This is a genomic window from Streptomyces botrytidirepellens (assembly GCF_003721215.1).
GTDB classification, from domain to species: Bacteria; Actinomycetota; Actinomycetes; order Streptomycetales; family Streptomycetaceae; genus Streptomyces; species Streptomyces himastatinicus.
The window spans coordinates 1-55,711 of the sequence record NZ_RIBZ01000084.1; the positions used below are offsets into that span (position 1 = coordinate 1).

Annotated in this window: 53 protein-coding genes and 4 pseudogenes (1 of these 57 cut by a window edge); 34 read left to right on the forward strand and 23 right to left on the reverse strand. The window is 72.4% G+C overall.

Annotation, left to right across the window (positions count from 1 at the left end; all coding sequences use genetic code 11):
* From EEJ42_RS50665 to EEJ42_RS06005, 5 genes and pseudogenes are all read left to right on the forward strand, one after another.
* Positions 1–372, forward strand: a pseudogene (locus EEJ42_RS50665) (ATP-binding protein); the annotation flags it as partial.
* Positions 373–386: 14 nt separating this feature from the next.
* Positions 387–818, forward strand: coding sequence for a roadblock/LC7 domain-containing protein (locus EEJ42_RS05990; RefSeq protein ID WP_123098930.1), 432 nt, complete (start codon positions 387–389; stop codon positions 816–818).
* The gene (locus EEJ42_RS05995; protein ID WP_009716375.1) at positions 815–1,177 is read left to right on the forward strand and encodes a DUF742 domain-containing protein; all 363 of its coding nucleotides are present in this window, start codon (positions 815–817) and stop codon (positions 1,175–1,177) included. Before EEJ42_RS05990 ends, EEJ42_RS05995 begins: the two co-directional genes overlap by 4 nt.
* Positions 1,158–1,778, forward strand: coding sequence for a GTP-binding protein (locus EEJ42_RS06000; protein ID WP_123098931.1), 621 nt, complete (start codon positions 1,158–1,160; stop codon positions 1,776–1,778). The genes EEJ42_RS05995 and EEJ42_RS06000 overlap by 20 nt, the downstream gene beginning before the upstream one ends.
* Complete coding sequence (locus tag EEJ42_RS06005) at positions 1,775–3,049, forward strand: cytochrome P450 (RefSeq protein ID WP_123098932.1); 1,275 nt, start codon at positions 1,775–1,777, stop codon at positions 3,047–3,049. The genes EEJ42_RS06000 and EEJ42_RS06005 overlap by 4 nt, the downstream gene beginning before the upstream one ends.
* Before the next feature lie 107 nt (positions 3,050–3,156).
* Here the strand turns inward: EEJ42_RS06005 and EEJ42_RS06010 are convergent, their stop codons facing one another.
* Complete coding sequence (locus EEJ42_RS06010) at positions 3,157–3,888, reverse strand: SDR family NAD(P)-dependent oxidoreductase (RefSeq protein ID WP_184502958.1); 732 nt, start codon at positions 3,886–3,888, stop codon at positions 3,157–3,159.
* A 113-nt stretch (positions 3,889–4,001) separates the two neighbouring features.
* On the opposite strand from EEJ42_RS06010, the gene EEJ42_RS06015 reads away from it, so the two are divergent.
* Together EEJ42_RS06015 and EEJ42_RS06020 are read left to right on the forward strand one after the other, a co-directional pair.
* Positions 4,002–4,649 (forward strand): TetR/AcrR family transcriptional regulator, encoded by a 648-nt coding sequence (locus EEJ42_RS06015; RefSeq protein ID WP_123098934.1) that lies wholly within the window; start codon positions 4,002–4,004, stop codon positions 4,647–4,649.
* A gap of 264 nt (positions 4,650–4,913) precedes the next feature.
* Positions 4,914–5,540, forward strand: coding sequence for a TetR-like C-terminal domain-containing protein (locus EEJ42_RS06020; protein WP_123098935.1), 627 nt, complete (start codon positions 4,914–4,916; stop codon positions 5,538–5,540).
* Between the two features lie 41 nt (positions 5,541–5,581).
* Here EEJ42_RS06020 and EEJ42_RS06025 read toward each other — a convergent pair whose 3' ends face one another.
* From EEJ42_RS06025 to EEJ42_RS06040, 4 genes are all read right to left on the reverse strand, one after another.
* A complete protein-coding gene (locus tag EEJ42_RS06025; protein WP_184502959.1) occupies positions 5,582–6,277 on the reverse strand; it encodes a DUF305 domain-containing protein in 696 nt (231 codons plus the stop codon).
* Positions 6,274–6,939, reverse strand: a complete 666-nt coding sequence (locus EEJ42_RS06030) for a thioredoxin-like domain-containing protein (RefSeq protein ID WP_123098936.1) — start codon at positions 6,937–6,939, stop codon at positions 6,274–6,276. Before EEJ42_RS06030 ends, EEJ42_RS06025 begins: the two co-directional genes overlap by 4 nt.
* A 74-nt stretch (positions 6,940–7,013) precedes the next feature.
* Complete coding sequence (locus EEJ42_RS06035; protein ID WP_148081866.1) at positions 7,014–7,499, reverse strand: hypothetical protein; 486 nt, start codon at positions 7,497–7,499, stop codon at positions 7,014–7,016.
* 103 nt (positions 7,500–7,602) lie between these two features.
* On the reverse strand, positions 7,603–7,962 hold the full coding sequence (locus EEJ42_RS06040; protein ID WP_179935570.1) for an ArsR/SmtB family transcription factor: 360 nt from the start codon (positions 7,960–7,962) through the stop codon (positions 7,603–7,605).
* Between the two features lie 72 nt (positions 7,963–8,034).
* Between EEJ42_RS06040 and EEJ42_RS06045 the strand changes: the two genes are divergently transcribed.
* Complete coding sequence (locus EEJ42_RS06045) at positions 8,035–9,144, forward strand: cation diffusion facilitator family transporter (RefSeq protein WP_123098939.1); 1,110 nt, start codon at positions 8,035–8,037, stop codon at positions 9,142–9,144.
* Here EEJ42_RS06045 and EEJ42_RS06050 read toward each other — a convergent pair whose 3' ends face one another.
* The 3 genes from EEJ42_RS06050 to asnB form a co-directional block, all read right to left on the reverse strand.
* Complete coding sequence (locus EEJ42_RS06050; protein ID WP_123098977.1) at positions 9,145–9,489, reverse strand: hypothetical protein; 345 nt, start codon at positions 9,487–9,489, stop codon at positions 9,145–9,147.
* Between the two features lie 182 nt (positions 9,490–9,671).
* Positions 9,672–11,387, reverse strand: coding sequence for a cellulose-binding domain-containing protein (locus tag EEJ42_RS06055; RefSeq protein WP_123098940.1), 1,716 nt, complete (start codon positions 11,385–11,387; stop codon positions 9,672–9,674).
* Between the two features lie 318 nt (positions 11,388–11,705).
* Entirely contained in the window at positions 11,706–13,556 is a 1,851-nt protein-coding gene (asnB, locus tag EEJ42_RS06060) for an asparagine synthase (glutamine-hydrolyzing) (RefSeq protein WP_123098941.1), read from the reverse strand.
* Between the two features lie 383 nt (positions 13,557–13,939).
* On the opposite strand from asnB, the gene EEJ42_RS06065 reads away from it, so the two are divergent.
* From EEJ42_RS06065 to EEJ42_RS06095, 7 genes are all read left to right on the forward strand, one after another.
* Positions 13,940–18,121: a bifunctional nitrate reductase/sulfite reductase flavoprotein subunit alpha gene (locus tag EEJ42_RS06065; protein ID WP_123098942.1), complete on the forward strand. Its 4,182-nt coding sequence runs from the start codon at positions 13,940–13,942 to the stop codon at positions 18,119–18,121.
* Positions 18,122–18,217: 96 nt separating this feature from the next.
* The gene (locus EEJ42_RS06070) at positions 18,218–18,610 is read left to right on the forward strand and encodes a TOBE domain-containing protein (RefSeq protein ID WP_184502960.1); all 393 of its coding nucleotides are present in this window, start codon (positions 18,218–18,220) and stop codon (positions 18,608–18,610) included.
* A 22-nt stretch (positions 18,611–18,632) separates the two neighbouring features.
* Complete coding sequence (modA, locus tag EEJ42_RS06075; RefSeq protein WP_425472852.1) at positions 18,633–19,460, forward strand: molybdate ABC transporter substrate-binding protein; 828 nt, start codon at positions 18,633–18,635, stop codon at positions 19,458–19,460.
* Positions 19,457–20,314 (forward strand): ABC transporter permease, encoded by an 858-nt coding sequence (locus tag EEJ42_RS06080; protein WP_123098944.1) that lies wholly within the window; start codon positions 19,457–19,459, stop codon positions 20,312–20,314. Before modA ends, EEJ42_RS06080 begins: the two co-directional genes overlap by 4 nt.
* Positions 20,311–21,399 carry an ABC transporter ATP-binding protein gene (locus tag EEJ42_RS06085; RefSeq protein WP_123098945.1) on the forward strand — a complete coding sequence of 363 codons (1,089 nt, stop codon included), beginning with the start codon at positions 20,311–20,313 and terminating at the stop codon, positions 21,397–21,399. The genes EEJ42_RS06080 and EEJ42_RS06085 overlap by 4 nt, the downstream gene beginning before the upstream one ends.
* Before the next feature lie 12 nt (positions 21,400–21,411).
* A complete protein-coding gene (locus EEJ42_RS06090; protein WP_148081867.1) occupies positions 21,412–22,173 on the forward strand; it encodes a hypothetical protein in 762 nt (253 codons plus the stop codon).
* A 42-nt stretch (positions 22,174–22,215) separates the two neighbouring features.
* Positions 22,216–22,794 carry a hypothetical protein gene (locus EEJ42_RS06095; RefSeq protein WP_123098947.1) on the forward strand — a complete coding sequence of 193 codons (579 nt, stop codon included), beginning with the start codon at positions 22,216–22,218 and terminating at the stop codon, positions 22,792–22,794.
* A 2-nt stretch (positions 22,795–22,796) separates the two neighbouring features.
* Here the strand turns inward: EEJ42_RS06095 and EEJ42_RS06100 are convergent, their stop codons facing one another.
* Both EEJ42_RS06100 and EEJ42_RS06105 read right to left on the reverse strand, forming a co-directional pair.
* Positions 22,797–23,813 (reverse strand): zinc-dependent alcohol dehydrogenase family protein, encoded by a 1,017-nt coding sequence (locus tag EEJ42_RS06100; protein WP_123098948.1) that lies wholly within the window; start codon positions 23,811–23,813, stop codon positions 22,797–22,799.
* Positions 23,810–24,664: a PhzF family phenazine biosynthesis isomerase gene (locus tag EEJ42_RS06105; RefSeq protein ID WP_184502961.1), complete on the reverse strand. Its 855-nt coding sequence runs from the start codon at positions 24,662–24,664 to the stop codon at positions 23,810–23,812. Before EEJ42_RS06105 ends, EEJ42_RS06100 begins: the two co-directional genes overlap by 4 nt.
* A gap of 86 nt (positions 24,665–24,750) precedes the next feature.
* Here EEJ42_RS06105 and EEJ42_RS06110 point away from each other — a divergent pair, with 86 nt between their 5' ends.
* A complete protein-coding gene (locus tag EEJ42_RS06110) occupies positions 24,751–25,650 on the forward strand; it encodes a LysR family transcriptional regulator (RefSeq protein WP_123098950.1) in 900 nt (299 codons plus the stop codon).
* Positions 25,651–25,656: 6 nt separating this feature from the next.
* Here the strand turns inward: EEJ42_RS06110 and EEJ42_RS06115 are convergent, their stop codons facing one another.
* Positions 25,657–26,088: an NUDIX hydrolase gene (locus EEJ42_RS06115; protein WP_123098951.1), complete on the reverse strand. Its 432-nt coding sequence runs from the start codon at positions 26,086–26,088 to the stop codon at positions 25,657–25,659.
* A 179-nt stretch (positions 26,089–26,267) separates the two neighbouring features.
* Here EEJ42_RS06115 and EEJ42_RS06120 point away from each other — a divergent pair, with 179 nt between their 5' ends.
* Positions 26,268–27,335 (forward strand): hypothetical protein, encoded by a 1,068-nt coding sequence (locus tag EEJ42_RS06120; RefSeq protein WP_148081868.1) that lies wholly within the window; start codon positions 26,268–26,270, stop codon positions 27,333–27,335.
* Positions 27,336–27,373: 38 nt separating this feature from the next.
* On the opposite strand, the gene EEJ42_RS06125 is transcribed toward EEJ42_RS06120, so the two are convergent.
* Positions 27,374–27,982, reverse strand: a complete 609-nt coding sequence (locus EEJ42_RS06125; RefSeq protein ID WP_123098979.1) for a hypothetical protein — start codon at positions 27,980–27,982, stop codon at positions 27,374–27,376.
* A 70-nt stretch (positions 27,983–28,052) separates the two neighbouring features.
* A complete protein-coding gene (locus EEJ42_RS06130; protein ID WP_184502962.1) occupies positions 28,053–30,143 on the reverse strand; it encodes a restriction endonuclease in 2,091 nt (696 codons plus the stop codon).
* Positions 30,144–30,376: 233 nt separating this feature from the next.
* Between EEJ42_RS06130 and EEJ42_RS06135 the strand changes: the two genes are divergently transcribed.
* The 6 genes and pseudogenes from EEJ42_RS06135 (at position 30,377) to EEJ42_RS06145 (ending at position 33,181) form a co-directional block, all read left to right on the forward strand.
* Complete coding sequence (locus tag EEJ42_RS06135) at positions 30,377–30,790, forward strand: SseB family protein (RefSeq protein ID WP_123098953.1); 414 nt, start codon at positions 30,377–30,379, stop codon at positions 30,788–30,790.
* Entirely contained in the window at positions 30,790–31,449 is a 660-nt protein-coding gene (locus EEJ42_RS06140) for a hypothetical protein (protein WP_246096138.1), read from the forward strand. The genes EEJ42_RS06135 and EEJ42_RS06140 overlap by 1 nt, the downstream gene beginning before the upstream one ends.
* Positions 31,449–31,574: a hypothetical protein gene (locus EEJ42_RS53755; protein ID WP_281291405.1), complete on the forward strand. Its 126-nt coding sequence runs from the start codon at positions 31,449–31,451 to the stop codon at positions 31,572–31,574. The genes EEJ42_RS06140 and EEJ42_RS53755 overlap by 1 nt, the downstream gene beginning before the upstream one ends.
* Positions 31,571–31,912: a putative T7SS-secreted protein gene (locus tag EEJ42_RS54170; protein WP_342778251.1), complete on the forward strand. Its 342-nt coding sequence runs from the start codon at positions 31,571–31,573 to the stop codon at positions 31,910–31,912. The genes EEJ42_RS53755 and EEJ42_RS54170 overlap by 4 nt, the downstream gene beginning before the upstream one ends.
* Positions 31,890–32,111, forward strand: a pseudogene (locus tag EEJ42_RS54175) (putative T7SS-secreted protein); the annotation flags it as partial. The gene EEJ42_RS54170 and the pseudogene EEJ42_RS54175, both read left to right, overlap by 23 nt.
* 11 nt (positions 32,112–32,122) lie before the next feature.
* Positions 32,123–33,181 (forward strand): toxin glutamine deamidase domain-containing protein, encoded by a 1,059-nt coding sequence (locus EEJ42_RS06145; RefSeq protein ID WP_123098954.1) that lies wholly within the window; start codon positions 32,123–32,125, stop codon positions 33,179–33,181.
* Positions 33,182–33,277: 96 nt separating this feature from the next.
* Here the strand turns inward: EEJ42_RS06145 and EEJ42_RS06150 are convergent, their stop codons facing one another.
* From EEJ42_RS06150 to EEJ42_RS06155, 3 genes are all read right to left on the reverse strand, one after another.
* Complete coding sequence (locus EEJ42_RS06150; RefSeq protein WP_123098955.1) at positions 33,278–33,505, reverse strand: hypothetical protein; 228 nt, start codon at positions 33,503–33,505, stop codon at positions 33,278–33,280.
* 21 nt (positions 33,506–33,526) lie between these two features.
* Positions 33,527–33,673, reverse strand: a complete 147-nt coding sequence (locus tag EEJ42_RS50670; protein WP_184502963.1) for a hypothetical protein — start codon at positions 33,671–33,673, stop codon at positions 33,527–33,529.
* A gap of 373 nt (positions 33,674–34,046) precedes the next feature.
* On the reverse strand, positions 34,047–35,573 hold the full coding sequence (locus EEJ42_RS06155) for a GMC family oxidoreductase (protein ID WP_123098956.1): 1,527 nt from the start codon (positions 35,571–35,573) through the stop codon (positions 34,047–34,049).
* A gap of 123 nt (positions 35,574–35,696) precedes the next feature.
* On the opposite strand from EEJ42_RS06155, the gene EEJ42_RS06160 reads away from it, so the two are divergent.
* Positions 35,697–40,559, forward strand: a complete 4,863-nt coding sequence (locus EEJ42_RS06160; RefSeq protein ID WP_246096140.1) for a DUF6531 domain-containing protein — start codon at positions 35,697–35,699, stop codon at positions 40,557–40,559.
* Positions 40,559–40,930: a DUF6193 family natural product biosynthesis protein gene (locus EEJ42_RS06165; RefSeq protein WP_123098957.1), complete on the forward strand. Its 372-nt coding sequence runs from the start codon at positions 40,559–40,561 to the stop codon at positions 40,928–40,930. Before EEJ42_RS06160 ends, EEJ42_RS06165 begins: the two co-directional genes overlap by 1 nt.
* Before the next feature lie 66 nt (positions 40,931–40,996).
* Here EEJ42_RS06165 and EEJ42_RS06170 read toward each other — a convergent pair whose 3' ends face one another.
* A complete protein-coding gene (locus EEJ42_RS06170; protein ID WP_246096142.1) occupies positions 40,997–42,388 on the reverse strand; it encodes a DUF1996 domain-containing protein in 1,392 nt (463 codons plus the stop codon).
* 174 nt (positions 42,389–42,562) lie between these two features.
* Here EEJ42_RS06170 and rpmG point away from each other — a divergent pair, with 174 nt between their 5' ends.
* The 4 genes from rpmG to rpsR all read left to right on the forward strand — a co-directional run bounded on the left by rpmG (position 42,563) and on the right by rpsR (position 44,536).
* Positions 42,563–42,727, forward strand: a complete 165-nt coding sequence (gene rpmG / locus EEJ42_RS06175; protein ID WP_009716346.1) for a 50S ribosomal protein L33 — start codon at positions 42,563–42,565, stop codon at positions 42,725–42,727.
* A 5-nt stretch (positions 42,728–42,732) separates the two neighbouring features.
* Complete coding sequence (locus EEJ42_RS06180; protein ID WP_123098959.1) at positions 42,733–42,990, forward strand: type B 50S ribosomal protein L31; 258 nt, start codon at positions 42,733–42,735, stop codon at positions 42,988–42,990.
* 70 nt (positions 42,991–43,060) lie between these two features.
* The gene (locus EEJ42_RS06185) at positions 43,061–44,248 is read left to right on the forward strand and encodes a GTP-binding protein (RefSeq protein ID WP_123098960.1); all 1,188 of its coding nucleotides are present in this window, start codon (positions 43,061–43,063) and stop codon (positions 44,246–44,248) included.
* Between the two features lie 45 nt (positions 44,249–44,293).
* Entirely contained in the window at positions 44,294–44,536 is a 243-nt protein-coding gene (rpsR, locus tag EEJ42_RS06190; RefSeq protein WP_123098961.1) for a 30S ribosomal protein S18, read from the forward strand.
* Here rpsR and EEJ42_RS06195 read toward each other — a convergent pair.
* On the reverse strand, positions 44,521–46,695 hold the full coding sequence (locus EEJ42_RS06195) for a protein kinase domain-containing protein (protein ID WP_123098962.1): 2,175 nt from the start codon (positions 46,693–46,695) through the stop codon (positions 44,521–44,523). The two genes, rpsR and EEJ42_RS06195, sit on opposite strands and share 16 nt — an antisense overlap.
* A 400-nt stretch (positions 46,696–47,095) precedes the next feature.
* Between EEJ42_RS06195 and EEJ42_RS06200 the strand changes: the two genes are divergently transcribed.
* Positions 47,096–47,809: a DUF899 domain-containing protein gene (locus tag EEJ42_RS06200; protein ID WP_123098963.1), complete on the forward strand. Its 714-nt coding sequence runs from the start codon at positions 47,096–47,098 to the stop codon at positions 47,807–47,809.
* A gap of 5 nt (positions 47,810–47,814) precedes the next feature.
* Here EEJ42_RS06200 and EEJ42_RS06205 read toward each other — a convergent pair whose 3' ends face one another.
* From EEJ42_RS06205 to EEJ42_RS06220, 4 genes and pseudogenes are all read right to left on the reverse strand, one after another.
* Positions 47,815–49,062 carry a hypothetical protein gene (locus tag EEJ42_RS06205; RefSeq protein ID WP_148081869.1) on the reverse strand — a complete coding sequence of 416 codons (1,248 nt, stop codon included), beginning with the start codon at positions 49,060–49,062 and terminating at the stop codon, positions 47,815–47,817.
* Positions 49,063–49,095: 33 nt separating this feature from the next.
* Positions 49,096–49,326, reverse strand: a complete 231-nt coding sequence (locus tag EEJ42_RS06210; protein ID WP_123098965.1) for a hypothetical protein — start codon at positions 49,324–49,326, stop codon at positions 49,096–49,098.
* 70 nt (positions 49,327–49,396) lie between these two features.
* Positions 49,397–49,558 (reverse strand): annotated as a pseudogene (locus EEJ42_RS06215) (sporulation protein); the annotation flags it as partial.
* A gap of 34 nt (positions 49,559–49,592) precedes the next feature.
* Positions 49,593–50,510, reverse strand: a complete 918-nt coding sequence (locus EEJ42_RS06220; RefSeq protein WP_123098966.1) for a helix-turn-helix transcriptional regulator — start codon at positions 50,508–50,510, stop codon at positions 49,593–49,595.
* A 173-nt stretch (positions 50,511–50,683) separates the two neighbouring features.
* Here EEJ42_RS06220 and EEJ42_RS06225 point away from each other — a divergent pair, with 173 nt between their 5' ends.
* Positions 50,684–52,099 (forward strand): MFS transporter, encoded by a 1,416-nt coding sequence (locus tag EEJ42_RS06225; protein ID WP_184502964.1) that lies wholly within the window; start codon positions 50,684–50,686, stop codon positions 52,097–52,099.
* A gap of 111 nt (positions 52,100–52,210) precedes the next feature.
* A pseudogene (locus tag EEJ42_RS06230) lies at positions 52,211–52,336 on the forward strand (VapC toxin family PIN domain ribonuclease); the annotation flags it as partial.
* A 36-nt stretch (positions 52,337–52,372) separates the two neighbouring features.
* Here the strand turns inward: EEJ42_RS06230 and EEJ42_RS06235 are convergent.
* Positions 52,373–53,725, reverse strand: a complete 1,353-nt coding sequence (locus tag EEJ42_RS06235) for an aminotransferase-like domain-containing protein (RefSeq protein ID WP_123098968.1) — start codon at positions 53,723–53,725, stop codon at positions 52,373–52,375.
* A gap of 92 nt (positions 53,726–53,817) precedes the next feature.
* Here EEJ42_RS06235 and EEJ42_RS06240 point away from each other — a divergent pair, with 92 nt between their 5' ends.
* The gene (locus tag EEJ42_RS06240; protein WP_123098969.1) at positions 53,818–55,218 is read left to right on the forward strand and encodes a pyridoxal phosphate-dependent decarboxylase family protein; all 1,401 of its coding nucleotides are present in this window, start codon (positions 53,818–53,820) and stop codon (positions 55,216–55,218) included.
* A gap of 63 nt (positions 55,219–55,281) precedes the next feature.
* On the forward strand, positions 55,282–55,711 hold the 5' portion of the coding sequence (locus EEJ42_RS06245; RefSeq protein ID WP_123098970.1) for a cupin domain-containing protein. 92 nt of this gene lie beyond the right edge of the window; only the first 430 of its 522 coding nucleotides appear in the window; it begins with the start codon at positions 55,282–55,284; its stop codon lies beyond the right edge, outside the window.

Consider the following 55,711-nt stretch of genomic DNA (forward strand, 5'->3'; position numbering starts at 1 on the left):
ACCCCGGCGGCGCCGACGCCCGCCGCGGAGCCCTCCGGCACCCCCGGCCCCTCCGGAGCGTCCGACGGCCCCTCCGGCGCCGACACCCCGGCGGAGCCGCGCATCAACGGGCTGCCCAAGCGGCGCCGCGGTGAGACCCTCGCCGCCGCCACCCGGGCCACGCCGCGCCCCGCGCCCGACGCCAAGCCGAAGCCTCCGCGTACCGACGCCGGAGCCCGCTTCGGTGCCTTCCGTGACGCCACGCGCGGCTGCCCCACCGGCGGTACCGACGGGCGTAACACCACCTCGGCGGCGCCCGCAGAAGCCACCGGGCCCACGCCGTCCGCCGAGACCGCCGAGTCAGCTGAGTCCGCAGAGAACGACCAGCCGTGATGATAGGAACGCCGATGAACACCACAGACCGCAGCTTGGACTGGCTGTTGGAGAACCTGCTGGAGAAGACGCCGGGGGCCCGGCACGCGCTGGTGCTGTCCCGGGACGGTCTCAAGCTCTGCCTCACGTCCGGGCTCTCCGTGGACCAGGCCGACCAGCTGGCGGCCATCGCCTCGGGTATCCAGAGCCTCTCCCACGGCGCGTCGATCGAGTTCGGGGACGGCAGCGGCGGCGTACGGCAGTCCATGACGGAGTTCCACGGGGGAATTCTGTTCATCGTCGAGGCCGGTGAGGGCGCCCATCTGGCCGTCGTGGCGCACGACGAGGCCGATGTCGGCATCATCGGGCACAACATGAACGAAATGGTCGAGCAGATCGGCGACCATCTGCGGGCGGCGCCCCGTACCTTCGCGAACGGTGGCCGTGGCGGCGGGACGAACGCATGATCCGAGGGCCGCTCGACAGCGAGGACCCTGACCGGCTGTACACCGTCACCGGTGGCCGCAGCCGTGCCGACGAGAGCGTGTTCGACATGGTCACGCTCATCGTCAGCGAATCCGAACCGTCACTCGGCATGCAGTCCGAGCACGTCAAGATCCTTCGGATGTGCCGGCGGCCCATGGCGGTCGTGGAGATCTCCTCGTACCTGGGAATGCCCGTCAGCGTGGTCAAGATCCTGCTGTGCGACCTGCTCGACACCGGCAAGATCACCGCGCGCCATCCGCATGCGGCCCGCCCCGACAACGGAGGGCTGCCCGAGCCCGAGACACTGAAGAAGGTGCTCGTTGCACTCCAGAACCTCTGACCGCGCCGACGTCCGGGCACCGCTGCGGGCGAGCGCGAGCGATGGCCTCAAGATCGTCGTCGTCGGCGGCTTCGGCGTGGGCAAGACGACGATGGTCCAGTCGGTGAGCGAGATCCGTCCGCTCAGCACCGAGGAGACGATGACCCAGGCGGGCGTCGGGATCGACGACGCCTCCTTCGTCCAGTCGAAGACGACCACCACGGTCGCCTTCGACTTCGGGCGCATCAGCCTGGACGAGCAGATGGTGCTCTATCTGTTCGGCGCGCCCGGACAGGAACGTTTCTGGTTCCTGTGGGACCGGCTCTTCGCCGGCACCCTGGGCGCGGTCGTCCTGGTGGACACCAACCGGCTCGCCGACTCCTGGTACGCCATCGACCGTCTCGAGTACCACGGGACGCCGTTCATCGTGGCCCGCAACAACTTCACCGAACCGCAGCACACCCTGGAGGAGGTCCGGGACGCGCTCGATCTGCCCTCGGACGTCCCCGTGATCGACTGCGACGCCCGTGACCGCGAATCCAGCAAGGCCGTGCTGGTCGCGCTGGCCCGCCACCTCTACTCCCTGTCCACCTCCTCCGCCGCCCGGGAGACCACCGCGTGACCACCCCGGACCCCATGCCCCCGCTCGAGGACCCCTTCGCCCCCGCCGCACCGCCCCTGCTGGGCTGGCCGGAGCAGCCCGACGCGGTGCGGCTCGACATGGATCTGCTCCGCGGCGATCCGGACGAGCTGTACCGCACGCTCCGCCGCGAGCACGGCCCCGTCGTGCCCGTGCTGCTCGAACCGGACATCCCCGTCTGGATGGTGCTCGGCTACCGGGAGCTGCTCCGCGTCACCACGGACCCCAACCTGTTCGCCCGCGACTCACGCCGCTGGCACTCCTGGGACCGGGTCCCGCCCGACTGGGAGCTGATGACGTTCGTCGCCTACCGGCCGACGATGCTGTTCTCCGAGGGCGCCGATCACGAGCGGCGGTCCGAGGCGATCATCGACAGCATGGAGTCCGTGGACCCGTCCGAACTGCGGGCGCAGTGCGAGCGCGTCGCGGACTCGCTGATCGACGTCTTCGCGGGCAGCGGCCGCGCCGATCTGATGGCCGAGTACGCCAGCCAGATCCCGCTGCGGGTGCTGAACCGCATGTACGGCCTGGACGACTCCCCCGAGATCGTGCAGGAGACGGTCGACCTGGTCAGCGGGAACGGCGGCCCGGAGGCGCACCAGAACCTGCTGAACCGGATGGTGGCGCTGCTGGAGAACGCCCGCTCCAACCCCGGCGCCACCAACATCGCCTCGGTGCTGGCGTTCCACCCGGCGGGCCTCAACGACGAGGAGATCCTCAACGACCTCCTGGGCAACGTCTACGCGGCCCACCAGCCCACCACCGACCTGATCGGCAACGCGCTGCGGCTCATGCTCACCGACGAGCGGTTCGCGGTCACCATGGCCGGCGGGCGGCGCAGCGTGGGCCAGGCGCTCAACGAGGTGCTGTGGGAGGCCACCCCGGTCCCCAACTGGGTCGGCCGCTGGGCCTCCGAGGACACCATGTTCGCCGGTCGCCACATCCGGAAGGGCGACTGCATGATGCTGGGCCTCGCCGCGGCCAACGCCGACCCCGACGTACGCCCGGACTTCCGCGCCGGGGCGGCGGGCAACCAGGCGCACATGGCCTTCAGCCACGGCACCCACGGCTGCCCCCAGGTCGCCCGCGAGCTGGCCGAGAACATCGCCATGGCCGCGATCGAGGTCCTGATCGACCGCCTCCCGGACGTGAGCCTGGCGGTCACCCCGGAGGAACTCCAGTGGCGCTCCTCGCTGATGATGCGCGGCGTGTCGTCCATCCCGGTCGAGTTCACCCCGGCGTTCGCCCGCTGACACCCCCTGAGGCCCCGGCGGTGCGCACGTGAGCCCGCCGGGGCCGTCGGCTGTCCGCGTCGCCGCGCCGCTGTCGGCTCAGGACGGGGCGCCGCGCGGCCGTCGGCTCAGTGCAGGGCGTTGAAGACCGCCTCGGCCCGGTCGCGTTCGGAGAACAGGGCCCACGCGGTGCCGGCGATGTCGTCGGGGTCGAGCGACATGTCCTTCACGTCCCCGAACTGCTCCGGCCGGGTCGTCACCACGCGGTAGATGTCGCCGCGCTCGACGGCCCCGCCGATGACGAGCGCCCCCGCGTAGACCCCCTGATCGGCCAGGGCCGCGTTCAGCGTGAGGGCGTAATTGCGCAGCGCGGCCGAGAGGACCGCCAGGTTGCCGAGGGCGGGCATCGGCAGCACCGCGCTGAGACCGGTCGCGAACAGCAGCCCCCCGCCGCCGCGTTCGACCATGCCGGGCAGCACCTGCTGGACCACGTCGACGGCCGGGTACATCCAGCTCATCCCCGTGCGGACGCTCTCCGAGTCGGCCTCGGTGATCGTGGTGGGCCAGGCGTCCGCATCGGCCGCGGCGGGGCCGTAGTAGACGACGTCGATGGTTCCGTACCGCTCGGCGACGGCGTCCAGGGCGGACCGCAGACCGTTCGCATCGCGCACGTCGGCCGGGAAGGACCCGGCCTCGATGCCCGCCGCGGCCAGCTCCTCCAGGTATCCGGCATGCCGCGCCCCGCTGCGGGACACCAGGGCCACGGTGTAGCCCTCGCGGCCGAAGCGATGGGCGATGGACATGCCGAGGCCGGGTCCGACTCCGATGACGACGGCGGTCCCGCGGGGTGATGCGGACATGAGGACGTCCTTTCCGAAGCACGTCGAAGACAAGTTGAGGGTTATCTCAACTTACTCTTCGGGACGGTAGCACGGAACGTGAGGGAAGCCTCGACTTTTGTAGGATGGCCGCCATGACAGCCGGATCCAGGCCCCTGCGGGCCGACGCCGCGCGCAACCGCGACAAACTGCTGCGCGCCGCCACCGTGGTGTTCGGGGAACGCGGACTCGAAGCCCCGCTGGAGGAGGTGGCCCGCCGGGCCGGTGTCAGCATCGGCACGCTCTACAACCACTTCCCCACCCGGGAGGCGCTCTTCGACGCGATCTTCCCGGAGCGGCTCGCCGCCCTGGAGCGCATCGCCACCGCCGCGCTCGAAGACCCCAGCCCCTGGGACGGGTTCACCGGCTACGTCGAGGGGCTGTTCGCCCTCCAGGCCGAGGACCGCGGGCTCAACGACGCGGTCGCCCGGCGCTTCCCCGCCGCGGTCGAGCTGAACGAGGCGTCCCGGGAGTGCCTCCGGCACACCGAGCGGATCATCGAACGCGCCAAGGAGGGCGGCGGGCTGCGCGCCGACTTCGAACCGCAGGATCTCGCCGTTCTGGTCTGGGCGATGTCCCAGGTGATCCGGGAGTCCATGGACACGGCGCCGCGGGCCTGGCGGCGCTGTCTGGCGTTCTTCCTCGACGGCCTGCGGGCCGGTGCCGCCCATCCCATCGCCGAACCCGCGCTGACTGAGGGTCAGATGATCCGCATCGTGGAGCGCTCGGCGCCGGGGGACTGAGGGGCCGCAAGCGCGCTGGACCTTCCCTCCCCGCGTACGGAAGGTCCAGCACGCTCACTCGAAAGGCTCGCCCTTAATGCTCACGGGCGCGCGTTAAGCTGGGGGCGTCACCGTATCCGGACGTGGGCACGTCACGCAATGGAGTACCGGCCGGTAGCGGCCGGAAGTAGTGAAGATCTCGTGCGCGCGGGTTTGGGCGGGACGTAGGGTCGGCCCGTTACGGACCCCCTTCCGCGGCACAGGAGACATGGCGGCTCACCATCCATGAACGCGCGACCCCCCCACGGCTCGGCGCGCCCCGGCGGGCGTACGGCACGGACCCGCGCCGCCGTGCTGGCCGCCGCCTACGACGCACTCGGCGCCGAATCGTTCAGCGCACTCACCCTCGACAAGCTCGCCGAGCGCTCCGGGGTGCACGTGTCGACCATCCGGCGGCGCTGGCGGACGGTGGAGGGGGTCGTCGTCGATCTGCTGGCCGAGCGCAGCTCGACGCTCTCCACCCCCGACTCGGGCGACTTCCGGCGGGATCTGCACGAACTCGCCCGGTCCATCGGCGACTTCAACAACGCGCTGCGCAATCGCAACCTCATCCAGGGGCTGGTGGCGGCCGCCGCCTACGATCCACGGGGCGAGGAGATCCTCCGCGACACCTTCGTCGGCCGGATCGACGAGAGGGCCCCGATCGTGCGGCACGCGATCGACCGGGGTGAACTGCCCGCGGACACCGACGCCAAGGACGTCATCGCCGCGCTGGCCGCCCCCTTCTACTACCGGGTGCTCATCCTGCGCGGGCCCATCGACGCCCGACTGGTGCGGACCAGCGCCGAGGCGGTCTACCAGGCGGCGCGGGCGGGGGTGTTCCGCAGGGAGAACGAGGCCCCCGGCCCGTGAGCCGGGCCGGGGGCGTCACCGGGGTGCCTCGCCGGGGGTGTTCAGGAGCTCGCGCCGCGCTCCTTCAGCATGTCGGCCATCAGCTGGATCTCCGACTGCTGGGCCTGCACCATCGTCCTGGCCAGCCGCTTCTCGGGCGGGTCCGTGACCAGGTCGACCGCGCCCTGCGCCATCGCGACACCGCCCTTGTGGTGGGCGGTCATCAGCTTCAGGTAGAGCACCTCGGCCGCCTTGCCCTTGGCCTTGCGCAGCGTGTCCAGCTCGGTGTTGGTGGCCATGCCCGGCATGAGCGAGCCGTCGTGCGGCTTGTAGGCGTGGTCCATGCCCTCCATGCCCTCCATGCCGTCCGAGCCGTGTTTCATCCACGTCATCGGCGCGTCCTCGGACGCCCGGTCGAGACCCCACCGGTCCAGCCAGCCCTGGAGGATCCCGCGCTCGGTGGCCTGCGCGGTGAGGATGTCGAACGCCAGCCGCCGCACGTCCTCGTCGCCGGTGCGGTCGCGCACGATGAGCGACATCTCCACCGCCTGCTGGTGGTGGGTGGACATGTCGCGGGCGAAACCGGCCTCGGCGGAGGTGTCCTTCGGGGTGCCGTTTCCGGTCGTGCCCTCCGAGCGGTCGCTCATCAGCCACACCACCCCCACCGCCACCAGCGTCAGCACCGCGAGGGCGGCGGTGATTCCCGCCACCAGCGGCTGCCGTGTCGCGCGGCCGACGGCTGTGGTCCCGTCCGTCACGAGGACTTCCCGTTGGTGCAGTAGGCGTTCGGCTCCGGCGTCTGCTTGCCCTGGACGAACTTCTTGAAGAACGCGGCCACCCGCGGGTCCGAGGCCTTCTGTATCTCCAGCTGGTTGCCCCACGCGTTGAGGACGATCGGTGCGTCCTGGTCCTCGTAGGGGCTCATCAGCGAGTACTTGGTCTTCTCCACCCGGGCCTTGAGGGTGGCGACGTCCTCCTTGGACGCCTTGTCGCTGTAGGTCACCCACACCGCGCCGTGCTCCAGCGAGTGCACGGCGTTCTCCTTGGTCAGCGGCTTGGTGTAGACGTCGCCGTCGCAGTTCTGCCAGACCTGGTTGTGGTTTCCGCCGACGGGCGGCGACATCGCGTACTTCACCGTGCCGCCCACATGGGTGCGGCCCAGGTTCTTCCAGGTCTTCATGCCCTTGAACTCACCGGTCTTCACGACCGAGGAGGAGACCTTCGCGGCCTTCTCCTCCTTCTTGTTGCCCGCGTCGACCAGGAAGAAGCCGCCGACGGCCAGCCCGGCGACGATCACCGTGCAGGAGGTGATGGTGATGATCCGGTACCGGCGCTCGCGGGCCTTCTCCGCGCGGCGCAGCTCCTCTATCTTCGCGCGGCGCTCGGCCGCGCCCTTCGTCTTCGATGCCTTGGAAGCCATGGCTGTCCCAGTCCTCGCAGTTCTCGCACTGTCGCACTGAATGAGTGAAGTGATGGCGGAGGTCGGCGATCGGCCTAGGTGCGGAGTACTTGGAGCTGATGGAGGCCGAGGGCGTGGACGTGTGTGTCGGGCGGCGCCCGTACGGAGTCCGTGGCCCGTGGGCCGTCCGGCGGCCGGAAACCGACGAGGGCGGGCGGCGGAACGGGGGCGGGCACCAGGGCGGGGTTCCCGCCGCGGGGACCGGCCACGCAGTCGTCGCTGCCGCCGCCCGGGGTCGTCGCGTCCTCCCCGGGGGCCGGGGCGATGGGTGCGGTGTGGAACTGAGCGATGGGGGCGGCCGGGGCCCGCCCCGGGGGCGGCCGTTCGAGCTGCGGTTCGGCTGCGAGACGGTGTTGGCAGCCCACGGATATCGGCGGGTGGTCGCCGCCGGAGTGGACGCACGACGGCGCCACCCACAGCACCGCGGCGAGGAGCGGTACGACACGTCTGAGCGCGGAGCGCGCGGTGGCTCGCACCGTGCGCTTCCGTATGCCGTCGTCTCCGCCCCGCCCTCTGCCCATCGCGCCAGATCGTAACCAGTGGGCCTGCCGGGGCTGAACGGGTAGTGCGGCAATCACGTCATTCACGTCATCGGCGCGCCCGGTCGTGTGGTCGATCGTGCGGTCAGTCGTGCCGGGGGAGGCCCGACAGCTCGTGGTCGGCGTGGCTCAGCGCCTCGGTGACCAGCCGGGCCAGGTGCCCGTCCCGGAGGGCGTAGACGACCCGGCGGCCGTCCTTGCGCGAGGTGACGACCCCGGCCAGCCGCAGCTTGGCCAGGTGCTGGCTGACGGCGGGGCGGGCCGCCCCGCAGACGGCGGTCAGCGCCGTCACATCGGCCTCGCCCGAGGCGAGGGTGTGCAGCAGCGCCAGCCGGGTGCGGTCGGCGAGCAGGCCCAGCACCTCGGCGGCGCGCGCGAACTGCTCGGTGCTCGGGGTGCGCGGATGCGCATCGTGCGCATCTGATAGGTGCATGCGTGCGCTCATACGCACATAATGGGTGGCGGGGACGGACCGTGTCCAGTCCCGAGACGCGGAACGAGGGAGGCGGATGCTGCCATGGACGACCGGCACGGGCACACCCACGGGCATAAGCACGGGCATGAGCACGGGCATGAGCACGGGCACGACCACGAGCACACCCACACCCACGGCCATGACCACGGGCACCCCCACGGCCGCGCCGCCCGGTGGCGCCACCGCGCGGGCCATCTGCTGCGGCCCCACTCCCATGACACCGCCGACAAGGTGGACCAGGCCCTGGAGTCCTCCGCCCGCGGCCTGCGCGCCCTGTGGACCTCCCTCGCCGTCCTCGGCACGACGGCCGTCGCGCAAGCCGTCGTCGTGGTGGCCTCCGGGTCGGTCGCGCTGCTCGGCGACACCGTCCACAACGCCGCCGACGCCCTGACCGCCCTCCCGCTCGCCCTCGCCTTCCTCCTCGGCCGCCGCGCCGCCACCCGCCGCTTCACCTACGGGTACGGGCGGGCCGAGGACCTGGCCGGGATCGCGATCGTGCTCACCATCGCGGCCTCCGCCGCGTTCGCCGCCTGGACCGCCACGGACCGGCTGCTGCACCCGCGCGACATCGAGCAGCTGCCCGCCGTCGCCGCCGCGGCCGTGGTGGGCTTCATCGGCAACGAATGGGTCGCCCGCTACCGCATCCGCGTCGGCCGTGAGATCGGCTCGGCCGCGCTCGTCGCCGACGGCCTGCACGCCCGTACCGACGGCTTCACCTCGCTCGCCGTCCTGCTGAGCGCGGCCGGTGCCGCCCTCGGCTGGCGGCTGGCCGACCCCCTCGTCGGCCTCGCCATCACCGCCGCGATCCTGCTGGTGCTGCGCGACGCCGCCCGCGAGGTGTTCCGCCGGGTGATGGACGCCGTCGACCCGGCCCTGACCGACGCCGCCGAGCGGGCCGTGCGCGTCGTGCCCGGCGTACGGGACATCGGCGAACTGCGGCTGCGCTGGATCGGCCACCGGCTGCGCGCGGAGGTCGCGGTCGTGGTCGGCGGCGAGCTGAGCGTACGGGAGGCCCACCGGGTGGCGGTGGACGCCGAACACGCGCTGCTGCACGCGGTTCCCCGGCTGACCGCCGCCCTCATCCACGCCGACCCCGCCCCGTCCGACCGATCCCCCGATCCGCACGCCGCGTTGGCGCACCACGCCGTGTGATCAGACCTCGCTGACCGGGGCGATCAGCCCGGCGGTGGAGGCCGGGGGGACCGGGTCCACCCGGGCGCTGACCAGGTCGCCGCGCTCCAGGAAGCCCGTACCGCTCAGATCGACGTGGACGCGCAGCCCGTAGGCGTCGTCGGGGTCCAGCTCGCCGGGGACCGTGACGCTGAACGGGATGTGGCCGGCCGGGCTCAGCGGCACATCGGTCTGCACCTGCGCCCCCACGACGGAGGTGGCCACATCGGCGCGGGTCACGTTGCGCACCTCCACCACCACCCGGGCCGCCCGGACCGTGGGGGTGTCCGGGGGCAGGGACACGATGCCGCTGAGGACACTGCTCATGCGCGCCATTACATGCCACCCGCGCCCGTCGTGTAACACGGTCGGGGGTCCCGTACGGCCATCCGGGTGGGGAAGTGGCCGGGGGCCCGTCGGTCCCGATCCGGTCGGCTGACCGCCCCGGAACACCGGACGCGGCCCGGAGACCCGGGCCGCGTCGTGTCGTCGTTCAGGCGCTCATGTGCTCAGGCCGAGCAGCGCTCACCGTTCAGGGTGAAGGTGCGGGGCGGGGAGTTGCGGCTGTCCCAGGTGCCGAGGAAGCCCACGGAGAAGGGCTTGTCGGCGTCGACCTTCTTGTTGTAGTCGGCCGGGGTGGTGGTCACCGTGGCACCGCGCTGGGTGAATTGGCCGTTCCACATCTGGGTGACGCGCTGGGAGTCGGGGAAGTCCCAGGTGACCCGCCAGGTGTCGAGCGCATTGCGGGAGGTCAGCGTGACCTCGGCCTTGAAGCCGTCGGGCCATTCGGTGACCACGTTGTAGCGGGCCGTGCAGCTGGGCTTGTCGGAGGATTTCGGGGGGTTCGGGGGCGAGTCGTCGGAGGGGCGGTGGCCCTGGCCCGAACCGTGCGAGCCGGAGGGCGAGGCGGGCGCGGACGTGCGCTTCCCGTCCTTGTCCCCGTCGCGGTCCTCGCCCGCCGGGTCGTCCTTCCCGGTCTTGCCGCCCACGCCGTCGCCGCTGCGGGAGGAGGACGGCTCGGCGGATCCACCCGGGCTGCCGGGTGTCCCGGTGTCCACCGGTGTGGTGTCCGAGGGGGCGCCACCCGGGGCGGTGGTGTCGCGGGCCACCCGGCCGGTGGCCTGCTCTTCGGTTCCGTCGCCGGACACCGCGGCGGTTCTGGTCAACGCGACCATCATGGCCAGCGCCACCACGGCCACCACCGCCAGGGCGACCGTCGCCGTACGGGCCCTGCGCACACCGTGGGTGGCTCTTCTGCGCCCGGTCGGGCCGATGCCGAGTCTCTGGCGCAGGAGGCGCGGCGCCATCATCAGTGGCCCGCCGACCTTGTCCAGGACGCGGTCCCGTAACGGGATGCGGACGGCGTGCGACGCCGGTGCGGTCGACGCGGAGGTGGCGCCCGGGGTGCGCTCGGCGGTTCTTCGCCGCCGCGCCACGTACCCGGGCCCGCCCCAGCCCAGCACCCCGCCGGCCAGCGCGTTGGGCAGCCCGCCACCGTGCAGATACAGGCAGGCGGCGGCCTCGCGGCAGTTCCGGCAGCGGGCGAGGTGCTGCCACAGGTCCGCGGGGGAGTGGGCATCGGGCGAACGGGTGGCGGCGTCCAGCAGCTTGGCGTAGCTGCGGCACTCCTCGTGCGTGAGGGTGTCCAGATGGTTGCGCTGGCAGCGCTGCCGGAAGGCGGCCCGCACCCGGGCGATCTCCTCGGCGGCGTACTCGATGTCGCCGCCCAGCTGCCAGGCCAGCGCCTCGACCGGCTGCGACTCCACCTCGACTTCCCACAGCAGCGCCCCGTCGCGTTCCCCCAGGTCGCGCAGCCCGCGCAGGGCGAGCGGCTGTTCGCGGGGCGGGACGGCGTAGCGGGCGAGACCGGTGGAGGAGAGCCAGACCCGCAGCTCCGGGTCGAGCCGGTCGCCGTCCCGGTGGGTGTGCCAGTCGGCGGCGGTCTTGCGTACGGACGTCAGGAGCAGCGGAAGCCACGGCAGCCGCGGCCCCCAGGATCGGGCCCGGCGGTTGCGGGCGGCCCTGATGCCGCGCCGGAACGCCTCGGTGGCCAGCCGCATGCCGTCTTCAGGGGTGGTGGTGCACAGGTTCGCGTAGTCGGCTACCGCGTCCCAGTAGAGGTTGAGCAGGACCGTCGGGGAGACGGCGTCGGTGTCCGCTGCGGAGACGGACGGTTGGCCGGGTGGCGCGAACGCGCCGTCCCGGGATGCCGAGTGGTCGGGCATGGAGGCACATTCCTCACTCACGAACAGTGGCGCCCCCGCCGGGGGGCAAGCCTCTCACATGGGGCCGCGGGGTGGGCAGCCAACAGCACAGATCTGACTCGGAGTTGGGGATTCCCCTTCACGGGTGGGCCGAGCCTTTCACGTCTGTGAGTCGGCTGACAAGAGACGATAGAGGAGTGCGGGAGGTGTTGTGTCCGAGGGGCCCGGACCGTGATGGTCCGGGCCCCTCGGGTGGTGGGTGACGTTTCGTCAGAAATGGCCATGACGCGGCATCAGAAAATGGCCTGACGCCTCATCAGGCGTCACGTGTGCGGGCGCTCAGAGCGTCAGCTCCGCCCCGTACCTCCGCAGCCAGGAGTCCAGGCCCAGCGCCACTTCCATGCTCTGCCGGGACTCGTGTCCCGTCCCCTTCGCCGCCCGCTCGGCGGCATCCCGGTCGATCAGTGGCCGCGCCGGGGAGGAGGAGTCGGCCGCCAGCGCCCGCACCCGGTCGCGCAGGGCGTCCGCGTAGCGGGTGTCCTGGGTGCTCGGGTACGGGCTCTTCACACGCTGCGCCACCGACTCCGGCAGCACGTCCAGCGTGGCGGCGCGCAGCAGCGACTTCTCCCGGCCGTCGAACGTCTTCAGCGACCAAGGCGTGTTGAACACGTACTCCACCAGCCGGTGATCGCAGAACGGCACCCGCACCTCCAGGCCCACCGCCATGCTCGCGCGGTCCTTGCGGTCCAGCAGGTACTGCACGAAGCGGGTCAGGTGCAGATACGAGATCTCCCGCATCCGGTGCTCCAGGCGCGATTCGCCCGGCAGGTGCGGCACCTCGGCGAGCGCCTCGCGGTAGCGGGCGTCCCGGTAACCCTCGATGTCGATCCGGTCGAGGACATCGCGGTGGAGCAGCCCCGCGCTGCCGCCCGATTCCCGGCCGGCGAAGCCGCCCGTGCCGAGCGAGCTGATCCAGGGGAAGGTGTCCCCCCACACCGCGTCCTCGTCGTGGAACCAGCGGTAGCCGCCGAACACCTCGTCCGCGGACTCACCGGACAGGGCGACCGTCGAGTGCTTGCGGATCTCCTTGAACAGCAGATACAGCGAGGTGTCGCTCTCCCCGGAGCCGAACGGCAGATCGCGCGCGGTCAGCACCGCGTCGCGGTTCGCCTCGTCCATCAGGGCGGCGGTGTCGAGCACGATGTCCTGGTGGTCCGAGCCCGCGTGCTCGGCCAGCGCATGGGCGTACGGACCGTCCGGGGTGCCGCGCAGCGCGTCCGCCGTGAAGTTCTCGGTCTGGCCCACGAAGTCCACCGCGAACGAGCGCACCGGCCCCTTCCCGGCGGCGCCCAGCCGCTTGGCGGCCAGCGCGGTGATCACCGAGGAGTCCAGCCCGCCGGAGAGCAGGGTGCACAGCGGTACGTCCGCGATCAGCTGCCGTTCCACGATGTCGTCCAGCAGCTCCCGCACCCGGCGCACCGTGGTCTCCCGGTCATCGGTGTGCTCCCGGGCCTCCAGCGCCCAGTACCGCCGCTCGGCCAGCCCCTCCGGCCGCACCCGCACCACATGCCCGGGCCGCACCTCGTACATCCCCCGGTACACGGCATGCCCGGGCGTCTTCGTAAACGCCAGCAGCTCCGCCAGCCCCTCCGCGTCCACCTCGGGGCGCACCGCCGGATGGGCAAGGATCGCCTTGGGCTCGGACCCGAAGATCACCCCGTCCGGCGTCGGGTAGTAGTACAGCGGCTTGATCCCCATGCGGTCGCGGACCAGCAGCAACTGCCGCTCCCGCGGCTCCCACAGCGCGAACGCGTACATCCCGTTCAGCCGCTCGGTGAACCCCTCGCCCCACTCCAGATACGCGTGCAGCGCCACCTCGGTGTCGCTGCTGGTGCGGAAGGCGTGCCCGCGGGCGATCAGCTCGTCCCGCAGCTCGCGGTAGTTGTAGATCTCCCCGCTGTACGTGGTCACCAGCACCGTGCGCCCGTCGCGCTCGACCGCCATGGGCTGCTTCCCGCCCTCGACGTCGATGACCGCCAGCCGCCGGTGCCCCAGCGCCGCATGGGTGTCCGCCCACACCCCACCCGCGTCCGGCCCGCGGCAGCTCATGGTCCGTGTCATCGCGTCGAGCACCTCGCGCTCGGCGGTCAGATCCCTGTCGTACGCGATCCACCCGGCAATGCCGCACATCAGCGGAACACTCCCTCCGGTCGGCTCGCCCCGGCGCCCCGGGGCCTCGGCACACCCCCGTCAGCAGGGCTTTTCCCGCCACTGTCCCCGCGGCGGATGCCCGCCGACCCACCGTACGCCCAACTGATTGCATAGACCACCAGTCGCCTAAGGCAATGAATATTTCCGGCCAGGGCCGCCGTCCCTCACATGCGGCGGGAGGGGACTGTGCAGGGGACGTAATCGCGCGCGATCGGCGGCTGTGACGCGCTCGCAACCGGGGGTTTTTACGGTGGCGGCAGTGGGAGAGGCCCACCGCGAGCGTGAAAGGGGCATTCGTGACGGCATCGGCTCGGTCGGCACAGTCGGCGCCCACCGGCCCTGCCGCGGGGGTGGCGGGATCGGTGCGGACGGTGTGCTCCTACTGCGGGGTCGGGTGCGGGATCGTGCTCGACGTCGGGCGGGACGCCGAGGGGCGCCGGACGGTGCTGAAGGCGTCCGGGGACAAGGCGCATCCGGCGAACGCGGGGCGGCTGTGCACCAAGGGGGCGACCAGCGCGGAGATGCTGGGGGCGCCCGGGCGGCTGGAGACGGCGCTGTCGCGGGACGACCGGGGGGCTGAGCCCGCGGTGGCCGGGGTGGACGAGGCGATCACGGCGACCGCGCGGCGGCTGCGGGCGATCCTGGACGAGCACGGGCCGGACGCGCTCGCCTTCTATGTGTCGGGGCAGATGACGCTGGAGGCGCAGTACCTGGCCAACAAGCTGGCCAAGGGGTTCATCGGCACCAACCAGATCGAGTCCAACTCACGGCTGTGCATGGCGAGCGCGGGCAGCGGCTACAAGCTGTCGCTGGGGGCCGATGGGCCGCCCGGTTCGTACGAGGACTTCGAGCACGCCGAGGTGTTCCTCGTCATCGGCTCCAACATGGCCGACTGCCATCCGATCCTGTACCTGCGGCTCATGGACCGGGTGAAGGCGGGCGCCAAGCTGATCGTGGTCGATCCGCGGCGCACCGCGACCGCCGCCAAGGCGGATCTCTTTCTTCAGATACGGCCGGGCACGGACCTGGCGCTGCTCAACGGGCTGCTGCGGCTGCTGGTCGAGGGTGGGTACACCGATCAGGAGTTCATCGACGAGCACACCGAGGGCTGGGACGCCATGCCCGCCTTCCTCGACGACTATCCGGCGGACCGGGTCGCGGAGATCACCGGCATCCCGGAGGCCGACATCCGCGAGGCGGCGCGGTGGATCGGGGAGTCCGGGGAGTGGATGAGCTGCTGGACGATGGGGCTCAACCAGTCCACGCACGGCACCTGGAACACCAACGCCCTGGTCAATCTGCATCTGGCCACCGGTGCGATATGCCGCCCCGGCAGCGGGCCGTTCTCGCTCACCGGCCAGCCCAACGCCATGGGCGGCCGGGAGATGGGGTACATGGGGCCGGGGCTGCCCGGGCAGCGGTCGGTGCTGGACGCGGAGGACCGGGCGTTCACCGAGGAGCTGTGGGGGATCGAGCCCGGCACGCTGCGGGCGGACGGGGCCGGGCAGGGCACCGTCGAGATGTTCCGGCGCATGGCGGACGGCGAGATCAAGGCGTGCTGGATCATCTGCACCAACCCCGTCGCCTCGGTCGCCAACCGCCGGACGGTGATCGAGGGCCTGGAGGAGGCCGAGTTCGTCGTCACCCAGGACGCCTTCGCCGAGACCGAGACCAACGCGTACGCGGACGTGGTGCTGCCCGCCGCCATGTGGGCCGAGGCCGACGGCGTGATGATCAACTCCGAGCGCAATCTCACCCTCGCCCGGCAGGCGGTCGACCCGCCCGGCGAGGCGCTGCCGGACTGGCGGATCATCGCCCGGATCGCCTGCGAGATGGGGTATGCGGACGCCTTCGGCTACGAGAGCGCGGAGGAGGTCTTCGAGGAGATCAAGCGCACCTCGAACCCGAAGACCGGCTACGACCTGCGCGGCGTGACGTACGGGCGGCTGCGTGAGACCCCGGTGCAGTGGCCCGCGGCGCCCGACGGTGGCGACGACCGCAACCCGGTCCGCTACCTCAACGACGGCGTCAGCCAGACCCTCGCCGTACGCGAGGACGGCACCCGGCCCCGGCTGGTGTTCCCCACGCCGAGCGGCCGCGCCGTCTTCCACGCCCGCCCGCACATGGACGCCGCCGAGCTGCCGGACGACGACTTCCCGTATCTCCTCAACACGGGTCGGGTCCAGCACCAGTGGCACACGCTCACCAAGACCGGCAAGGTCGCCAAGCTGAACAAGCTCAACCCGGGGCCGTTCGTCGAGCTGCATCCGCGGGACGCGGAGCGGCTGGGCGTCGGCGAGGGCGACGCGGTGGAGGTGGCCTCGCGGCGCGGGCGGGCGGTGCTGCCCGCGGTGGTGACGGACCGGGTGCGGCCGGGGAACTGCTTCGCGCCGTTCCACTGGAACGACCTGTTCGGCGAATACCTCAGCGTCAATGCGGTCACGAATGACGCGGTCGACCCGGTGTCCTTCCAGCCGGAGTTCAAGGTGTGCGCGGTGTCGCTGGCGAAGGTCGCGTCGGCGCCGTCGGCGAGCCCGGCCCCGGCCGGCGAGGCTTCGGTGGCCGAGGGGCTCGCCGGGACGTTCGGCGTCGGCGATCTGACCCCGCCGGTCCTCACCGAGCCCGAGCGCCAGTACCTGCGCGGCTTCCTCGCCGGGCTCCCCGGCCCGTCCGTGAACGGCCCGTCCGTGAACGGCCCGTCCGGGAACCAGGGCGCCCAGGCCGCCACCGCCGTCCCCGTCCTGCCCCAGGACGCGCCCTTCTCGCCCGACCACGCCCTGTGGGTCAACGGCGTCCTCGCCGGGGCCTTCTCGCGCGCCACCGTCCCCGGCAGCGCCGCCGCCGTCCCCGTTGCAGCCCCGGACACCGCCGGGCCCGGGACGGCCGCCCGCGAGGTGGTCATCCTGTGGGCATCCCAGACCGGCAACGCCGAGGACGTCGCCGGTGCCACCGCCCGCCGCCTCGCCGAGAGCGGACGGCAGGCCCGGCTGCTGGAGATGGACGGCATCGCCGCCGCCACCCTCCCCCGCCCCGCCGACCTCCTCGTCATCACCAGCACCTTCGGCGACGGCGACGCCCCCGACAACGGCCACGGCTTCTGGGAGTCCCTGGCCGCCGCCGACGCGCCCCGCCTGGACGGCACCCGCTACGCCGTCCTCGCCCTCGGCGACTCCACGTACGACGACTTCTGCGGCCACGGCCGCCGCCTGGACGAACGCCTCGACGAGCTGGGCGCCGTACGCCTCGCCCCCCGCACCGACTGCGAACCGGACTACGACGAGCCCGCGCAGGCCTGGCTGGACACCGTCCTCGACGCCCTGGGGACCGAGGGGCCCGAGGCACCCGCACCGGCGCCCCAAGCCCCCGCGCCGAAGGCACCCGCGCCGAAAGCCCCGGCCGTCCCCGGCCGCCCCACCAAGGCCGCGCCCTTCACCACCCGCCTCACCGGCAACCGGCTGCTGAGCCTGCCCGGAGCGGCCAAGGAGGTGCGGCAGTTCGCGTTCGACACCGGCGACGGCGCGCTCGCCTACGAGGCCGGGGACGCGCTCGGCGTCTGGCCCGAGAACTGCCCCGACCTGGTCGCCGAATGGCTCGCCGTCACCGGCCTCGACCCGGCCGCCGAGGTGGCCGTCGCCGCCGCCCCCGGCGCGGACGTGACCGCGATGCCGCTCGCCGACGCCCTCGGGCGCCATCTGGAGATCGCGAAGGTCACCCCGGACCTGCTGCGCTTCATCCTGGAGCGCACCCATGACCACGACCTCAAGCGGCTGCTGCGCCCGGACAACAAGGACGGTCTGGCGCAGTGGACCTGGGGCCGCCAGGTCGTGGACGTCCTCGCCGAACACCCGGTGCGCGCCTCCGCCCAGGAGTGGGCCGACGTCCTCAAACGGCTCCAGCCCCGGCTGTACTCCATCTCCTCCAGCCCCCTCGCCCACCCCCACGAGGTGCGGCTCACCGTCTCCGTGGTGCGCTACGAGAGCCGCGGCGGGACGCTGCGCAAGGGCGTCGCGTCCACTCATCTCGCGGACGCAGCCGCCGACCGCACCGTGCCCGTCTTCGTACAGCGCGCGCCCGCCTTCCGGCCTCCGGCCGACCCCACGACACCGATGGTGATGGTCGGCCCCGGCACCGGCGTCGCCCCGTTCGTCGGCTTCCTGGAGGAGCGCAGGGCGCGCGGCGCGACCGCCCCCAACTGGCTGATCTTCGGCGAACAGCGCCGCGCCACCGACTTCTACTACGAGGACGAGCTGGAGCAGCTGCGCCGCCACGGCACGCTCACCCGGCTCGACACCGCCTTCTCCCGCGACCAGCGGGCCAAGGTGTACGTCCAGGACCGGATGCGCGAACACGGCGCCCGGCTGTGGTCCTGGCTCCAGGACGGCGCCCACTTCTACGTGTGCGGGGACGCCACCCGGATGGCCAAGGACGTCGACCGGGCGCTGCGCGACATCGCCGTCGCCCACGGCGGGCTCGACGAGGACGCGGCCGAGCTGTACGTCAAGCAGCTCGCCGCCGACAAGCGCTACGCCCGCGACGTGTACTGAGCACCAAGCATCTGCGAAGCCAATGCCCTCCACGGGTGTGCTGATGCAACCTGATGGGCAGGTGTCACCTCGCAAACGCGCATCTATCATGGACGGATGCACACGTACCGGATCGGAGAGGCGGCGGCCCTGATGGGCGTCAGCGCCGATACCCTGCGCCGCTGGGTCGACAGCGGACGGCTCACCGCCGAGCGGGACGAACAGGGCCGACGGATCATCCCGGGCCCGGCGCTGGCCGCGTTCGCCCGGGAGCTGAGCCGCGGCACGGACCGGGAGGGCAGCGGCGTCTCCTCGGCCCGCAACCGCTTCACGGGCATCGTCACCGAGGTGATCCTCGGCGATGTGTCCGCCCAGGTGGAGATCCAGGCGGGGCCGTTCCGCGTGGTGTCCATGATCAGCCGGGAATCCGCGGAGGAGCTGGGTCTGGAGCCGGGCGTTCCCGCGGTGGCGGTGATCAAGTCGACCAACGTGGTCGTGGAGAAGCCATGAGCACCGACGAGGGAGAAGCCCTGTGACGACCCCTTCCGCAACCCGCCGAAGCCGCACCCTGCGCATGGCGGGTGGGCTCACCGTGGCCGTGCTGGCGCTCGGTGCCTGTTCCTCCGGCGGCTCCGACGACACCAAGCAGGACTCCGGTTCCTCCTCGGACGGCGCGAAGAAGGTGTCCGGCACGGTCACGGTGTTCGCCGCCGCCTCGCTCAAGGAGAGCTTCACCGAGCTGAAGAAGACCTTCGAGAAGCAACACCCCGGCGCCAAGGTGACGTTCAACTTCGGCGGCAGCGACGCCCTCGCCGCCAGCATCACCAGCGGCGCCCCCGCCGACGTCTTCGCCGCCGCCAGCCCCAAGACCATGAAGACGGTCACGGACGCGGGCGACGCCAAGGGCACCCCGTCGACGTTCGTCCGCAACCAGCTGGAGATCGCCACCCTCCCCGGCAACCCGAAGAAGATCACCACCTTCGAGGACCTCACCAAGGGCGGGCTGAAGGTCGCGCTGTGCGCCAAGGAGGTGCCGTGCGGCGCCGCCGCGCAGCAGGTGCTGGACGCGGAGCACCTGAAGCTCACCCCGGCCAGCTACGAGCAGGACGTCAAGGGCGCGCTGACCAAGGTGGAGCTGAAGGAGGTCGACGCCTCCGTGGTCTACACGACGGATGTGAAGGCCGCGGGCGGCAAGGTCGAGGGCGTGGAGTTCCCGGAGTCGAAGAAGGCCATCAACGATTACCCGATCGCCCCGCTGAAGAGCGGGCCCAACGCCGGCGCCGCGTCCGCCTTCATCGACCTCGTGAAGTCCCCGCAGGGCCAGAAGGTGCTGACCAAGGCGGGCTTCCTCAAGCCGTGACCACTTCCGCCCCGCAGGACACGCAGATCCTGGAAGACGAGCGGCAGCGGCGCGGCCGACCGCGGCGGACCCGGTCCGGTGTCCCGCTGCCGCTGCTGTTGCCCGCCCTCGCCGGGTTCGCCTTCCTCGTCCTGCCGCTGGCCGCGCTGCTGGTCCGGGCGCCCTGGCGGACGCTGCCGGAGCAGCTGACCAGCGTCGAGGTGTGGCAGGCGCTGCGGCTGTCGCTGATCACCGCGACCGCCGCCACCGCCGTCGCGCTGGTGCTGGGCGTACCGCTGGCCTGGCTGCTGGCCCGGGCCCGCTTCCCCGGCCGCCGGGTGGTGCGCGCCCTGGTGACCCTGCCGCTGGTGCTGCCGCCGGTGGTGGGCGGCGTGGCGCTACTGCTGGCGCTGGGCCGCAACGGGATCGTGGGCCGCTGGCTGGACTCCGCCTTCGGCGTCACCCTGCCGTTCACCACGGCGGGGGTGGTGGTGGCGGAGGCGTTCGTGGCGATGCCGTTCCTCGTGATCAGCGTCGAGGGCACGCTGCGGGCCGCCGATCCGCGGTACGAGGAGGCCGCCACCACCCTCGGCGCCTCCCGCTTCACCGCCTTCCGGCGCGTCACCCTGCCGATGATCGCACCCGGCGTGGCGGCCGGTGCGGTGCTCGCGTGGGCGCGGGCGCTGGGGGAGTTCGGCGCCACCATCACCTTCGCGGGCAACTTCCCGGGCCGCACCCAGACCATGCCGCTGTCCGTGTACCTCGCGCTCCAGAGCGACCCGGACGCCGCCATCGCGCTGAGCCTGGTGCTGCTCGCCGTATCCGTCGCGGTGCTCGCCGGGCTGCGCGACCGCTGGATGGGGACCTCCGCATGACCACCCGCACCCCCGCGACCGCGCGGGACACCGACGGCCTCGACGCCCATCTCGTCGTGGACCGCGGCGACTTCCGGCTGGATCTGCGGCTGACCGCCGCCCCCGGCGAGGTGGTCGCCCTGCTCGGCCCCAACGGCGCGGGCAAGACCACCGCGCTGCGCGCCCTGGCCGGGCTCACCCCGCTCACCTCGGGAGAACTGCGCCTGGACGGGCGGGAGTTGGAGGATCCGGCGCGGCGGCTGCGGATCCCGTCCGAGGCCCGCCCGGTCGGCGTCGTCTTCCAGGACTATCTGCTCTTCCCGCACCTCACCGCCCTCGACAACGTGGCCTTCGGGCCCCGCTGCCACGGCGTCCCCAAGGCCGAGGCCCGCGCCCAGGCCGCCGACATCCTGGCCCGGATGGGGCTGGAGGCCCACGCGGGCGCCAAGCCGCGCCGGCTCTCCGGCGGCCAGGCCCAGCGCGTCGCCCTCGCCCGCGCCCTTGCCGTACGCCCCCGGCTGCTGCTGCTGGACGAGCCGCTGGCCGCGCTGGACGCCCGTACCCGGCTCGACGTCCGCGCCGGACTCCGCCGCCACCTCGCCGAGTTCGAGGCCGTGGCCGTCCTGGTCACCCATGACCCGCTGGACGCGATGGTGCTCGCCGACCGGCTCGTCGTGGTCGAGGACGGGCGCGTCGTCCAGGACGGCACCCCGTCCGAGGTGTCCCGCCGCCCCCGTACGGACTACATCGCGAGCCTCGTCGGCCTCAACCTGTACCAGGGGCGCGCCGAGGGCCACACGGTACGGCTCGACAGCGGTACGGCCATCACCACCGCCGACGACCTCAACGGCCCGGCCTTCGTCGCCTTCCCGCCCGCCGCCGTCACCCTCCACCGCGACCGCCCCGACTCCAGCGCCCGCAACGCCTGGCGCGCCGAGGTCACCGGCCTGGAGTCGCACGGCGACCAGATCCGCGTCGCCCTCACCGGCGAACTGCCCCTGCTCGCCGACCTCACCACCGCCGCCGTCGCCGACCTCGGCCTCCACCCGGGCCGCACCGTCTGGGCCACCCTCAAGGCCGCCCAGACACACGCCTATCCGGCCTGACAAGATGACCCGATGAGTGAACGGGGCGGACGGGGCGGGCGGAACGCGTCATGGCGGCGGCACCTCATCGCAACGGCGGTGAGCCTCCTGGCGCTCGGGGTGGCCGTCGCCCATCTCGTCGCGCCGGACCTGAAGATCGACAACGTCACCGTCGCGCTGCTGGTCATCGCCGTCGTTCCCTGGCTGCGCGAACTCTTCACCAGCATCGAACTGCCCGGCGGGCTCAGGGTCGAGTTCCGGGACGTCGAGCAGCGCATCGAGGCGGCCGAGGCCATGGCCGACGCCGCGCTCGTCGGCGGCGGCGAGGGCGTGGGCGCGGGTGACACCGACGATCCGGCCGCCCTGGCGGACGTCCGCAGGCTCGCCGCCGAATACCTGGCGGTTCGCGCGGACATGCGCGCCGGGTCGGCCCGTACGCAGCGGATGAACGGCATCTTCGCCCGCCTCGTCCGCGCCACCCAGCGCCTCGCCGCCCCCGACCTGGCCGCCTGGCTCGCCTCCCCCGACGGCGGCCTGCGCCTCGCGGCCTACGCCCGCCTCTACGCCGTCCCGGACGCGGCCGCCCTGCGCCCCCTGGCGGACGCCGTCACCGACGAACCGCTCGCCTTCGGCCAGTACTGGGGCATCCGCGCCCTCGACAAGGCCGTGGACCTCGTCGGCCCCGACGAGGTACCACCCCAGGTCGTCCGCCGCCTGGAGGACTGCCGCCCCAACGGCGCCGACCGGGCCCATCTGCTGGACCGCCTGATAGCGAAGATCCACGCCCTCACATAGCCCCGCCGGGCGTTGTCCGAACCCCCTTGTAGCGTCCGGCCCATGACGACATCCGGATCACTTCTCGCCCGTCTCAAGGGCGACCGCGAGGCGGCCATCCTGGCCTGCCACCCCTTCGAGTTCGACACCGACTTCGACACCATCACCCACATCGAACCGGTGTGGCTCGCCTCCGGAGCCCCGCTGGAGCCGATCGCGAAGGACCACGGCGGCGGTACGTACTTCCTCTGCGGGGAGGGCGACGGCGAGGACCGCCCGGTGGTCCACGCCGACTCCGAGGGCCACTCCGGGGTGATGGGCGCGACCCTCCGCGATGCGCTGCTCCTGATGATCGCGCTGCCGTGTGCCGGGGAGGCCCTGTACCGGGAGCGGCAGGGCCGGACGATGGACGAGCAGGCGCTCGAGGCCCTGCGCGCCGACGAGGAGGCGGAGCTGAGCGAGGACTACGAACTCGACGTCCCCGCGATGCGCGTCGAACTGCTCGAACGCCTCGGCCTGGCCCCGCTCCCGCCCCTGACCGAGCTGCTGGAGCGGGAGCGCGCGGCCCAGGCCCTCGAACCCCAGCACGCGCTCGTCAACGAGGACGGCAACATCTACCGGCGGGGCCACGAGGACGACTGAGGTCACGTATCGGTGATGACCACCTTCCCGAAGTGGCCGCGGCTTGCGAAGTGGCGGTACGCGGCGGGGGTTTCCGCGAAGGGGAAGGCACGGTCGATCACCGGGCGCAGGCGGTGGCGCTCGAGCGCGCGGTTCATGTCCTCGAACATCTCCCGGCTGCCCACGAACATCCCCTGCAAGGTGACGCCCTTGCGTACGACCGTCATGGGGTCGACCCCGCTGCCGTCGGCCAGGACTCCGATGATGCTGATCCGGCCGCCGGTGCGGACGGCGGTGAGGGACTGGGGCAGGGTGCCCGCGCCGCCGACCTCGACGACGTGGTCCACGCCGCCGCAGGTCGCGTCGTACACCGTCTGCCCCCACTCGGGCGTGCGGACGTAGTCGATGCCGTCGGCCGCGCCGAGGGCGCGCAGGCGGGTCAGCTTGGCGTCGCTGCTGGAGGTGGCGATGACGTGGGCGCCGCTCAGCGCCGCGAATTGCAGCGCGAAGAGCGAGACGCCGCCGCTGCCGAGCGTCAGGACGCTCTGGCCGGGAGCGGCCCCGCCCCCTGCCACCACCGCGTTCCAGGCGGTCACGGCGGCGCAGGGGAGGGTGGCGGCCTCGGCGAAGTCCAGGTGGGCGGGGGCGGGTACGAGGGTGTCCTGGTCGAAGACGAGGTATTGGGCGAGGACGCCGTCGGACGGGCCGCCGAGCGCGCCCGCGGTCTTGTCCGCGGTGGCCGGGCCGGAGATCCAGTGCGGCATGAAGATGCCCACCACCCGGTCCCCGGCGGACCACCGGGTGACCTCGGCGCCCGCGTCGATCACCTCGCCCGCGCCGTCCGACAGCGGCACCAGACCGGGGGTGAGCGCGCGTCCGTAGGTGTCCGAAGCGATCATCAGGTCGCGGTAGTTGAGCGACCAGGCGCGCATCCGGACCAACACCTGGCGCGGCCCGGGGGCGGGCACCTCGCGTGTCGCGGGGCGGAGGGCGTCCACGCCGGTGAAGCGGGGCAACTGGTAGTAACGCGTCGTCGTCATGCCGGGATCCTCACCGCGTGGCCGGTGACGCGGACACGCGTGTCGTCGGGGGTGACGTCCACGAGCAGCTCGCTGGGCCGCCCCATGTCCTCGCCCTGCCGGATCCGGATCCTGGACGCCTCCGTGATCCGCCCGGTCGCGCGCAGATACCCGCCGAAGGCGGCGGCCGCGGCGCCGGTGGCCGCGTCCTCCACGACCCCGCCGACCGGGAACGGATCACGGGCGTCGAAGTCGAGCCGGTCCGGGTCCGGGCGGTGCACCAGGTGCACGGTGGTCCAGCCGTGCCGCCGCATCAGCTCCTCCAGCGCGTCGAAGTCGTACGCGAGGTCGGCGAGCCGGGCACGGGTGGCGGCGGCGAGGACGAGGTGGTCGTTGCCCGCGAACGCGACGTGCGGGGGGAGGGCCGGGTCGAGGTCGTCCGGGGACCAGCGCAGCGCCGCCAGCGCGGGGGCGAGTTCCGTGTCCTCGTCGGCGGGGCGCGTCCGGCTGGGCACGGAGGTGAGGGTGGCGCTCGGGACCCCGCCGTCCGTGCTCGTCGTCACCCGGACCTCGCCCGCCGCCGTGTCGAAGACCAGCTCGCCGGGGCCGTCGCGTTCGGCGAGGGCGACGGCGGTGGCGACGGTGGCGTGCCCGCAGAAGGCGACCTCGGCGCGCGGGCTGAAGAATCGCATCCGGTAGCGGCGCCGGGTCTCGTCGTGCGCGGTGAGGAACGCGGTCTCGGAGTACCCGACCCGGGCGGCGATGGCCGTCATGGCGGCGTCGTCGAGGGTCCCGGCGTCGAGCACCACACCGGCGGGGTTGCCGCCTTCAGGGTCGGTGGTGAAGGCGGAGTAGCGCAGTACTTCGGTCATGGCGTCCACGCTTCCACCGGACGGTCATCGCGTCCAACGATTCCTTTCGCTGGGTGCCATCGAAAAACTCGATAGGCTGCGCAGTGATGGACACCAGACTCCTGCGGACGTTCGCGGCCCTGGCGAGGACCGGGAGCTTCACCGCCACCGCCGCCGAGCTGCACCTCGCCCAGTCCACGGTCACCGTCCAGGTCCGCACCCTGGAACGGGAGCTGGGCACCCGCCTGTTCGACCGGATGCCCACCGGCGCCGTCCCCACCAGCGCCGGGCGGCGGCTGCTCACCGAGGCCGAGGACGTCCTCGACGCCGAGGCGCGGCTGCGCGCGGCGGCCGCGGGCGTCGCCGGGGCCCACGGGACCCCGGAGGGTCAGGTCGCCCTCGGCGCGGGCGAATCCCTGTGCGCCTCCCGGCTGCCCCGCGTGATCGCCTCCCTGGCCCGCAGCCACCCCGGCATCGAACTCAACCTCCACCCGGCGGGCAGCGCCGCCGCCATCGAGGGGCTGCGCGCGGGCCGCCTCGACCTCGCGCTCCTCCTGGAGCAGCGGGTCGACCACGCCGACCTCAGCGCCGCCTGCCTCGGCCGCGAGCCCCTCGTCTACCTCTCCGCCCCGGACCATCCGCTCGCGGGCCGCACCGTGGGCTGGGCCGAGCTGGCACGGCAGAACTTCTTCGTCCACGAGGAGGGCTGCACGTACAGCGACCACCTGGTGCGCACCCTCCGCACCGTCCCCGGCCCGCCGCCCCGGCTCACCCGCTTCGGCAGCATCGAGGCCGCCCGCTCCTGCGTCGCCGCCGGGCTCGGCCTCACCCTGCTGCCGCGGGCCACGGTCGAACGCCAGCTGGCCGAGGGCACCCTGGCCGAGGTCCACGGCCCCGACATCCCCCCGGTCCCGGTCCAGCTGACCCGGGCCCGCCGCCGCTGGACCAGCCCCGCCGCCCAGGCGGTCGCCACCGAACTGGCCGGCCTCATCCCGCCGGGCGACTGACGCCGCTCAGAGCAGCCGTACGCCGTCGTGGGCGCGGACGGCGGGCGGGGCGGCGGTGTCGAGCGCGTCCAGGATGCGCGCCGCGTACGCCTCGGACGCCAGGTCGGGCACCTCCGCGCGGGTCGCCCAGCGCCAGGCCCGGGTGCGGGGGCCGGTGGCGGGCGTACCGTCGAGGGCCCGGCAGCGGAAGACGAGGGAGACGGTCAGGCCGTTCATGTCCTTGTAGACGCCGGTGAGGGCCGCCGGAAGGGCGATCTTGACGCCGGTCTCCTCCAGGAGTTCGCTCCGCAGGGCGTCGGGGATCGTCTCGTCCGGGTCCAGCGGCCCGCCCGGCGGTTCCCACGTGCTGCTGTCCCGGCGCTTGATCAGCAGCGCCCGGTCCCGCTCGTCGACGATGACACCGGCGACGTTCACTGTGTGCGGGCGGTCCACGGTCACGTTCCTCGGCCCTCTCGACTGGCTGCGGCGGCCCTCACGGTAGCCCAAGTCCCTTGGGAACAGCCCGGGTCCCCGAAGGACGGCCGGTGGCGTCTTCTACTCTGTCGGCAGCCCGCCACGGACGGTACGGCGGGCCATCACGACACATTGCGAACAACGGGGGACACATGCGGACACGCATGAGAATGGCCGGTGCCATCGCCGGAGCGCTGCTCGTCACCGGGTGCGGCGGCGGCAGCGACACCGGGGGCGGCGGGACGGCGGACGCGGCGAAGAAGTCGGACCAGAAGCCGAACGCGTCCGCGCCGTCGGTGCCGATGGAGACGGGCGCGAAGAAGGCCGCCTGGACGGACCGGGATCGGACGCGGCAGCTGAAGGTGGCGCCCAAGCGGCTGGTCCAGGGCAAGCAGACGGACCTCAAGCGGGTCCGGCTCGACAGCGACGTCGACGGGATGGTGCCCTTCTACCTCACCGTTTCCTACACCAACACCGGCAAGGAGACGCTGACCCGGCCCGACCCGGAGAACAACTTCACGATCACCCTCGCCGACGGAACCCCCGGCCGCCCGATCACCCTCATGAACATGAACCCGCTGGCCACCGAGTCGGGCGTGCCCAAGGAGTGCGACAAGGCGGGCCCCGCGAGCCTGCCCCCGGGGAGTACGGGCGAGGCGTGCCAGATCGTCATGCTGCCCAAGGACCGGACGCCCGCGATCGTCTCGTACACCGACGAGGCGAGCGGCGCCCTGATGTGGAAGATCGGCGACGGCGAGGGCTACGCGGGCACCAACGGCCTGATGACGGTCGGCCAGTCCGCCGACGCCATGTGGCAGGACGACAACCGCGACGTCCCCATGACCGTCACCCTGACCGGCATGCGCAAGGGCGACATCGGGGACCTCGGTCGCTTCCAACTCAGCGCCGCCCAGAAGAAGATGACCCCGTACTACGTCACCCTCCGCTACCGGAACACCGGCACTCACGTACTGCTGCCCACCATGCAGGACGGCGTCGGGGTCAGCACCGCGGGCGGACAGCAGATCCAGCCGATGACGTTCATGGACTTCTCCACCCCGGGCAACGGCGTCGGGAGCTGCCGCAGTGCCGTGGCCCACACCCGCCTGAAGCCGAAGTCCTCGCTCACCATGTGCTCCGTCCACATGATGCCCGAGGGCGACCAGCCGGTCGCGGTCACCTTCAAGGGCGAGGGCAGGGGCGCCCACCAGTTCGGCTGGCGCGTGCCGTAAGCGCGCTGCGAGGGTGCGTCGTGAGGCGACGTGCCCCGCTACTTTCCCGCGGTGTCCTCGAAGTAGGCGTCCAGGACCTCGTCCAGCTGTGCCGTCCACTCCTTGAGGGCGCCGCGGGCCGGGGCGTCCACGTCGGCGGCGTACCAGCGGTGGGCGGTGGTGTAGACGGTGACGCTGAAGCGGCGGCCGAAGCGGGGGGTGTCGATCTCCACCGCGCCGATCTCGTCCCAGGAGAACTCGGCGTTCTCGCCGTCCAGCTGGAAGGCGACACCGGAGTGCCCGGCGGTGATCGAGCCGCGGCGGTCGGAGACCTCGAAGACCGGCCCGTCCTCGGGCTCGGCGTCGGCCTTGGCGTCGGCCTCGGCCGCGTCTTCGGCCTTGTCCTCGGCCGCGTCTTCGGCCTGCTCCTCCGGCTCCTCGGCCTCGGCGTCCGCCTCCTCCGCGTCCGCGTCCGCTTCCGCGGCCTCGTCCACGGGCTGGTCGGCGGCCTTCTCCGGGGCCTCTTCCGGGGCTTCCGTGGCCGTCTTCGCCTCCGCGGTCACCTCCTCGGTCTCGTCCGGGCGCGGGGGCGTCAGGCCGGGGATGTGCCCCGGATCGGTCCCGGCGGCGGGTACGGGCGGGATGATCGGACCTATGCGCTGCTCCACGCCCGGCAGTATGTCGGATGAAGCTGTGCCCGCGACACCCACTCCCCGAGTGTTCCGCCGCGCGTCACGATCAGGCGACGTCGATGCCGTACTCCCGCACCAGCGCCTCCAGCCCGCCGGGGTAGCCCTTGCCGCCGATCACGAAGTCCCAGTCGCCGCCTGCGCGGCGCCGGAAGGAGCCGAGGACCAGGGCGGTTTCGCCGCGGCGGCCGTCGGAGACCTCCAGCCGGCCGAGTTCGGTGCCCGTGGCGTCCAGGAGCCGTATCCGGGCGTCGGTGAAACCGGACAGGTCAGCGCCGGGGTCGACCTCGGGATCGACGGCCGCGGCGAGGACGAGGCGGTCGGCCTCGGGCGGCAGGGCGTCGAAGGCGACGCGGACCGCCGCCCGGTCGGGCGCGGTGGCGGGCAGGGCGCGGACGGTGCCGTCGGGGGTGCGGGGGTTGTTGAAGAAGACGAAGTGGTCGTCGCTCAGCACCCGGTCGCCGTCGCAGACGAGGGCGCAGACGTCGAGGGCGACCTCGCCCGTCCAGGACATGCCCAGCACGTTGTGCCCGTCCGGTGGCTCATCGGCAGAGGCCGACCCGGCACCGGCGGCGCCGCCGTCGCCCAGCCGCCCCCGCAGACCGTGCCGGTGCAGCAGGTCGACCAGCTCCGCCCCGGACACCAGCTCCAGCGGCTTCCCGTGGGCGAACGTGTGCGAGCCGGGCCCGAACCGCGAGGTGGTGACCAGGACGCCCTTGTTCGCGCCGCTGTCCTGGACCGTGCCGTACAGATCGCGCACCGCCGTCGGCGGCACCGTGCCGCGGTAGCGCTTCACCTGCACCACGATCCGGCCGCCCCGGATCGGGGCGGGGTCCACCGCCTCCACGTCCACCCCGCCGTCGTTCGAGCGCCGGGTCGTCACCGCCCGCATCCCCATGGCCCGGAAGAGGTCCGCGACCAGCGACTCGAAGGCGATCGGGTCCATCGCGTGCAGATCCGGCTCGTCGCCCCCGCCCTGGGTGAGGAGGCCGGACCCCACGTCGTCCGGCGTCCGCCCGGGCGTCACGGCGGCGCGCTGGTCGGGGCGCGCGGACAGCCGGCCGCGGACGCCGTCGACCAGGCAGTCGACCGCGCTCACCTGCTCCAGCCGCAGTTCGGCGAAGGCGGTACGCGTCACCGTGACGGTCGCCAGGACGATCCGGGCCCGGTGGCCGGTCGCCGGATCGAGGTCGTCCACGAACCCGTTCAGCGCGACCGACTCCAGTACCCCAAACCCGTCCGCCGCGAACAGGTCGCGCAGCGCCAGCAGCACGCACTGCGCGAGCACGTCCCGGTACAGCGCCCGGCGCTGCGTGGCGGGGCGCGCCGTCTCCCGGTCCTCGTCGGCACCGGCCACGTACCGCACCGACTTGACCTCCGGGACGATGTCGTAGCGCGGCAGCTCCCAGTCCAGGACGAGCTGGCGCGCGGCCGGATCGTACGCGGCGGACACCTCGCGGGGCAGGCCGTCCGGCCACACCGGGGAGGAGTACGTGGAGTGGTAGAGCGCCGCCGTGAAGTACTCCACGACCGCGTCGGGTTCACCGGCCCGGACCTCGGCGACAAGGTCCGCCACGCCCTCGTTGTGCCGCCGTATCTCCGCGAGCTGTTGCGCGGCCCACCGCTCGTACTGCCGGTGGTACGCGTCCAGGCGCCGCACCCGCTCGGCCTCGGCGGCCTGCGCGGCCCGCCAGTCCCGCTCGTACCGCTCCCGCGCCGCCTCCCGCTCCCGCCGCCCGGACCCGAAGCCCCGGCCGCCCTGCGGCTGGTAGTGCCGCTGGTCCGGCATCGGTACGGGGTGGGCGAGCGCGCCCGGGTCGAACGGCTCGACCTGCTCGGGCCGGGCGAGCCCGGCCGGGCCGAACGCCGCCGCCCGGCACCCGTCCACCAGCAGCGAGCCCAGCGCCTCGACCCGCGCCTCCAGCTCCTCCGTACGTCGCCGCGCGTCCGCCTCGCGCTGTCGCCGGTACGCCGCCTGCCGCTCCCGCTGATCGCGCGCCCGCGCCCGCTCGGCGGCCCGCGCCCGCCGCTCCTCGTCCCGCTCCCGCTGCGCCCGCGCCCGCTCCTGCGCCTCGCGCTGCCGCTGCGCCTCGGCCCACAGGTTGATCAGGCCGCTGGAACGACCGGAGCGACGGCTCATGTACGACTCCCCCCTGCCCCACCGGGCCCACCCTCACGCACCGGCCCCCAACCAGCGGCAACGCCCCGATTCTAGTGGCCGCTCTTGCAGCCGTCGCCCGGTCGGCACAGCGCGCGGAGCCGCTTTCCACAGCGGCCCGGGGCGGCGGTCAAGAAGCCGTACACGGCACCTATTCCTGACCTCGCCAGCCTGGTGCGACAGAGGCATGAGACAAGGAATGCCGAGGGGACATAGTGGAACTAGCCGCGCATATCGCGGCGGTGCGCGCCGGTGACGGCGATCCGATGGCGATGATCGGGGAGTTCAGGCGTACGGCGGTACTGGTGCCGGTGTCCGAGGGGCAATTCATGTCGGCCGAGTACGGCGGAATCCGGTGGCTGTACGCCTTTACGGATCAGGACGCGCTCGCGCGTTTCGCGCTCGTGCGCGGCGCGGCGCCCGATGAGGCGTGGGAGTACCTGGCGGTGCTGGGGGCCCGACTCCTGGATGTGGTGGTCCCGCAGATGGACGGCCCGGCGGGGGTGGCGATGGATGTGGCCGACGAGAACGTCTCGATGATGTTTCCGCCCATGAAGGGCATCGTGCCGGATGAGGTCGCTCCGGACGGCGGTCGGAACGGGGGACATGGAATGGACGGGTTTCACTGATGGGCGACCCCTTCTCGGAGGCCACCGGTATGGCGGACCTCAAATTCGACAAGGACTCCCTGGACAAGATCACCAAGGGGCTGCGTGCCGCTATCGGTGAGTTGAAGGACGTCGGGGACGAGACCGGTGCGCTCCAGGGCAGTGGTTTCGAGGACATGGCCCTGTCGAAGGCCGATGCCGGCGGCAGCAGCGTCGCCGACGCCTTCGAGGGCTTCTGCGACCGCTGGGAGTGGGGCGTGCGCGCGCTGGTGCAGGACGCCAACGCACTGGCGGAGCGGCTGGGTCTGGCGGCCGGAATGATGTACGAGGAGGACAAGTACTGGGAGGGGACCTTCAAGATCGGCCTCAACTCCCTGGTCGGCAACCCCCATGCGACGGAGGACGAGGTCGTCAAGCAGGGGTACGGTGACATCGCCATGCCGGACGCCCCCGACTACAGCGCCGCGTCTTTCCAGCAGGCCGGTGGCGAGGCGGCACAGACCTGGAAGGACACCGGGCGGTCGCTGGTGACCGAGGGCCGGGGCGGTATGCAGGCCGATCTGTTCAGGACCGTCGCCGGGGTGGACGACGAGGAGTTCGACCGGGGGGTCGACCGGGCCTTCGGCCCCTCGCCGGAGGAGCGGGCGCGGCAGTCCTCGGCCGGGCAGGGTGAGGGCTGATGGGTCTCGGGGATTTCGTTCCCGACTCGGTCGAGGACTGGGCCGGGGACCGGGTCGAGGACGTCGGCGGGGCCATCGACGCGACGACGGACTGGGGCGCCGACCGGCTCGATGACGCGGCCTGAACACGGCCGCCGACTACGTCCGGGACAAGGGTGACCAGGCGGCGAACGCGCTCGGTGCCGATGTCGACGAACTACAGCTGGACCAGACCGAGGACGAGAAGAAGCTGATCCGCGGCAATCCGGACAAGCTGCGCGGCGCGGCGAACCATCTGACCGACTTCATGAAGGCGTTCGAGAAGGTCGCGGGGGGGGGGCTGAAGGGCCTGGACTCGCATCATCTGAAGGGCAGGACGGCCGACGCCTTCCGGGAGGGGCAAGAAGGCGTCCGACGCCCATCGGAAGAAGGTCGACGCCTACAACACCGCCGTCTCGTTCTACAACGCCCAGTCCGAGGATGAACGCGACCCGGAGAGCCTGCCGGACAAACCCGGCGCCACCGACCCCGGCGCGGCCTCGATCAAGGAGGCCGAGGAGATACTGGCGGAGGCGCGTCGTCAGCGCAATGAGTCGCAGACGACGGTGAAGAAGGTGATCGAGGGCGCCCGTGACCTGGCCCCGGCGAAGCCTTCCTCGGTGAACAGGTCGACGACGGGCTGATGGGGCTCCAGTTGGACGCTTCCCATTTCGCGGGCGGCGTCATCAAGGGCAGCGCCGGAGTGCTCAACTTCGGTCGCAGTCTGAACCCGACCGACCCGTACAACCTCACCCACCCGGCCGAGTACCGCACCGGTCTGAACAATACGGCGGCCGGTGTGGTCCGCATGGCCAACGACCCGGTGGGCACGGTCAAGAACGCGTGGAACGGCTTCAAACAGGATCCGGCGGAGGGCTTCGGCCGCCTGGCTCCCGAATTGCTGGGCACGCGCGGCCTCGGCGCCGCGAAGTCGGCGTTGACCGCCGGAAAAGCGGCGAGGGCCGTGCCGAAACCGCCGATGCCGAAACCACCGCCGCCCAAGGACTGGAGTCACCTCGCGAGGGCCACGCCGGAGTCCCCGGAAAGGGAGATTCACGCCGGTTCGGTGCAGCCACACGAGGCAAAGGCATTCATCGACGACCAGTACCCTTGGCTGAAGGATGTCAACAACACCGGTCATCCCGGATACACAAACAATTGCTCGCACAATGTGGTGGCGGTCGACCGCAGGCTCGACGGGCACGAAGTGTCGGCGGCACCGAAGCAGGCAGGAGACCACATCCCACCGCACGAGCTGGGGCTGCACGACCGGCCGAAAGGCGACGCGGCGCTCGTGGTCCCCAAGTCCGCTGCCGAGCCCTTCGGGCTGCCCAACTCCTCACCGTGGGAGTGGTTCGATGCCTGGAACCGGGCCGAGGGGGACAGCGAGGGCGCCCTCCAGCCGCCCCCACCGCCCCGCCCCGGACCGGCGGCCTGGCTTCCCGCCACGCTGAGGGAGCTGGGCCGACCGATCTCCGCGTCCGAACACCTCGGGTGGGACTCGCTGCTCACCGAGCTGTCCGCCATGCCCGTCGGGGCACGCGCGCTCATCTGGGTACGCCGTATCGACGCCAAGGGGCGGGAGACCGTGGGACTGGTCCTCACCGCGCTGCGCACGGGGTCCGGAAGCGCGATCATCGATGGTTCGGAGCACCCGGTGACCGACCTGAACGCCCTCGCGGCCTGGAGCCTGCACCTCATCCGCTACCGCTGACATCCCTGTCACCGCTGACGAAAGGCCCCGGACCGATGGGTCCGGGGCCTTGTCGCGCGTCGTGCGAACTCCCGATCTGATGGAACGGTCCCCGCTCTACCGGGAGTTGGTCACCAGCCAGGCCCTGACGGCGGGCGCACCCCAGGGGTGACGCCTCGCCGGGGTGCGGGACGACGACGTGCCGTTCAGGACGGCGGGGTCCGACGAACGGGTCCCGCCTCCTGGGCGGCCGTGTCCTGCGCGGCTGCGTGCGACGGTGCGGCGGATCTGCGCGGGTGTCCAGCCGAGTTCGAGCATCGCGCCCACGATCCGGCCCTGCGCCACCAGCGCCCTTCCCTCCAGCTGTTATTCCGGCCCGCATTCCCGCGCGATGTCGTTCAGCACGGCCACGCCCCGGTCGGCCACCGCCGTCCGCTCCGGATCCGGCGTCGCGTCCTGTGCGGTGTCCCGCGGCGCGTCGGGGGCGTCCCAGCCGGGGTCCAGGTACAGCACCAGGCCGTCCGGCCCGTCGCGGTGGGTCGACAGGAGCCCGAGACGCCCTTGGCCTTGAACGACAGCCGCGGGTCGCGGAACAGCCCGCTGTAGATCCGGGTGAACTGGGCCTGGAAGGAGTCCTCGGCCATCGGGCCCCGCTGGATGCGCCCGCCGAACGTCATCGCGCGGCAGCCGGAGCGATGGGGTGACGCATGAGGGAATGACTGCCTTTCACTTGGGCGGGGCTACGAGTCGAACTGAAGGTAAATATCACACACTTGGGCGATGTAAAACGTCCAACATGCCCATGACCTGTGCGTATGCGCCGTGCCCGAACTCCCACCGCCCACACGCCGGAAGCTCGGGCATCCCCCGGGCTTCCGGCACACGCTCACCCGGCGGCGGCAAGCAGGTCGGCGGCCTTCTCACCGATCATGATCGACGGGGCGTTGGTGTTGCCCGACGAGATCGACGGCATGATCGAGGCGTCCGCGACCCGCAGCCCCGCCACGCCGTACACCCGCAGCTCCGGGTCGACGACGGCGAGGGAGTCCTGCCCCATCTTGCAGGTGCCCACTTGGTGGTGGTACGTGCCGACCGCGCGCCGCACGAACTCCCGCAGGTCCTCCCGGGTACGGGCCTCCGGGCCCGGGGCGGCCTCGGCCTTGCGCCAGTCGTCGAACGCGGCGTGGGCGCCGATCTCGCGGCAGATCTCGACCGCGTCGACCATGGCCTCCATGTCGTACCGCTCGGCCAGGATGTTCGGGTCCAGCAGCGGCGCCGCCTCGGGGTCGGCCGAGGCCAGCCGCAGGGTGCCGCGCGACAGCGGGCGGACGATCCCGGCGGCGAGGGTGTAGCCGTGCTCCGGCATCTCGTACGACTCGGCCGGATAGACCAGGTGAAGGAAGAGCGGCTGGAGGTCGGGGCCCGGGCGGCGCGGGTCGGTGCTCGCGAACAGCTGGCTCTCCAGCAGGTTCGCCGTACCGGGCGGCAGCGGGCGCGTCGCCTCGTACACGTTGCTGACCAGCGGGTGGTCGTGCAGGTTCTCGCCGACCCCGGGCAGGTCCACGGCCACCTCGACGCCGACCTCGCGCAGATGCGCGGCCGGGCCGATCCCGGAGAGCAGCAGCAGCGCGGCCGACCCGATCACCCCGCCGCTCAGCACCACCTCGGAGGCGGCGCGGGCCCGGTGGAGGGCACCGTCCGCCGCGTACTCCACCCCGGTCGCGCGGCCGTCCTCCAGCAACACCCGGTGCACCCGGGCCCCGGTGGTGACGGTCAGCTTCGGATGGTCCAGGACGGGCGCCATGAAGCTCTGCCAGGCGCTCATGCGCCGCCCGTCGCGGGTGGTGGTGTGGTTGAAGCCGACCCCGGTCATCCGCTCACCGTTGAAGTCGTCGGTCAGCGGATGCCCCAGCGCCACCGCGGCGTCGACGAACGCGGCGGCCGTGGGGTGCGGTTCGGCGATCCGGCTGACCGGCAGCGGCCCGTCGCCGCCGTGCCACTCGCTCGCCCCGTCCATGTGGCCCTCGGACCGCTTGAACAGCGGGAACACACTGTCCCAGTCCCATCCGGTACAGCCCTGGTAGGCCCACGCGTCGTAGTCGCTGCGGTGCCCCCGTACGTAGATCATCCCGTTCAGCGAACTGCTGCCGCCCAGCACCTTGCCCCGCGGCCAGTACAGCCGCCGGTCGTTGGCGTGCCGCTGCGGCTCCGTCATGGCCGCCCAGTCCAGCTCGGACTGGAGCAGGTCCGGCCACCCCTGCGGGCTGTGCACCCGCTCGTCCTCATCGGCCGGCCCCGCCTCGATGACATGGACCGAATGCCCCCGATCCAGCAACCGCCGCGCGACCACGCTCCCGGAAGAACCCGCCCCGACGATCACGTAGTCGTGCTCGGCACCTGGCGTCAACGCCATGGTGGCATGCCCCCTCAGTTTGCTGTCGATTCATCAAAACCCTAGGTGACCAGGGAGTTTGATGGGAAACTCTGTTCGTACGGGCATAGAGGCAATGCGCGCATATACGGGGGGATGGGGAACGTGGCCGTCACGGTGCCGGACTGGGCCGACACTCTGCTGGATCTCATCGGGGTGTCCTGGCCGAACGTGGACGAGGACGCCTACCGGGACATGGCGGATTCCTTACGCGGATTCGCCGATGACCTGGAGGACGACGGGCAGCTCGCCAACGGACACGTGGAGCGGCTGCTGTCGTCGGGGTACGGCGAGGCGATGGACGCCCTCAACCTCCACTGGGGCAAGGTCAAGGGCACCCACCTCAAGGACATCGCCTCCGCGGCGCGCACCATCGCCGGGGCGCTGGACACCGCCGCGACGGCGATCGAGGGGATGAAGGGCGCCGCCGTCGTCCAGCTCGGCTATCTGGCGAGCGAGGCGGGCATCGCGCTGTCGCTGATCCCGGTCACCGGTGGTCTGTCGGCGCTGCTGGGCGCGGGGGCGATACGGGCGACGCAGGAGGCGGTCCGGCGGCTGATCAAGGAGTGCATGGAGGAGGCGGTCGGCTACATCGTCGCCGCGCTGACCGAACCCGCCGTCGCCGCCCTGGAGAACCTGGCCGCCGACCTGGTGGTGCAACTGGGCGCCAGTGCACTGGGGTTGCAGGACGGGGTGGATCTCGGCCAGGCCCAGCAGGCGGGCAAGGACGGCTTCAAGGACGGGGTGCAGGGCGCGAAGGACGCCATGCAGCTGGCCTCGGCGGACGGCCCGGGCGGCGGCTCCGGCGGCGGGGGAGGCCGGGGCGCGGCGGGCAAGGGCTTCCACATCGAGCACAGCGAGCACGACCACGCCTCGACCCAGCTCAGCGGCCTGAGCGTCAACTTCCACACCAAGACGGCGGGCAGACTCTCCACCGCGAAGTCGCACCACAGCCGCACCCGCGGCCGCGACAGCATCGCCCAGGCCATCGACCCGGTCGCCGACAAGGCCATCGACGCCCTGGAGAAGGCGCTGAAGACCATGGGCGACCACGTCACCACCAAGCTGCCGAAGGCCGTCAAGCAGGTTTCCACCGACCACCGGAACACCGACCTGGACATCCGCTCCACGTTCGCCCGGGACCACAGGAAGAAGGACGGCGGCGACCTGGGCGGCGACGCCGGAGGCGGCCGCAAGGGCGGCGCCGAGGACGGCGGCGGGACATCGTCCCGCGCCAAGCCGGACGCGCTCCGCGACGCCAAGGACGCACCGCGCCGCAACGGCGTCTCCCTCGACAAGACGGTCTGCAAGAACGATCCGATCGACGTCGCCACCGGCGAGATGCTGCTCCCGGAAACGGACCTGACCCTCCCCGGCGCCCTCCCCCTCGTGCTCCGTCGCACGCATCTGTCCGAGTACCGCCACGGCCACTGGTTCGGCCGCAGCTGGGCCTCCACCCTCGACGAGCGCATCGAACTCGACCGCGTCGGCGGCGGCGCCCTCTGGGCCCGCGAGGACGGCTCGGTCCTCGTCTACCCGCGGCTGCCGCGCCCCGAGGACCCCGAGCCCGTGTACCCCGAGGAGGGCCCGCGGCTGGCCCTCACCTACGGCGGCGAGGACAACTCCGCCACCACGTACCTCGTCACCGACCCGCACACCGGGGTGACCCGCTCCTTCACCGGCAGCCCGTACCACGCGTCGTCCGCCCACTGGCTCACCGAGATCGAGGACCGCAACCAGCACCGCATCACCTTCGCGCGCCGCCCCGACGGCACCCCGACCTCCGTCGCCCACTCCGGCGGCTATCTGGCCACCCTCACCACCGCCGACGCCCGCATCCGCGAACTGGCCCTGCGCACCCCCGACGGCCCGGTCACCGTGCTGCGCTACGGCTACGACGCCCCCGGCAACCTCACCGAGGTCATCAACTCCTCCGGGCTGCCCCTGCGCTTCACCTACGACCCGGACGCCCGCATCACCTCATGGACCGACCGGAACGGCTCCACCTTCCGGTACGTGTACGACGCCGACGGCCGGGTCGTGCGAACCATCGGCCCGGACGGCTGCCTGTCGTCCGTCTTCGCGTACGACACCCACCCGGAGACCGGCGATCCGATCACCCGCTACACCGACTCCACGGGCGCGACGACCGTCCACTACCTCAACCGCCACCTCCAGGTGGTCGCCGAGACCGACCCCCTCGGCCGTACCACGCACCAGACCTGGGACCGCTACGACCGGCTGCTCTCCCGCACCGATCCGCTCGGCCGCACCACCACCTACACCTACGACGACGGCGGCGACCTCACCGCCGTCGCGCACCCCGACGGCACCACGGCCACCGTCACCTACAACGACCTGCACCAGATCACCTCCGTCACCGGCCCGGACGGCGCCACGTGGCGCCAGGAGTACGACGACCGCGGCAACCCCACCGCCTTCACCCGCCCCGACGGCACCACGACCCGGCTCACCCACGACGCGCGCGGCCACCTCACCGGCGTCGACGACGCCCTCGGCGCGCTGGACCGGCTGCGCTGTGACCCGGCGGGCCTCCCGCTGGCCGTCCGCGGCCCCATGGGCACCGTCACCCGCTACACCCGCGACGCCTTCGGCCGCCCGATCCGCATCACCGGCCCGGACGGCGGCACCACCGAGCTCGAGTGGACCGTCGAGGGCAAGCTCGCCCGGCGCACCGACCCGGACGGTTCGACGCAGTCGTGGCGTTACGACGGCGAGGGCAACTGCCTGCTCCACCGGGACGCCACGGGCGGCGAAACCCGCTTCGAGTACACCCACTTCGACCTGCTCGCCGCCCGCACCACCCCCGACGGAGCCCGCCACGCCTTCACCCACGACACCGAGCTGCGGATCTCCCGGGTCACCAATCCGCAGGGGCTGACGTGGAGTTACACCTACGACCCGGCCGGGCACCTCACCGCCGAGACCGACTTCGACGGCCGTACGCTCGCCTACACCCACGACGCCCTCGGCCGCCTCGCCACCCGCACCAACGGCCTCGGCCAGACCATCCGCTACGCACGCGACGCCGCGGGCCGCGTGGTCACCAAGGACGCCGACGGCGCCCTCACCCACTTCACCTACGACGCCCTCGGCCGCCTCTCGCGCGCCACCGGCCCCGACGCCGACCTGTCGTACGTGCGCGACGACGCGGGCCGCATCCTGCGCGAGACCTGCAACGGCCGCGCACTCACCCACGCCTACGACGCCTCCGGCCGCCGCGTCCGCCGCACCACCCCCACCGGGGCCGTCGCCACCTGGACCTACCCGGCCGACCGGCGCGCCCTGCTCGACACCTCCGGACACCGGGTGGTCTTCGAGTTCGACGCGATGGGCCGCGAAACCACCCGCCGCATCGACGACACCCTCACCATCGACCACGGCTACGACGCCCTCGGCCGCCTCACCGACCAGCTCGTCCGCGGCCCCGGCGACGCCACCGTGCAGCACCGCGCCTACACCTACCGCCCCGGCGGCCACCTCACCGCCGTCGACGACCACCTCCGCGGGCACCGCCTGCTGGAGCTGACCCGGGAGGGCCGGGTCACCGCCGTCACCGCCGACAACTGGAGCGAGGCTTACGCCTACGACGAGGCGGGCAACCAGACCGAAGCCGTCTGGCCCCGCGACGGCGGCGCCGCCGGACCCCGCGAGTACACCGGCACCCGCATCACCCGCGCGGGCGGCATCCGCTACGAACACGACGCCCAGGGCCGGGTCACCCTCCGCCAGAAGCGCCGCCTCTCCCACAAGCCCGACACCTGGCGCTACGCCTGGGACGCCGAGGACCGCCTCACCTCCGTCACCACCCCCGACGGCACCCGCTGGCGCTACCTCTACGACCCGCTGGGCCGCCGCACCGCCAAGCTCCGCCTCGCCGACGACGGCACCACGGTCGCCGAACGGGTCGACTTCACCTGGGACGGCGACACCCTCTGCGAACAGTCCACCCACGCCGCGGGCACCCCCGAGACCACCGTCCTGACCTGGGACCACGACGGCCTCACCCCGGTGGCCCAGACCGAGCGCAAGGTGGACCTCACCCAGCACGAGATCGACCGCCGCTTCTTCACCATCGTCACCGACCTGGTCGGCACCCCGCGCGAACTCATCGACGAGCGGGGCGAGGTCGCCTGGCACACCCGCGCCACCCTCTGGGGCACCACCTCCTGGAACCGCACCGCCACCGGCTACACCCCGCTCCGCTTCCCCGGCCAGTACTTCGACCCCGAGTCGGGCCTCCACTACAACCGCCACCGCCACTACGACCCCGACGCCGCCCGCTACCTCACCCCCGACCCCCTGGGCCTCACCCCCGCCCCCAACCCGTACACCTACGTCGACAACCCGCTGCTGTGGGTAGACCCCCTGGGCCTGGCGGGCTGCCCGCACCGCTCCAACGGCGAACAGCGCCACAGCGTGGTGCTGGGGGTCAACAGACCCGGCGGACACTCGGAAAGTCTCGCCGAGCACCTGCGGAAGAACGGCGACCCGGGAGCACACACTTACAACGGCGACGACTACGCGGGCGTCGAACCGGGCGGGCCGGTATGGATGACCAACGTCCTGGCGGCGATCGGCGACCGGAACACCACGCTGTCCGTAACGCTCGACGGAATGCCCAACCGGGCAGGCGACAAGGGCCTGTGGAACACGCCCGAGTCCATCGTCGAGGCATTTCAGGTAGCCGTCGCCCACGGCGACAACTTCAGTCTGGGCAGCCCGCATAAGTGGCCGGACCCCGGTAACGGAACCGCGTGGGAGATGAGCTCCCTGGCGAAGGCCGTACGTGACCATGAGATCGCCGTGAAGTACGGCGACCCTCCGGACGGCAGGCCCTGGGAGGACATTCATTGGTACTCGAACAATGAGCGGGTCCATATCCCCAAGCCGGATATCTTGGAGATCGATCCGCACTACCACCAGAAGAAGGGCAAAACTGGCTGATGGCGCAGAACGAATCCGCTTCCGGCGCCGCGGAAATAGTCGCGCTCGAGTGGCAGGGCGTGCTGTCCCGGGACGCCGGAATCATTGACCCGCAGGTGCCGCGCAGCGCCTACGCTCACTCTGAACTGCGGCAGCTCTATCCTGCGGTCAGCCACGGCACGCTGTATCTGAGCCGGTGCACGCGATTCCCCTACTCGAGGGACGTCCCCACGGTGTTCCGCCTCGTCGCTGGGGGATACACGGTGATCCGGCTGTCGGACGGGGCCGAGCTCGGTGAGACAGCGACACTGGACGAGGCATTCACCCTGGTCGTAGAGAACCTCCCGCCGGGAACGGGCCCCGCCATCGACGGGACCGCCGACGACCTGTGAGACGCAGAGGCCCGGCAGGATGGGGGCAGCCATCCTGCCGGGCCGGTCCGGCGGCGCGGGGGTGCGTCAGCCGCACTTACGGCCGCTGTTGATGCACTTCACGGCCTGCTTCATCAGCGAGTTGGACATCACGTTGATGAAGTCCCCGTGGTCCGTGACCGGCTTGTGCAGCTGCTCGGGGAAGCTGTCCACCGCGAAGACCTTGTTCGGCGCGATCTTGTAGGTGATGCGCTGGGTCAGGGCCGGGATGGCCTTGAAGCCCTTGCCGCAGGCGCCGTTGGCACCGGCGAAGGCCACGTGGGTGCGGTGGTTGGCGCTGTCGGCGTTGCGGCCGTCCCAGCAGCTCTGGAACTTGAACGTGCGCACCACGTTGCTGCCCTTGGGGCACAGCGGGTACTTGTCCTTGAGCTGGCGGTTCTCGAAGCCGGTGCAGCTCCAGGAGGCGTTGGCGTTGGCCGTGCCGTTGGTGAAGGCCTTGGCGTCACCGGTGATGATGCGCAGGAACTTCGGCATCGCCGTGACCTTGCCGACCGCGCTGCCGCGGAAGGTGAGCTGGACGGAGGTGGGCTGGAGGATGGTGCCGATGTTGCCCTCGGTGCCGCCGCCCGGGGCGCCCGCGTCCTTCTCGTTCTTGCCGTCGCGCAGGCGCAGCACGGGCCAGTAGTGGGTGGAGCGGTCGCCGTTGGTGCAGGAGGTGGTCGCGCTGGCGAGGACCTGGTCGGTGGCGAAGGCGTCGTTCTTCTGGTTGCCCACGTAGTCGTGCATGTGGTGGGCGCCGTTGCTCACGCCGGGGGCGACGATGACGTTGTCGGAGTTGAACTTCTTGTTCTCGTTGCGCCCGCAGCGCGAGGAGAAGGTGCCCTTGGAGGCGTTCGCCTGCTTGCGGGGGTTCTTGACGTTGGGCTGCACCTTCCGGATGTCGACGAAGTCGGCCTTCTGGGGCCCGGAGGCCTGGGCCCCGCCCGCCGCCGCCGGAGCGGCCGCCGGTGCGGCGTTGACCTCGCCCTGCTTGACCGTGCAGGAGGCCATCGAGTCCAGTCCGGACGCCTGCTGCGAGCCCTTGCCCATCGTGGTGGAGATGCGGCTCAGGGCACTGCGGCGCTGGGACGACAGCGGCTCCAGGACACGCGTACGCACCCACTCCTGGTCGCCGGCCTTGGTGCCCTGCGCGGAGAGCTGCTTGTAGGCGTCGGCGACCTGGGTGTCCAGCTTCGCCAGTTCCTTGTCCACGGAGGGCCGTGCCTTCTGCGGCACGTTCGACAGCCGGGTGGCGACGTCGGGGCACTGGATGGTCATCGAGGATTGTCGGGCGGCCTCGGTCCGGTTGGGGGTCTGCCGGGCGGCCGAGGCGTTGTTGTCGGTCATCAGCAGCGCGCCGCCGCCGACCGCCAGGGCCGCGACGCCGACGACGGACACGACGAGCACGCGTGACCGCTTGTGTCTCTTCTTGTACCTCATCACTACGCCCCTCATTGGTAGTTGTCATACCGCGATACGAAAACCAGGGCGGTTCCGCTCATCGGCGGCCGTAGCGGATGAAGGTATGGCGGGAAGCGGCCCCTCGGGGACCCTCGGCGATCCCCCGGAACCCGTAGATGAAAATGAAAACCAATTGCGTGTACGCTGTGCGCCATGGCCCGGAACGAACTACGCCCGATCATCAAGCTGAGGTCCACCGCCGGCACCGGCTACACCTACGTGACCCGCAAGAACCGCCGAAACGACCCCGACCGGATGGTCCTGCGCAAGTACGACCCGGTCGTGGGCCGCCACGTCGACTTCCGAGAGGAGCGCTGACCGCCATGAAGCCCGGCATCCACCCCGCGTACGAGCCGGTCGTCTTCCGCGACCGCGCCGCCGGTTTCGCCTTCCTGACCCGCTCCACGGCCACCAGCGACACGACCGTCGAGTGGGAGGACGGCCGCACCTACCCGGTCATCGACGTCGAGGTCTCCTCGGCGAGCCACCCCTTCTACACCGGCACCCAGCGGATCATGGACACCGCGGGCCGCGTGGAGCGCTTCGAGCGGCGCTACGGGCCCGGACGGAGGGCCAGGTGAGCGGCGGGGGCGAGGCCCGGCTGGCCGTCGCGGTCGTGGCCGGGCTGCACGNGCCCGGACGGAGGGCCAGGTGAGCGGCGGGGGCGAGGCCCGGCTGGCCGTCGCGGTCGTGGCCGGGCTGCACGCCGACGCCCGCCGCGCCGCCGTCGAGGAGATCCTCCGCACGGTGCCCGGCGCCGTCGCCCTGCACCACGACCTGTCGGCCGCGACCGACCGCGCGGTGCACCGCACCGTACGGGACGCCACCGGCCCGCTCGGCAGCGGCGAGGCGCCGCTGGTGAACGACTGCGCGTGCTGCGCCCTGCGCGAGGACCTGGTCCCCGAGCTGCTGCGGCTGGCCGCGGGCGGCGGCCACCGGCTGGCCGTGGTCGAGCTGTGGGATTCCGTCGAACCGCAGGCCATGGCCGCGGTCATCGCCGCCGAGGGCGCGCCCCTGGCGCTGACCGGGGTGGCCACCGCGGTCGACCCGGCGCTGATCGTGCCGTACCTCGCCAACGGCGACGACCTGGCCGACGCCGGGCTCGCCGCCGCCCCGACCGACCAGCGCACCGTGGCGGACACCTTCGCCCGGCAGCTGGAGTACCCGACGCTGATCGCCGTCGCCGAGAACAGCGCACCGGACGAGCCCGCCGACGACGCCGACCACGCCCTGCTCACCCAGCTCACCCCCGGCGCCCGGCAGGTGCGGCTCGGTGACGGCGGCGATGACGGCGGCGGCGCGCTCGGGGCCGCCCTGCTGCGGGGCTTCGACATCGGGGCGGCGGCCGCCCGTCAGTACCCGGCGTGCGCCCTGCTGCCCCAGGACGCCGACGAACACGGCGTGTCCACCCTCGTCTGGCGGCGGAGGCGCCCCTTCCACCCCGGCCGTCTCTACGCCGCGCTGGAGGATCTGACCTGCGCCGCGGCCCGCAGCCGGGGCCGCTTCTGGCTGGCCGACCGGCCCGACTCCCTCCTCGCGTGGGACGCCGCGGGTGGCGCGCTCTGCGTGGAGTCCGCCGGGCCCTGGCTGGCCGCCCTCCCGGACGCCGCCTGGGAGATGGTCCCCGCCGAACGCCGCGTCGCGGCCTCCCTGGACTGGCACCCGGAACACGGCGACCGCTGCCAGCACCTCACCTTCACGTCCCCGGGGCTCGACCGCGACGGCCTGCTGGCCCTGCTCGACTCCTGCCTGCTCACCGACGACGAGTACGCGGCGGGCCCGGACGGCTGGAAGCACCTGCCGCACGCCTTCGACGACCTCCTCGACCCGGTCGCCTGAAGCCCCTGAATCCGCACGGATCTCTACGGAAAGGACCGACTCCCCATGCCCTCCCGCCGCACCGCCCGGCGCCCCGACCCCCGGCGCCGCCGCGCCAACCCGCTGGACGCCGCGGGCATCACCTACGTCGACTACAAGGACACCGACCTGCTGCGGAAGTTCATCTCCGACCGCGGCAAGATCCGCAGCCGCCGGGTGACCCATGTGACGCGACAGCAGCAGCGGCAGATCGCCCGAGCCATCAAGAACGCCCGCGAAATGGCCCTCATCCCCTACGGCTCCCGCTGAGCGGACCCCTCGTCGGGGACCTTCGGCCGGTCCGGGCGTACGGAGAACACCGTGTCCCCGGCCATCGCCACGATCGCGTCCTTGACGAGCAGCACGGACGGTGGCCGATCCTGCGCCGTGTCCCCGGGGTCGCTCAGCGCGGAGGTGCGCCACGCCTCCGTCCCGGTCCTGCTGTCGAGCGCCAGCAGACGGCCGAAGCGGTTGGCGAAGTAGAGCCTGCCGTGCCGCTTCGACTCCACGGGCGCGGACAGGCTCTCCGTCTCCGTCTCCCGCTGCCACAGCTGCTTGCCGCTGCGCGCCGACACCGCGGTGACCGTCCCGTTGGTCCGGACGGCGTAGACGACCCCGTTCAGGAGGGTGGCCGAGCCGCGCAGGGGGTGCCGCAGCGGGATCCGCCGGGTGTCGCCGGTGCGCGGGTCCACCCGGACCAGGGCGTCGTACGGGCGCTCGTACCCGGCGTCGTACACCTCCTTCGCGGTCTGCGGCGCGAGGAAGAGGGGCGCGCCGTCGACGGAGCCGAGGTGCAGCGCCTTCCGGGGGAGGGTCGCGAGGGTGCGCTGCGCACCGTCGGAGGGGTCCAGCCGCAGCAGGCTGTACGGGCCCTCGGCGCTCAGCCCGGACGACGTGAGGGGCGAGCACAGGACGTACGGGACGCCGGACGGAACCGGCGTCACCGGTTCGCAGAACTGCCCCTCCTTCGCGGGCGACTGCCACAGCTGCCGCCCCGACGCCCCGTAGGCGACGAGCCGGCGGCCGTCGGCCGACAGCGTCAGCAGCCCGCCGCGGAACAGGCGCGCCGACGCCGATCCGCTGATCGTGTGTGACCACCGCTGCTTCCTGGTGCCGGTGTCCAGGGCCACCACCCGGCGCTCCTCGTTCTCGGGCTCGGAGTAGGTGTAGACGGTTTCGTCCCGTACTCCGATGGGGCGCGCGTCCTGCGGCCTGGTGCCGCTGCGCCACCGGACCTTTCCGGTGGCGGCGTCGACCTTGGCGACGGTGAAGCCCTGGCCGCCGCAGTACAGGTCGGTGCCGCGGTCCGGTACGCACGCGGCGTCCTGGTACACGAGCGGGGGCAGCGGGCCTTCGTACCGCAGCGTCGTCCGCCATGGACGCCAGCCGTCGGGCAGGGACACCGGGGCCTGGCCGTCGGCGGTGGCGGACGCGGCGGGGCGGTACGGCGGCGGTTCGTCGCCCAGGCCGTAGGTCACGCCCGCGACCAGCCCGCCGACGGCCAGGGCGCCGACGCCGACGAGGAGCAGCCGCTTACGGCGCCTCCGGCCTGCCCCTTCCGTCCGCGCAGGCGGGAACTCCGCCCGCGTGGGGGCATCCTCCGGGGGAGCGGCGGCGGCGAAGTCCGGCAGCGCGTCGAGCATGCGGTGCACCTCGTCCAGGCCCGGCCGCGCGGCCGCGTCCTTGTCCAGGCACCGCTTGGCGAGCTTGCGGAGGGGGTCCGGCACGCCGTCCAGCGTCGGCGGCTCGTACATCACCTGGTACCCCGACAGGTACGGGCTCTCCGCGTCGAACGGCCCGATGCCGGTGGCCGCGTACACCACCAGCGCCCCCAGCGAGAACACGTCCGAGGCCGCGGTGACCTCCCGCGGATTGCGCAGCTGCTCCGGCGACATGAAGCGCGGCGTACCGAGCACCCGCCCGGCGGTGAGGGTGAGCGTCTGGTTGTCGGCGGCCCGCGAGATGCCGAAGTCGATGACGCGGGGCCCGTCCTCGGCCATCAGGATGTTGGCCGGTTTCAGATCCCGGTGCACCACCCCGGCCCGGTGGATGTCCCGCAGCGCCTCGACGAGCCCCAGCCCCAGCGTCCGCACCTCCCGCCCGCCCAGCGGCCCGCCGTCCCGCACCACATCGGCGAGGGTGCGCCCCGGCACGTACTGCGTGGCCATCCACGGCCGCTCGGCCTCCGGATCGGCGTCCACCACCGGAGCGGTGAACGCCCCGCTGACCTTGCGCGCCGCCGTGATCTCCTGCCGGAAGCGGGTCCGGAACTCCTCGTCCTGCGCGTACTGCGCGTGCACGAGCTTGACCGCGACCTGCCGCCCCGAGGCCGACCGTCCCAGGTAGACGACCCCCATACCGCCCGAACCGAGCCGGTCGAGCAGGGCGTAGCCGCCTATGGACGCCGGATCATCGGTGCTGAGCGGCATCGCCGATCCCCTTTCCCCTACCCCAACCGCCGTACCAGCCCCCTACATTAGGGCGCCCGCCCTCCAACCCCGGCACACCCGGCCCCGGGCGCGCCACCGCCGTATACCGTCGGGCCCATGGAGTGGATCACTCTGGCCGGCACGGTGGTCGGCGCCGGAATCGCGACGGGCGCGGCCGGTACGACGACGCCCTCGCCGCGCCGCGGGATCGGCGCGAGCGGCGGCACGGATGCGAGCGGTAGGTCGACCCCGTCGGCAGCGGCAAGGAGGCGCAGCCGCGCAACGAGCGAGCCCCGGGCCTCTGGCCTGGGGCTTGTCGCTCGGCGTGCGCCCGCGCCCCCGGCGTTCGACCCTGGATGAAGGGGGGCGCGGACCGCCGGACAGGAAGGGGCGCATCGCCATGAGGACACCCCCGATCGTTTCGCCGCAGGAGTGGGAGGACGCGCGCCAGGAGCTGCTGGTGGAGGAGAAGCAGCTGACCCACGCCCATGACGCCCTGGCCGCCAAGCGCCGCCGCATGCCGTGGGTGGCGGTGGAGAAGGAGTACGCGTTCGAAGGGCCCGAGGGCAAGGTCAGCCTGCTCGACCTGTTCAAGGGGCGCCGTCAGCTGATCGTCTACCGCGCCTTCTACGAACCGGGCGTCTTCGGCTGGCCCGACCACGCCTGCCGCGGCTGCTCCATGGTGGCCGACCACGTCGGCGACCTCACCCATCTGAACGTCCGCGACACCACCCTGGTCTTCGCCTCGCGCGCGCCGCAGCAGAACATCGAGGCCCTGAAGGCGCACATGGGCTGGACGATGCCCTGGTACACGATCACCGACGACTTCGACGCCGACTTCGACGTGGACGAGTGGCACGGCACGAACGCCTTCATCCGCGACGGCGACCGCGTGTTCCGCACCTACTTCATCAACGCCCGCGGCGACGAGGCGCTCGGCAGCACCTGGAGCTACCTCGACATGACCGCCCTCGGACGGCAGGAAACCTGGGAGGACTCCCCCGAGGGCTACCCCCAGACCCCGCCGTACGAATGGTGGAACTGGCACGACTCCTACGGCGACACCGAACCGGCCCAGGAATGGCTCGACCAGACCCGCCGCGGCCCGCGCTGAACGGATCAGCCGCGCTGGTCGGGGAGGGAGAGCAGGTCGTCCACCATGTGCGGGGCGGCGATGTCGTGGCCCCGCCCGAAACTCTTGAACGTCGCGACCCTGTTGCCCTTGCTGGCCTTGTAGGCGTAGGAGACCTCCATCTGCCGGCACTGCGGGCAGAAGAGGTCGGCCACGAAGGGTGAGAGCGGGACGGGCCCTTCCGGGCCATGGACATAGAACATGTCGATGCCGACGGGGTGCTCCCACGTGAACGTCCGGCGCTCGAAGTCCGGGTGGTCGCCCGTCGCGTCCTGCGCGACGACCTCGAAATCCCGTGACCGCGGATGGTAGACGCACGAGACCGTGAACAGCCAGGGAGTGGCCTTCAGGAACTCTGCCTTGGCCAGGGCGCGTTCGAGGTGATGCGTGCCCTCGGCCACGCGCAGGGCGGACTCGGGCTGGCTCTTGGGCTTGTTGCCGTGGGCGGCCCGGTTGCGTTCTTCCCGCAAGGCGTTGAGGTGGGTGACGATGCCCGGGTCGTCGGGCCCGTCCCCGAGCGCGAGGTGGAGCCCGGCGACCAGATCGGGTTGGGCGGCAGCGAGGGGCTGGAGTTCCTTGAGCCATGTCGTCCACGTGCCGAACATGGCGCCTTTGCCGAAATAGGCCCTGCGGAGCAGGGAGAGGTTGCGCTGCCCCGCCTCTTGGAGCAGCGCTGCCACGGTGACGCTGAGGGTGATGGCGAGGATCTCGGCGGCGTCGAGCAACGCCTCGTACCTGTCCTTGTCCGTGGGGGCCTGGTGCAGCGAGCGGAGGGCGCGGGCGATGGGGTGGGGGAAGGTGTTCCGCGCGTCGGCCGGCAACGCGGAGGGAGCGGAGGGAGGCGTGGCGTGGTCGGCGCGGTGCGGGGCCGATACGCGTAACGCCGGTGCCACGGGCGCCGCGTGGAGCGGTGCCGGGGGAACCTCCGGCCGGGGCTGCTGAAGGCGCTTGCGCCACCGCCGGCGCCTGATGAGCAGGCGGATCCAGGCGGGCACGACGCCGAAGATGACGACCATGGCGATGATGGCGAGCAGGTTGTCCAACCACGGGGGCAGCTTGCTCGGTTCGGTCGGCTGCGCCGTCGGGATGGAGATGCCGGAGATCAGGACCCAGACGACGGTGTTCCAGAACGCGCCGTCACGGTAGAGGGGTGCGTCGTACAGCCTGAGAACAGCGTTCCGTCGCTTGGGGAAAGGCGGCGGAGGGGCCAACGAGGACGCTGCGTTACCGTGCATGAGCACATGGTGCCTCGCTGCGTCGGCTGATGACTACGGTTGTATGGGATTCTTCGGTGAATCACCCTCTTTGCTCTGTGTCTGATACGGCCCGGTGTGATGCGGCCCGGCCTGGCGCAACTGGGCGCGCAGATACGGCAGGGCGCCGCGTTCGAGCAGGGCGCGCCGCCATGCCTCGCGGGCCTCGGCCGCGCCCGGGGTGCCACTGAGCGGGCCGGGGGCCGGAGTGCGGTGGCGGGCGGCGGTGCTGAGCAGCCAGGCCACTCCGCACGCGTCGTCACCGCCGTGATCACGGCCGCGCGGATCTCCGGGGTGTTCAGCGCCTGCCGCAGCACGGGAGGTGGATGGTGAACGGCAGGCTCCGGTGCTCGCCCTCGGCGAGCCGGAACCCGCCGCCGACCGTGAAGTGGTCGAAGACGACGTCCCCTTCGCGCTCCTCGTCGCCGTGCTCGGCCTCGACCCGCGCGACGAGGTCCAGGGTGAGGGACGCGATCTCGACGTGGTGGCCGCGCCCCACCGGGCGCGCTCGGTCAGGATTGGGTGCGCTGTTGCTCGGTGCTCTTCGTGCCCTTTGCCTCCGGGGGTGCGGTCAGGTCGAGCAGGAGCATCGCGTCGTGGTCGGGGGTGCCGGGGTCGGCGGTGTAGACGCCGAGGCGCTGGCCGGGGGTGCCTTCGAGCTGCATGCTCTGGCCGCTGAGGGTGAGGATGCCGACCTGGGGGTGGTGGAAGGTCTTCTGGATGCGCTTGCGGCCGACGACGTCGTAGCGCTCCCACAGTTGGGCGAAGTCGGGGCTCTTGAGCAGGAGTTCGCCCACGAGCTGGGTGAGGTCCGGGGCGTCGGGGGCGGTGCCGGCCAGGGCGCGCAGCCGGGCGACGCAGCCGCGGACCTGCTCCTCCCAGTCGGGGAAGAGGGTGCGGGCGGTGGGGTGGAGGAAGAGGTAGCGGGCGAGGTTGCGCTGTTTGACGGGCCAGTCGGCGACGCCCGCGTACAGGGCGAGGCCGCCGGGGTTCCAGGCGAGCAGGTCCATGCTGCGGCTGATGACGTACGCCGGGCTCGGCCGTAGCGTCCCCAGGACGATCTTCAGGTGCGGGCGCACGGTCCGGCTGGGCGGGGGCGGCGGCTCGGGGGCGTACCGGGCGGCCCGGGCGGCGAGGTCGCGCAGGTGCTGGTGCTCGGCGTCGTCGAGGCGCAGGGCACGGGCGAGGGCGTCGAGCACGGAGGGGCTGGGGCGGGTCTCCTTGCCGCGCTCCAGGCGGACGTAGTAGTCGATGCTCATCCCGGCGAGCGTGGCCAGCTCCTCGCGGCGCAGGCCGGGCGTACGGCGCACGCCGGTGCCCACCGTGAGGCCGACCTGGTCGGGGCGGGTCTGGGTGCGGCGGGCGCGCAGGAACTGGCCCAGCTCCATGCCACCGCCACTGCCGCCGCTGGTGCTCTGCTCGGATGCCATGGCGCCAGTGTCACACCGCGCCGACCTGCGTGGCGGGCGCGTGGGGGGCCCTGTCGTTACCCCCGAGCGCCGCTCCCCGGTACGGCCCGGCCTGCCACCGGGGCCGGATCGGCGGGAGGCTCGATGTCCGTCAGCACCCGGCCCACCCGCTCGCTCACGCAGGAGATCGTTCCGTGCCCACGTCCGTCCCGTCCACCCCACCGCAGGCCGTCGCCGCCGTCCCTGCCGGTCCGCCGCCGCGGAGCCGGCCCGGCGGGCGCCCGGCCATGGCCGCCGTCCTGCTCGGCTTCTTCACGATCATGGTCGACGCCATGATCGTGAACGTCGCCCTGCCCTCGATCGGGCGCGGGTTCGGCAGCGCGATGACCGGGCTGCAATGGGTGGTCGACGGGTACACCCTCACCTTCGCCGCGTTCCTGCTGTCCGCGGGCGCGATCAGCGACCGGGTCGGGGCCCGGCAGGCGTTCGCGGGCGGTCTCGCCCTGTTCGTCGCGGCCTCCCTGGTGTGCGGGCTGGCGCCGGGTCTGGGCGTTCTGGTGGCGGCACGGCTGGTGCAGGGCGTCGGGGCCGCGATGGTCCTGCCGTCGTCGCTCGCCCTGCTGCGGGAGACCTTCGCGGACCCGGCCGAGCGCGCGCGGGCCATCGCCCTGTGGGCCGTGAGCGGCGCGGTCGGCGCGGCCGCCGGTCCCGTGGCCGGTGGGCTGCTCACGGTGCTCGACTGGCGGATGGTCTTCTTCGTCAACCTGCCCGTCGGCGCGGTGGCCCTGCTGCTCCTCCGGTACGCCCACCCCTCCCCGCGGCAGGCGGTGCCGTTCGACCTGGCCGGTCAGGCCGCCGCCGTCGCCGCCATGGGCGGGCTGACGTACGCGGCCATCGAGGCCGGGGCCGTCGGGTTCGGCGCCCCGCGGGTCCTGGCCGCCCTCGCCGTGGCGGTCGTGTCGTCCGTCGTCTACGTCGTCGCGCAGGCCCGCGGGCGGCACCCGATGACGCCGCTGCCCCTGCTGCGCTCCCGCGTCATGTCCCTCGCGGCCGCCATCGGGTTCGCGCTGAACGTCGGCTTCTACGGCATGATCTTCCTGCTCGGGCTGTATCTCCAGCAGGTGCACGGGCTGAGCGCGCTCGCCACCGGTGTCGCGTTCCTGCCGATGAGCGTGCTCACGTCCTTCGTTGGTCCGGTCGCCGCCCGGCTGGCGGCGCGCTTCGGCGCCCGCATGCCGGTGATCACCGGCCAGCTGCTGATCGCCACGGGTCTGGCCGCGATGGTGACCCTGCCCGCCGATGCGCCGGTCTGGCTGACGGTGCCGCTGATGGTCCCCGTCGGAGCCGGTGGTGCGATGGCGATCACCCCGCTGACGGCGCTGCTGCTGGAGACCGTGCCCGCCGAACGCGCCGGGGTCGCCAGCGGTGTGCTGAACGCCGCCCGCCAGCTCGGCGGGGCCCTGGCCGTCGCCGTCTTCGGCGCGCTGGTCGCCGACCGGTCCCGGTTCGTCACCGGCCTGCACACCGGCCTCCTGATCGCCGCCGCGGTCGTGGCCGCGAGCATCGTGGCCACCTGCCTGCTCGAACCCGCCCGCCGCGACGCCCGCTGACCGGCGCCGATGGCCGCGGCCGACGCACATACACCAATGTGGTACATGATCCGAAAGCGATTCCGGAACCGCTACGTGATCACCGTCATCGTCGGCACCTCCGGCCTGTTGGTCGCCCTGGCAGCCGATTACGACACCGACGCGATCCTCACCCTGGACCGCCGGGACTTCCGCGCCGTACGTCCCCTCGGCCGCCACAAGGCGTTCCGCGTCCTGCCCGACGACCTTCCGCTCTGAACGAAGGCCGTCGGGCAGCCCTGGGCGGCGCTCACCTCAGCAGGCGTCGTCGAGAACACCCGCGATCTGGTCGAGTACGTGGCGCGGGGGAGTGAACGGCACCCGCAGGCAGCGGGTGAGCGTGCCGTCGACCGCGAAGCGCGGGCCCGCCATGAGCGCGACCCCGTTCCTGCCCGCCCGTTCGACCACGGTGTCGGCGAGGGCGGTACGCAGACGCAGCCACAGGACGAGTCCCCCGGGTGGGAGCGTGAAGTGCCAACGGCCGTCACCGGCCAGCAGGTTGCCGAGGTGGTCGCGCTGTTGCCGCAGCTCGTGCCGACGTCGTCCGAGCACCGGCTCCAGGTCGGCGAGCAGTTCGACGGCGACGAGCTGCTGCACCGGGGGCGCGGACAGCGGCCCGGCCAAGGGGTGGTTCTGGAGTTCCCGGATGAGCGAGGCACGGGCCCGGATCCAGCCGATGCGCAGCCCGCCCCAGATGGACTTGCTGGTCGAGCCGATCAGCGTCGCACCGGGAATGCGGGGCATGGGATCCGGCTCGTCGCGCAGGTCGAGGTCGCGCAGGGTCTCGTCCACCACGAGCGTCACCTGGTGCCGGGCGGCGAGCTGGGCCACGGCGCGGCGGGTGTGCGGGGGCATCAGCGCGCCCGTCGGGTTGTGGAAGTCGGGCATCAGGTAGGCGAGCTGGCCGCGCGCGGTGGCGAAGGCGTCCCGTAACTGGTCCAGGTCCCAGCCGTCGGTGGTGACGCGGCAGCCCACCAGCCTCGCCCCGGCATGGCGCAGCACTTGGAGCGCGTAGACGTACGTGGGGGTCTCCACCACCGCCGTACGGGGCCCGAAATGCGCGGCGAGCAGGGTCAGCGCGGCGCGCGCCCCGCTGGTGACGAGGATCTGCTCGGGCAGGGTCGCGACGCCTTCGCGGCTGTACCGCGCGGCGATCGCCGTACGCAGCTCCGGGATGCCCGGGCCCGGTTCGCCGTGCTCGGCCAGCAGGGGCCCTGCCCGCTCGGTGGCCCGCCGGGTCGCCTCCAGGTACAGCTCCTGCGGCGCGGCGGGGGCGGCCCGGCGCAGGTCGACCAGGGGCCCGGCCTCCCCGGTCGCCGAGAGGGGAGCGATCCGTTCCGTGGCGGCCGGGGGAAGGCGCACCGTACTGGCGCTGCCGTGCCGGGTGCGGACCCACCCGGCGGCGCGCAGCCGGTCCAGGGCGGCGGTCACCGTGCCACGGCTCACTCCGAGGGCGGCGGCGAGCCGGCGTTCGGCGGGCAGTTCGCTCCCGGCGCGTATCCGGCCGTCGAGCAGTGCTTCCCGTATCGCGCGGGCCAGCGCCGCGCCGAGGGGCGCCTGGGCGTTCCGCCAGGGGCCCAGGGCCCGCACCAGGTGGTCGTCGCTCATGCGCACTGGTCCAGTTTTTCATGATTGGACCAGGCGGCCGGACCGGCGTGCTGCCTACGGTCGTGGCCACCCGACACGAACGGAGACCTGCCATGCACCCACGACTCGCCGCCGACCGCGACGGGCTGCCGCTCCTGCTGGAGTCCGTCCGGCAGCACGCCGCCGAGGTGCTCGGGCAGGTCGCCGAGCGGGACGTCGCCCCCGCGGCACCGGTGCCGGAACCGGATCCCCTGTCCGAGGAGGGGGTGGGGGCGCGGGCGGCGCTGGAGGAGTTCATCGCCTGCTGGGAGCCGGCGCTGTCGGCGAGCGCCGGGCCGCGCTATCTCGGATTCGTCACCGGCGGGACGACACCGGCCGCGCTGGCGGGCGACTGGATGACCGCGACCTGGGACCTGAACGCCTTCTCGTCCCTCGACGGGGCGGGACAGAGCCTGGAGCGCGAGACGATCGCCTGGCTGCGGAGCCTGTTCGGCCTGTCCGACCAGCACCACGGAACCTTCGTCAGCGGCGCCACCATGTCCAACACCGTCGGCCTCGCCGTCGCCCGCGAATGGCTCGGAGAGCAGCTGGGCATCTCACCCGCGGAGCACGGGGCGGCCGAACTCGGTGCGGTGCAGGTGCTGTCGGGTTCGGCGCATTCGAGCGTGCCCAAGGCGCTGTCGATGCTCGGCCTGGGACGCCGGGCCCTCCTCCCCGTGCCGACCCTGCCGGGACGAGAAGCCGTCGACGTGTATGCCCTGGAACAGGCGCTGCGCGAGGCCGAGCCCGACGGCCCGTGCATCGTGGTCGCGAACGCCGGCACCGTCAACACCGCCGACTTCGACGACCTGCGCGCCATTGCCGCGCTGCGCGAGCACTACGGGTTCTGGCTGCACGTGGACGCCGCCTTCGGCGCCTTCGCCGCGCTGTCACCCGATCACGCGCACCTGGTCGACGGCCTCGACCTGGCCGACTCGATCTGCGTCGACCTGCACAAGTGGCTGAACGTTCCCTACGACAGCGCCGTGCAGTTCACCCGGCGGCCCGACCTGCAAACGGCCGTCTTCCAGAACGCGGCCGCCTACCTGGGCCCGCTCGGCGACACCCCCGACCTGGCCCACCTCACCCCGGAGAACTCCCACCGCCTGCGCGCCCTCGCCGCCTGGTTCACCCTGCGGGCCTACGGGCGGGACGGCCACCGCGAGATCACCGAGCGGTGCGTCCGCTGCGCACGGGCCCTGGGCGCCGCCATCGACAGCACGCCCGGCCTGCGGCTGCTGGCACCGGTCCGGCTGAACGTCGTCTGCTTCACCCTCGCCGACAACCCCACCGCCGACCGGCTCACCGCCCTCACCGGACAACTCGCCGACGAGGTCTTCCTCACCCCCACCGTCCTCGACGGCGTCCCCGCCCTGCGCGCCGCCTTCAGCAACTGGCGGACCACCGAAGCCGATACGCACCGCATCGCCGCGTCGCTACGAGCGGCACAGGCCACGCCGGAGGCCCGGAATTGACCCACGTTTTCGGTGCCGGAATGACCCGGGTGCCAGGTCATTCCGGACCGTAGAGTCCTCATCATGACGAAGGAAAAGGCCACCGGCCCCACGACCACCACGCCCCTTCACGCGGTGCTCACCCGCCGCGCGGACGCCGAGACCTGTGCCGACCCGAGCAGTGTGATGACCCTGCTCGGCGAGTCGAACGGGACCCCCGGCGGCTTCACGAGCTACCGGTCCGGCTTCGCCGAGGGAGCCGCGGGCGCACCGGCCCACTTCCACACCAAGGCGTCGGAGCTGTTCTTCGTGATCAGCGGATCCCTGCGCGTGCTGGTGGGCGAGGAGGTCACCACCCTCGACGAGGGCGACTTCCTGGCGGTGCCGCCCCGTACGCCGCACGCCTTCGCCGCGGCGCCCGGCGCCGAGGCGGACGTCCTGTTCGTGTTCACCCCGGGCATGGACCGGTTCGACTACCTGCGTCTGCTCGGCCGGGTCATGCGGGGCGAGGCCG

Excerpts from the sequence above, each read along its gene's own strand:
- EEJ42_RS06090 (WP_148081867.1), top strand. The coding sequence starts at position 21,412 with ATGAGTGAACGGGGCGGACGGGGCGGGCGGAACGCGTCATGGCGGCGG.
- EEJ42_RS06110 (WP_123098950.1), top strand. The coding sequence starts at position 24,751 with ATGGACACCAGACTCCTGCGGACGTTCGCGGCCCTGGCGAGGACCGGG.
- EEJ42_RS06085 (WP_123098945.1), top strand. The coding sequence starts at position 20,311 with ATGACCACCCGCACCCCCGCGACCGCGCGGGACACCGACGGCCTCGAC.
- EEJ42_RS06120 (WP_148081868.1), top strand. The coding sequence starts at position 26,268 with ATGAGAATGGCCGGTGCCATCGCCGGAGCGCTGCTCGTCACCGGGTGC.
- EEJ42_RS06100 (WP_123098948.1), bottom strand. The coding sequence starts at position 23,813 with ATGACGACGACGCGTTACTACCAGTTGCCCCGCTTCACCGGCGTGGAC.
- EEJ42_RS06170 (WP_246096142.1), bottom strand. The coding sequence starts at position 42,388 with ATGAGGTACAAGAAGAGACACAAGCGGTCACGCGTGCTCGTCGTGTCC.
- EEJ42_RS06010 (WP_184502958.1), bottom strand. The coding sequence starts at position 3,888 with ATGTCCGCATCACCCCGCGGGACCGCCGTCGTCATCGGAGTCGGACCC.
- EEJ42_RS06040 (WP_179935570.1), bottom strand. The coding sequence starts at position 7,962 with ATGAGCGCACGCATGCACCTATCAGATGCGCACGATGCGCATCCGCGC.
- EEJ42_RS06050 (WP_123098977.1), bottom strand. The coding sequence starts at position 9,489 with ATGAGCAGTGTCCTCAGCGGCATCGTGTCCCTGCCCCCGGACACCCCC.
- EEJ42_RS06155 (WP_123098956.1), bottom strand. The coding sequence starts at position 35,573 with ATGGCGTTGACGCCAGGTGCCGAGCACGACTACGTGATCGTCGGGGCG.
- EEJ42_RS06220 (WP_123098966.1), bottom strand. The coding sequence starts at position 50,510 with ATGGCATCCGAGCAGAGCACCAGCGGCGGCAGTGGCGGTGGCATGGAG.
- EEJ42_RS06130 (WP_184502962.1), bottom strand. The coding sequence starts at position 30,143 with ATGAGCCGTCGCTCCGGTCGTTCCAGCGGCCTGATCAACCTGTGGGCC.
- EEJ42_RS05995 (WP_009716375.1), top strand. The coding sequence starts at position 815 with ATGATCCGAGGGCCGCTCGACAGCGAGGACCCTGACCGGCTGTACACC.
- EEJ42_RS06045 (WP_123098939.1), top strand. The coding sequence starts at position 8,035 with ATGGACGACCGGCACGGGCACACCCACGGGCATAAGCACGGGCATGAG.
- rpsR (WP_123098961.1), top strand. The coding sequence starts at position 44,294 with ATGCCCTCCCGCCGCACCGCCCGGCGCCCCGACCCCCGGCGCCGCCGC.
- EEJ42_RS53755 (WP_281291405.1), top strand. The coding sequence starts at position 31,449 with ATGGGTCTCGGGGATTTCGTTCCCGACTCGGTCGAGGACTGGGCCGGG.
- EEJ42_RS06180 (WP_123098959.1), top strand. The coding sequence starts at position 42,733 with ATGAAGCCCGGCATCCACCCCGCGTACGAGCCGGTCGTCTTCCGCGAC.
- EEJ42_RS06030 (WP_123098936.1), bottom strand. The coding sequence starts at position 6,939 with ATGGCTTCCAAGGCATCGAAGACGAAGGGCGCGGCCGAGCGCCGCGCG.
- EEJ42_RS06195 (WP_123098962.1), bottom strand. The coding sequence starts at position 46,695 with ATGCCGCTCAGCACCGATGATCCGGCGTCCATAGGCGGCTACGCCCTG.
- EEJ42_RS06035 (WP_148081866.1), bottom strand. The coding sequence starts at position 7,499 with ATGGGCAGAGGGCGGGGCGGAGACGACGGCATACGGAAGCGCACGGTG.
- EEJ42_RS06105 (WP_184502961.1), bottom strand. The coding sequence starts at position 24,664 with ATGACCGAAGTACTGCGCTACTCCGCCTTCACCACCGACCCTGAAGGC.
- EEJ42_RS06235 (WP_123098968.1), bottom strand. The coding sequence starts at position 53,725 with ATGAGCGACGACCACCTGGTGCGGGCCCTGGGCCCCTGGCGGAACGCC.
- rpmG (WP_009716346.1), top strand. The coding sequence starts at position 42,563 with ATGGCCCGGAACGAACTACGCCCGATCATCAAGCTGAGGTCCACCGCC.
- EEJ42_RS06240 (WP_123098969.1), top strand. The coding sequence starts at position 53,818 with ATGCACCCACGACTCGCCGCCGACCGCGACGGGCTGCCGCTCCTGCTG.
- EEJ42_RS06165 (WP_123098957.1), top strand. The coding sequence starts at position 40,559 with ATGGCGCAGAACGAATCCGCTTCCGGCGCCGCGGAAATAGTCGCGCTC.
- EEJ42_RS06020 (WP_123098935.1), top strand. The coding sequence starts at position 4,914 with ATGAACGCGCGACCCCCCCACGGCTCGGCGCGCCCCGGCGGGCGTACG.
- EEJ42_RS05990 (WP_123098930.1), top strand. The coding sequence starts at position 387 with ATGAACACCACAGACCGCAGCTTGGACTGGCTGTTGGAGAACCTGCTG.
- EEJ42_RS06015 (WP_123098934.1), top strand. The coding sequence starts at position 4,002 with ATGACAGCCGGATCCAGGCCCCTGCGGGCCGACGCCGCGCGCAACCGC.
- EEJ42_RS06070 (WP_184502960.1), top strand. The coding sequence starts at position 18,218 with ATGCACACGTACCGGATCGGAGAGGCGGCGGCCCTGATGGGCGTCAGC.
- EEJ42_RS06205 (WP_148081869.1), bottom strand. The coding sequence starts at position 49,062 with ATGCACGGTAACGCAGCGTCCTCGTTGGCCCCTCCGCCGCCTTTCCCC.
- asnB (WP_123098941.1), bottom strand. The coding sequence starts at position 13,556 with ATGTGCGGCATTGCCGGGTGGATCGCGTACGACAGGGATCTGACCGCC.
- EEJ42_RS06055 (WP_123098940.1), bottom strand. The coding sequence starts at position 11,387 with ATGCCCGACCACTCGGCATCCCGGGACGGCGCGTTCGCGCCACCCGGC.
- EEJ42_RS06200 (WP_123098963.1), top strand. The coding sequence starts at position 47,096 with ATGAGGACACCCCCGATCGTTTCGCCGCAGGAGTGGGAGGACGCGCGC.
- EEJ42_RS06140 (WP_246096138.1), top strand. The coding sequence starts at position 30,790 with ATGGGCGACCCCTTCTCGGAGGCCACCGGTATGGCGGACCTCAAATTC.
- EEJ42_RS06095 (WP_123098947.1), top strand. The coding sequence starts at position 22,216 with ATGACGACATCCGGATCACTTCTCGCCCGTCTCAAGGGCGACCGCGAG.